Origin of the sequence: Nocardiopsis sp. EMB25, from assembly GCF_026797795.1 — a bacterium.
Classification (GTDB): Bacteria; Actinomycetota; Actinomycetes; order Streptosporangiales; family Streptosporangiaceae; genus Nocardiopsis; species Nocardiopsis lucentensis.
Window position 1 is genome coordinate 5563263 of the sequence record NZ_JAMTDN010000001.1, and the last position, 57552, is coordinate 5620814.

57 protein-coding genes, 1 tRNA gene and 1 pseudogene (2 of these 59 running past the window's edge) are annotated in these 57552 nt (G+C 66.2%); 11 read left to right on the top strand and 48 right to left on the bottom strand.

The features are described from left to right. Positions 1 to 963, top strand: partial view of a DUF7779 domain-containing protein gene (locus KIK06_RS24685; RefSeq protein WP_268645300.1) — the 3' portion only. 735 nt of this gene lie to the left of the window's left edge; 963 of the gene's 1698 nt are visible here — the last part of the coding sequence; its start codon lies off the left edge, out of view; the stop codon is at positions 961 to 963. Between the two features lie 499 nt (positions 964 to 1462). Here KIK06_RS24685 and KIK06_RS24690 read toward each other — a convergent pair. Further along, positions 1463 to 2077, bottom strand: a pseudogene (locus tag KIK06_RS24690) (ISAs1 family transposase); the annotation flags it as partial. A gap of 151 nt (positions 2078 to 2228) precedes the next feature. Next, positions 2229 to 2777, bottom strand: a complete 549-nt coding sequence (locus tag KIK06_RS29410; RefSeq protein WP_442789799.1) for a transposase family protein — start codon at positions 2775 to 2777, stop codon at positions 2229 to 2231. Between the two features lie 286 nt (positions 2778 to 3063). Between KIK06_RS29410 and KIK06_RS24695 the strand changes: the two genes are divergently transcribed. Then, positions 3064 to 3540 carry a hypothetical protein gene (locus KIK06_RS24695; protein WP_268645301.1) on the top strand — a complete coding sequence of 159 codons (477 nt, stop codon included), beginning with the start codon at positions 3064 to 3066 and terminating at the stop codon, positions 3538 to 3540. Between the two features lie 56 nt (positions 3541 to 3596). Continuing rightward, positions 3597 to 6200, top strand: a complete 2604-nt coding sequence (locus tag KIK06_RS24700) for a tetratricopeptide repeat protein (protein ID WP_268645302.1) — start codon at positions 3597 to 3599, stop codon at positions 6198 to 6200. 87 nt (positions 6201 to 6287) lie between these two features. Here KIK06_RS24700 and KIK06_RS24705 read toward each other — a convergent pair. From KIK06_RS24705 to KIK06_RS24880, 36 genes are all read right to left on the bottom strand, one after another. Continuing rightward, a tRNA-Lys gene (locus KIK06_RS24705) sits at positions 6288 to 6360 on the bottom strand. 252 nt (positions 6361 to 6612) lie between these two features. Further along, entirely contained in the window at positions 6613 to 8085 is a 1473-nt protein-coding gene (locus KIK06_RS24710) for a tyrosine-type recombinase/integrase (protein ID WP_268645303.1), read from the bottom strand. Continuing rightward, on the bottom strand, positions 8085 to 8441 hold the full coding sequence (locus KIK06_RS24715; protein ID WP_268645304.1) for a helix-turn-helix domain-containing protein: 357 nt from the start codon (positions 8439 to 8441) through the stop codon (positions 8085 to 8087). Before KIK06_RS24715 ends, KIK06_RS24710 begins: the two co-directional genes overlap by 1 nt. A gap of 284 nt (positions 8442 to 8725) precedes the next feature. Beyond that, complete coding sequence (locus KIK06_RS24720; RefSeq protein ID WP_268645305.1) at positions 8726 to 9115, bottom strand: hypothetical protein; 390 nt, start codon at positions 9113 to 9115, stop codon at positions 8726 to 8728. Then, entirely contained in the window at positions 9112 to 10068 is a 957-nt protein-coding gene (locus KIK06_RS24725; RefSeq protein WP_268645306.1) for a TRM11 family SAM-dependent methyltransferase, read from the bottom strand. Before KIK06_RS24725 ends, KIK06_RS24720 begins: the two co-directional genes overlap by 4 nt. After that, positions 10065 to 10826 carry a hypothetical protein gene (locus KIK06_RS24730; protein WP_268645307.1) on the bottom strand — a complete coding sequence of 254 codons (762 nt, stop codon included), beginning with the start codon at positions 10824 to 10826 and terminating at the stop codon, positions 10065 to 10067. The genes KIK06_RS24725 and KIK06_RS24730 overlap by 4 nt, the downstream gene beginning before the upstream one ends. A gap of 169 nt (positions 10827 to 10995) precedes the next feature. Continuing rightward, entirely contained in the window at positions 10996 to 11364 is a 369-nt protein-coding gene (locus KIK06_RS24735) for a hypothetical protein (RefSeq protein ID WP_268645308.1), read from the bottom strand. Positions 11365 to 11436: 72 nt separating this feature from the next. Beyond that, a complete protein-coding gene (locus KIK06_RS24740; RefSeq protein WP_268645309.1) occupies positions 11437 to 12228 on the bottom strand; it encodes a helix-turn-helix domain-containing protein in 792 nt (263 codons plus the stop codon). Positions 12229 to 12311: 83 nt separating this feature from the next. Then, on the bottom strand, positions 12312 to 12965 hold the full coding sequence (locus KIK06_RS24745) for a hypothetical protein (protein WP_268645310.1): 654 nt from the start codon (positions 12963 to 12965) through the stop codon (positions 12312 to 12314). A gap of 130 nt (positions 12966 to 13095) precedes the next feature. Further along, positions 13096 to 13722: a hypothetical protein gene (locus KIK06_RS24750; protein ID WP_268645311.1), complete on the bottom strand. Its 627-nt coding sequence runs from the start codon at positions 13720 to 13722 to the stop codon at positions 13096 to 13098. Between the two features lie 118 nt (positions 13723 to 13840). Further along, complete coding sequence (locus KIK06_RS24755; protein ID WP_268645312.1) at positions 13841 to 14443, bottom strand: hypothetical protein; 603 nt, start codon at positions 14441 to 14443, stop codon at positions 13841 to 13843. A gap of 129 nt (positions 14444 to 14572) precedes the next feature. After that, a complete protein-coding gene (locus tag KIK06_RS24760; RefSeq protein ID WP_268645313.1) occupies positions 14573 to 15193 on the bottom strand; it encodes a hypothetical protein in 621 nt (206 codons plus the stop codon). A gap of 134 nt (positions 15194 to 15327) precedes the next feature. After that, entirely contained in the window at positions 15328 to 15642 is a 315-nt protein-coding gene (locus KIK06_RS24765) for a hypothetical protein (RefSeq protein ID WP_268645314.1), read from the bottom strand. Between the two features lie 750 nt (positions 15643 to 16392). After that, positions 16393 to 18894 (bottom strand): OmpA family protein, encoded by a 2502-nt coding sequence (locus tag KIK06_RS24770; protein ID WP_268645315.1) that lies wholly within the window; start codon positions 18892 to 18894, stop codon positions 16393 to 16395. A 64-nt stretch (positions 18895 to 18958) separates the two neighbouring features. Continuing rightward, the gene (locus KIK06_RS24775; protein WP_268645316.1) at positions 18959 to 19384 is read right to left on the bottom strand and encodes a TadE family protein; all 426 of its coding nucleotides are present in this window, start codon (positions 19382 to 19384) and stop codon (positions 18959 to 18961) included. Then, positions 19381 to 19758 (bottom strand): hypothetical protein, encoded by a 378-nt coding sequence (locus KIK06_RS24780; RefSeq protein WP_268645317.1) that lies wholly within the window; start codon positions 19756 to 19758, stop codon positions 19381 to 19383. The genes KIK06_RS24775 and KIK06_RS24780 overlap by 4 nt, the downstream gene beginning before the upstream one ends. Positions 19759 to 19817: 59 nt before the next feature. Further along, complete coding sequence (locus tag KIK06_RS24785; protein WP_268645318.1) at positions 19818 to 20225, bottom strand: TadE/TadG family type IV pilus assembly protein; 408 nt, start codon at positions 20223 to 20225, stop codon at positions 19818 to 19820. Beyond that, on the bottom strand, positions 20222 to 20383 hold the full coding sequence (locus KIK06_RS24790) for a hypothetical protein (protein ID WP_268645319.1): 162 nt from the start codon (positions 20381 to 20383) through the stop codon (positions 20222 to 20224). Before KIK06_RS24790 ends, KIK06_RS24785 begins: the two co-directional genes overlap by 4 nt. Positions 20384 to 20444: 61 nt before the next feature. Then, positions 20445 to 21320: a type II secretion system F family protein gene (locus KIK06_RS24795; protein ID WP_268645320.1), complete on the bottom strand. Its 876-nt coding sequence runs from the start codon at positions 21318 to 21320 to the stop codon at positions 20445 to 20447. After that, positions 21317 to 22222: a type II secretion system F family protein gene (locus tag KIK06_RS24800; protein WP_268645321.1), complete on the bottom strand. Its 906-nt coding sequence runs from the start codon at positions 22220 to 22222 to the stop codon at positions 21317 to 21319. The genes KIK06_RS24795 and KIK06_RS24800 overlap by 4 nt, the downstream gene beginning before the upstream one ends. Continuing rightward, positions 22210 to 23529, bottom strand: coding sequence for a CpaF family protein (locus KIK06_RS24805; RefSeq protein ID WP_268645322.1), 1320 nt, complete (start codon positions 23527 to 23529; stop codon positions 22210 to 22212). The genes KIK06_RS24800 and KIK06_RS24805 overlap by 13 nt, the downstream gene beginning before the upstream one ends. Then, complete coding sequence (locus KIK06_RS24810) at positions 23526 to 24404, bottom strand: hypothetical protein (protein ID WP_268645323.1); 879 nt, start codon at positions 24402 to 24404, stop codon at positions 23526 to 23528. Before KIK06_RS24810 ends, KIK06_RS24805 begins: the two co-directional genes overlap by 4 nt. Beyond that, positions 24401 to 25057, bottom strand: coding sequence for an SAF domain-containing protein (locus KIK06_RS24815; RefSeq protein ID WP_268645324.1), 657 nt, complete (start codon positions 25055 to 25057; stop codon positions 24401 to 24403). The genes KIK06_RS24810 and KIK06_RS24815 overlap by 4 nt, the downstream gene beginning before the upstream one ends. A gap of 123 nt (positions 25058 to 25180) precedes the next feature. Next, positions 25181 to 26014, bottom strand: coding sequence for a hypothetical protein (locus KIK06_RS24820; RefSeq protein WP_268645325.1), 834 nt, complete (start codon positions 26012 to 26014; stop codon positions 25181 to 25183). Further along, positions 26008 to 26514: a hypothetical protein gene (locus KIK06_RS24825; RefSeq protein ID WP_268645326.1), complete on the bottom strand. Its 507-nt coding sequence runs from the start codon at positions 26512 to 26514 to the stop codon at positions 26008 to 26010. Before KIK06_RS24825 ends, KIK06_RS24820 begins: the two co-directional genes overlap by 7 nt. A gap of 234 nt (positions 26515 to 26748) precedes the next feature. Then, on the bottom strand, positions 26749 to 27054 hold the full coding sequence (locus tag KIK06_RS24830) for a hypothetical protein (protein ID WP_268645327.1): 306 nt from the start codon (positions 27052 to 27054) through the stop codon (positions 26749 to 26751). Between the two features lie 672 nt (positions 27055 to 27726). Next, complete coding sequence (locus tag KIK06_RS24835; protein ID WP_268645328.1) at positions 27727 to 28788, bottom strand: C40 family peptidase; 1062 nt, start codon at positions 28786 to 28788, stop codon at positions 27727 to 27729. Beyond that, positions 28773 to 29630, bottom strand: a complete 858-nt coding sequence (locus KIK06_RS24840; RefSeq protein ID WP_268645329.1) for a replication-relaxation family protein — start codon at positions 29628 to 29630, stop codon at positions 28773 to 28775. The genes KIK06_RS24835 and KIK06_RS24840 overlap by 16 nt, the downstream gene beginning before the upstream one ends. Then, positions 29627 to 31966, bottom strand: a complete 2340-nt coding sequence (locus tag KIK06_RS24845; RefSeq protein ID WP_268645330.1) for a type IV secretory system conjugative DNA transfer family protein — start codon at positions 31964 to 31966, stop codon at positions 29627 to 29629. The genes KIK06_RS24840 and KIK06_RS24845 overlap by 4 nt, the downstream gene beginning before the upstream one ends. Beyond that, positions 31966 to 33783: a VirB4 family type IV secretion system protein gene (locus tag KIK06_RS24850; protein WP_268645331.1), complete on the bottom strand. Its 1818-nt coding sequence runs from the start codon at positions 33781 to 33783 to the stop codon at positions 31966 to 31968. The genes KIK06_RS24845 and KIK06_RS24850 overlap by 1 nt, the downstream gene beginning before the upstream one ends. Next, a complete protein-coding gene (locus KIK06_RS24855; RefSeq protein ID WP_268645332.1) occupies positions 33783 to 34724 on the bottom strand; it encodes a PrgI family protein in 942 nt (313 codons plus the stop codon). Before KIK06_RS24855 ends, KIK06_RS24850 begins: the two co-directional genes overlap by 1 nt. 27 nt (positions 34725 to 34751) lie before the next feature. After that, a complete protein-coding gene (locus KIK06_RS24860; RefSeq protein WP_268645333.1) occupies positions 34752 to 36551 on the bottom strand; it encodes a hypothetical protein in 1800 nt (599 codons plus the stop codon). Continuing rightward, positions 36548 to 36883: a hypothetical protein gene (locus KIK06_RS24865; protein WP_268645334.1), complete on the bottom strand. Its 336-nt coding sequence runs from the start codon at positions 36881 to 36883 to the stop codon at positions 36548 to 36550. Before KIK06_RS24865 ends, KIK06_RS24860 begins: the two co-directional genes overlap by 4 nt. A 184-nt stretch (positions 36884 to 37067) precedes the next feature. Further along, a complete protein-coding gene (locus KIK06_RS24870) occupies positions 37068 to 37892 on the bottom strand; it encodes a sigma-70 family RNA polymerase sigma factor (protein ID WP_268645335.1) in 825 nt (274 codons plus the stop codon). Positions 37893 to 38296: 404 nt separating this feature from the next. Continuing rightward, complete coding sequence (locus tag KIK06_RS24875) at positions 38297 to 38491, bottom strand: DUF397 domain-containing protein (RefSeq protein WP_268645336.1); 195 nt, start codon at positions 38489 to 38491, stop codon at positions 38297 to 38299. Next, positions 38488 to 39342 (bottom strand): helix-turn-helix domain-containing protein, encoded by an 855-nt coding sequence (locus KIK06_RS24880; protein ID WP_268645337.1) that lies wholly within the window; start codon positions 39340 to 39342, stop codon positions 38488 to 38490. Before KIK06_RS24880 ends, KIK06_RS24875 begins: the two co-directional genes overlap by 4 nt. A gap of 182 nt (positions 39343 to 39524) precedes the next feature. On the opposite strand from KIK06_RS24880, the gene KIK06_RS24885 reads away from it, so the two are divergent. The 8 genes from KIK06_RS24885 (at position 39525) to KIK06_RS24920 (ending at position 45361) form a co-directional block, all read left to right on the top strand. Beyond that, positions 39525 to 39785, top strand: coding sequence for a hypothetical protein (locus KIK06_RS24885; protein ID WP_268645338.1), 261 nt, complete (start codon positions 39525 to 39527; stop codon positions 39783 to 39785). Then, positions 39782 to 39979: a hypothetical protein gene (locus KIK06_RS24890; RefSeq protein WP_268645339.1), complete on the top strand. Its 198-nt coding sequence runs from the start codon at positions 39782 to 39784 to the stop codon at positions 39977 to 39979. The genes KIK06_RS24885 and KIK06_RS24890 overlap by 4 nt, the downstream gene beginning before the upstream one ends. After that, a complete protein-coding gene (locus tag KIK06_RS24895) occupies positions 39976 to 40227 on the top strand; it encodes a hypothetical protein (protein ID WP_268645340.1) in 252 nt (83 codons plus the stop codon). Before KIK06_RS24890 ends, KIK06_RS24895 begins: the two co-directional genes overlap by 4 nt. Before the next feature lie 105 nt (positions 40228 to 40332). Continuing rightward, on the top strand, positions 40333 to 41304 hold the full coding sequence (locus KIK06_RS24900; protein ID WP_268645341.1) for a TauD/TfdA family dioxygenase: 972 nt from the start codon (positions 40333 to 40335) through the stop codon (positions 41302 to 41304). A 65-nt stretch (positions 41305 to 41369) separates the two neighbouring features. Further along, positions 41370 to 42419, top strand: a complete 1050-nt coding sequence (locus KIK06_RS24905) for a hypothetical protein (RefSeq protein WP_268645342.1) — start codon at positions 41370 to 41372, stop codon at positions 42417 to 42419. Positions 42420 to 42435: 16 nt separating this feature from the next. Then, positions 42436 to 43464, top strand: coding sequence for an amino acid--tRNA ligase-related protein (locus tag KIK06_RS24910; protein WP_268645343.1), 1029 nt, complete (start codon positions 42436 to 42438; stop codon positions 43462 to 43464). Then, positions 43461 to 44417, top strand: coding sequence for a phosphotransferase (locus KIK06_RS24915; protein ID WP_268645344.1), 957 nt, complete (start codon positions 43461 to 43463; stop codon positions 44415 to 44417). The genes KIK06_RS24910 and KIK06_RS24915 overlap by 4 nt, the downstream gene beginning before the upstream one ends. A 2-nt stretch (positions 44418 to 44419) precedes the next feature. Next, the gene (locus KIK06_RS24920) at positions 44420 to 45361 is read left to right on the top strand and encodes a phosphotransferase (RefSeq protein WP_268645345.1); all 942 of its coding nucleotides are present in this window, start codon (positions 44420 to 44422) and stop codon (positions 45359 to 45361) included. 211 nt (positions 45362 to 45572) lie between these two features. Here the strand turns inward: KIK06_RS24920 and KIK06_RS24925 are convergent, their stop codons facing one another. The 10 genes from KIK06_RS24925 to KIK06_RS24970 all read right to left on the bottom strand — a co-directional run. Further along, positions 45573 to 46808, bottom strand: a complete 1236-nt coding sequence (locus KIK06_RS24925) for an MFS transporter (RefSeq protein WP_268645346.1) — start codon at positions 46806 to 46808, stop codon at positions 45573 to 45575. 1094 nt (positions 46809 to 47902) lie between these two features. After that, positions 47903 to 48937: a hypothetical protein gene (locus tag KIK06_RS24930; protein WP_268645347.1), complete on the bottom strand. Its 1035-nt coding sequence runs from the start codon at positions 48935 to 48937 to the stop codon at positions 47903 to 47905. Positions 48938 to 48990: 53 nt separating this feature from the next. Next, positions 48991 to 50109 carry a cytochrome P450 gene (locus KIK06_RS24935; protein ID WP_268645348.1) on the bottom strand — a complete coding sequence of 373 codons (1119 nt, stop codon included), beginning with the start codon at positions 50107 to 50109 and terminating at the stop codon, positions 48991 to 48993. After that, positions 50106 to 52235 carry a carbamoyltransferase C-terminal domain-containing protein gene (locus tag KIK06_RS24940; protein WP_268645349.1) on the bottom strand — a complete coding sequence of 710 codons (2130 nt, stop codon included), beginning with the start codon at positions 52233 to 52235 and terminating at the stop codon, positions 50106 to 50108. The genes KIK06_RS24935 and KIK06_RS24940 overlap by 4 nt, the downstream gene beginning before the upstream one ends. Beyond that, the gene (locus KIK06_RS24945; protein ID WP_268645350.1) at positions 52228 to 53709 is read right to left on the bottom strand and encodes a B12-binding domain-containing radical SAM protein; all 1482 of its coding nucleotides are present in this window, start codon (positions 53707 to 53709) and stop codon (positions 52228 to 52230) included. Before KIK06_RS24945 ends, KIK06_RS24940 begins: the two co-directional genes overlap by 8 nt. Before the next feature lie 13 nt (positions 53710 to 53722). Then, positions 53723 to 55207 (bottom strand): radical SAM/SPASM domain-containing protein, encoded by a 1485-nt coding sequence (locus KIK06_RS24950; protein ID WP_268645351.1) that lies wholly within the window; start codon positions 55205 to 55207, stop codon positions 53723 to 53725. Between the two features lie 90 nt (positions 55208 to 55297). Further along, entirely contained in the window at positions 55298 to 55459 is a 162-nt protein-coding gene (locus KIK06_RS24955; RefSeq protein ID WP_268645352.1) for a hypothetical protein, read from the bottom strand. 24 nt (positions 55460 to 55483) lie between these two features. Continuing rightward, positions 55484 to 56638, bottom strand: coding sequence for a cytochrome P450 (locus KIK06_RS24960; RefSeq protein WP_268645353.1), 1155 nt, complete (start codon positions 56636 to 56638; stop codon positions 55484 to 55486). Between the two features lie 603 nt (positions 56639 to 57241). Beyond that, entirely contained in the window at positions 57242 to 57388 is a 147-nt protein-coding gene (locus KIK06_RS24965; RefSeq protein WP_268645354.1) for a hypothetical protein, read from the bottom strand. 33 nt (positions 57389 to 57421) lie between these two features. Then, a protein-coding gene (locus KIK06_RS24970; protein ID WP_268645355.1) for a hypothetical protein crosses the window boundary here: on the bottom strand, positions 57422 to 57552 show its 3' portion. 139 nt of this gene lie beyond the right edge of the window; the window shows 131 of its 270 coding nt (coding positions 140–270); its start codon lies beyond the right edge, outside the window; the stop codon is at positions 57422 to 57424.

Below are 57552 nucleotides of genomic sequence, written 5' to 3' on the forward strand. Positions count from 1 at the left end.
CTGGCTTTGTCGCACGTGGCCGCCTATCTCACAGAGCCGACCAACCACCTTGATTGCGCTGACTACCTGCGTCGGTTTCGTGAGGGCAAGAACGCCCTCAGTCGGCTCATGCCCCAGCAAGGGTTGCCTGAGGACTATCCCTGGACAGTGGCCACGACCTGGGCGATATCCATCGAACACGCCAATACCCTCGAACCCCAAGGGCTGGCCCAACCTCTGATGAGACTGATCAGCGTTCTCGATCCCGCAGGCATCCCCATGAGCTTGCTCACCACGGAGGCGATCCAAGACTTCCTCGCTGTTAACCTCCCCGAGCAAGAGAAAGCAGAACCGTCTGCCGATGAGATCGAAGATGCGCTAAGAGCACTGGAACGCCTTCACCTTATTTCTTGTTCCGGGCAAGGAAGCGACACTTCGATCGTGGTTCACCGACTCGTTCAGCGTGCTACGCGAGACCACCCTGACACCTGCCCTGACGACGATATATTCCACACCACCATAAAGGCAATTCGAGAGATCTGGCCCGACATAAGGATCAAGCAGAGTTCTGCCGGAGTGTGGAGGGGCAACATGATCAGACTTGCCCATCATAGCTCCTCGCTTCCCGCTAAAGAAACATTTAAGAGTATAGTCGAACTATTCGCAAGAATGGTTGATCAAGAACTCTTCTGGGAGCTGTATAGAATTCTTCTTTCTGGGATGTTGGGCAAGAATGAAGTCGCACGCATGATTGAACATCATCTTGGTGCTAGACTCCTGCGCCTGACTCTGGAGACTCCCGAAGAATTCGTCATTCGAGCCAAAGCGGCTCATGCTCAAGGCGAGAAGGGGGACCCGGAAGGGGCTTCCCGTCTATTCAGAGAGCTTCTCGATGACTGCCAAGAAGTCCTTTCCTTAAATCACCCAGACGCCATCACATTGCAAGATGCAACCATGTACTGGAACACGCGGGCGGGTGTGTAGAATACATCTTTCGACAAGGTTTCCCTGAGTTGAGGGCGGCGAGAGCCTGAGTATATCTCATAGGTCGAAATCATGAATCTGCGGATTAAAGGTCATCTTCCAATTGGTGGTCGGATCCGAGTGTGGCCTCCAAATCTATCATGTTCGCTGCTCACAACATCCCCATGATCACGGGCTCCTCATGTGTCCGGGTGTGTCCATTGGCGGGCACATCTCCCCTGAATTCTTTGTCGCGCTGTGCTGGATTGTGATTCCATGAAGGTTCTTGACGAGTTCGTGTATCTTTTCTAGATCGAAGGAGCTTTCTCTGGTGGTTGATTGGAGCGCTGCTGCCACTGCGGGAACCACAGTGATCGCTACCACGGCCGGGACCGAACTTTGGAAGGACCTCCGAAATCGCCTGAAAGCCTGGTTCACCAAACTCGAGGGAAAACGGGCACAGACTGCTCTCAAGCGACTAGATGCCACAGCCAAGGCAGGGCCCCGGAGTTCTCGCGTTTCAGATCCATACGGACTGGTCTCGGGTGATGCCGTGAAGTTCGAGGGCCTTGTCCGGGTTGGTGTGGGTTCTGCGTCCTGACTTGAGGTTCTTCCACCCTGCGGCGGTCAGCGCTTGGCGGACGATGCCGGTCAGGCACCCCAGCACGACCGGGGCGGCTCCGGTGCGGGTGCGGCGTACGTCCTCTTTGAAGGTCACGTCCCGCACATAGTGCACCTGGTTCTCCACCGTCCAGTGCCCGCGGGCGTGCGCGGCCAACTCTGGGGGCGAGACCTGGTGGGCGTCCAGGTCGGTGACGGCGAAGACCACCTCGCGGCTGCCCTTGACGGTGCCGTGCCGACGGCGGTGGCGCTCGATTCGCACCACCTGACACGTCCCGGGGAAAGCCAGCCCACCCGCTGCGGTGACCTTGACAGAGCGGCGTTCCTCCCTTCCGTGCGCGTGGGTGGGTCCCTCGGAGTGGGCCAGGGGCACCTGGCTCCAGGGCAGGGCGGCCAGTTGCTCGTGCAGGGTGGGGCGGTTGCCCTTGACGTAGATCAGGTAGTGGGCGCCGCGTGTGAGCAGGTAGGTGGCGTGGGCGGCCACGGTGTGCAGGGCGTCGGCGGTGATGAGCGCCTCCTGGAGTCGGTTGTCGTCGAGCTAGTCGAGCAGGGCGGTGAAGGCACTTGTCTCGGCGCCTTTGCTGTGGATCTGCGTGCAGGCGGCCACGGCCGCGTCGTGGTGGCGGGCGGTGTGGAAGACCACCGAGGACGAGCGTTGGCCCTTCCTAGCCCGGGCTCCGCGCTGGGTCTTGCCGTCGGTGGCATAAGCGGTGCGGCGGGGCGCCTGTGTCCGGGGGTGGTGCCTTTGTTGGTGGTGGGTGCGGCGGTGTTCGCGTTCGGGTGCTCCGGTGGGGGTGCGCGGCGAAGTTTCTTTCGGGGTGGTGCGCTGGTCCAGGACGGCCAGTCCGGCGCGGGCGAGCTGGGCGGGGGAAAGACGGGCGAGCAGGTCCCTCAGGGTGCGCTCGTCGGGGATGTGGACCTGCTGGGTGAAGGGGGTACACGGGCAGGCCCAGGGGCAGGAGGACGCGGCGGGGCGCGTTGTGGGCCCATTCGATGATGGCGCAGGTGGTGTCGTGGCCCGCGCTGGTCAGGGCGCACACGCACAGGGCGAGCAGGGCGGGCAGGCCGTAGCGGCGGCCTCGTGGGTCTCGTGGGTCGTCGATGGTGGACAGGTGGTCCATCAGGTCGGGGGTGGGTTCGCCTGCGGGGGTGGGTGGTTGCGCGGGTGGGGTTGAGGAGAAGCACGGAGTGCGGGAGGATGACACAGCGGGCATGCGGCCTTACGGATGGTGGTTTCTCGACAACTCCAGGATCCTTCAGGTCCGTGCCCGTTTTCGCATGTCAGGGGCCGGTCATACCCCCACGGCCCGCTCTTTTCCGGCCTTCGTGCGTTCTCTGGCGAACCGCGAGAACTCCGGGGCCCTGGTGGGCCCCTGTGGCCGGGTGTGGCCGTTACCGGGCTTGATTGCCCCAACCCCCTGCCACCCCGTGCGGGATGTGCTTCCATGAAGGTCATTGACGAGTCCGTGTACCTCCCCTGCGACGAAGGATCTTTCTCTGATGGTTGACTGGGCCGCCGCTGCCACTGCTGGAGCCACCGCGATTGCCACCACGGCCGGAACCGAACTCTGGAAGGACCTCCACACCCGCCTGAAGACCTGGTTCACCAAGCTCGGAGGTAGGAAGGCCGATAAGGCTCTTCAACGGCTGGACGCAACGGCGACCGAGATCGAGTCCTCACCCGAGGATCAGGGTGTGCGGGACAAGGCCAAGAGCACCTGGCAGACACGGTTCGAGGTCTTTCTGGATGATCTCGAAGATGACGAGCGTGATGCGCTCGCACAGGAACTACTGGAGCTGGCGAGGAAGGCCGAACAGGAACAAGCTGGGGCTGGTGCTGTGGCCGGGGACCACGGGATGGCGGTCGCGGGCGATGTCAACGTCACCGCCAAAGACCACGGCATCGCGGTCGCCCACAATGAGGGCGGCATCAACATGGGAAACCCTCTCCAGCCGAGGCGGGCCAAGAAGGACTAACCTCCCGCCCCGGAGAACACACCGCACCCTCCCCTCTTACCTCTGGCGAGACAGCCGTGTCCGCTTCCGGACATGGGATCGCTGTTGGCCAGCAGCAGGGAGACATATACGCTCCGCGCATTTACGTAGAGCGGGAACTGTCCTGGCCTGTGGTGGTCGGGGTGATCCCTGCCGAGCCCGAGCACTACCAGCGTCGTCCCGTTGACACCCACCTTGCCGGAGTTGCCCAGGACAGCGCCGCGGTGGTGCTGGGCCAAGTGGTCTCGGGAATGGGCGGGGTTGGTAAGACCCAGCTCGCCGCCCACTACACCCGTAGCCTGCTGGGAACGGGCCAAGTGGATCTGGTGGTGTGGGTTACGGCCGCAGACCGGGCCTCCATCGTCCAGACCTACACCCAGGCCGCCCACACTCTCCTCCCCGGCCGGGTGGCCGATAACCCCGAACAGGCCGCCCAGCAGTTCCGGGGCTGGTTACAGAACACCAGGAAACGCTGGCTGGTGGTGCTGGACAACCTCGATGACCCTGACCAGGCCCACGGGCTGTGGCCTCCCACTACGACCCAACGATTCACACCCGACAAGCTAGGAAACCAGCGCTGGTGGAAGCTCTTCAACCGGGTAGTGCGTGAATCGTCGCGAGCGGATGCGCCTCAGGGCCGAGTGGTGGTCACTACCCGCCGCGCTGATCTTCTTCCCCCTGGTCGTGACCGGCTCATTGTCACAGTGAACACATACACCCCCGATGAGGCCCTGGGATACCTCACTAACGCCCTCCAGGACCTCGCCATCGCCCCAGCGAGGGAGGATTTGCGGAATCTAGCCGAGGAACTCGGGTATCTGCCTCTGGCGCTGTCGCATGCAGCTACCTATCTCAACGACCCGACTAGCCACATTAATTGTGCCGACTACGTGCAACATTTCCGTAGTCGTAAGGATGCCCTGTACCGGCTCCTCCCTCAGAAGGGGCTGCCTGAGGACTACCCCTGGACGGTAGCCACTACTTGGGCGATTTCTATCGAGCACGCCAACACTCTTACTCCTCAAGGGCTAGCCAAGCCACTGATGCAGTTGATTAGCTTACTCGATTCCGCTGGTGCCCCACTGCAAGTATTGACAGCACCACCAGTTCTTGTCTACCTGGCAGCGTTTCATCACGAGAGCAGTAAGCCAACTGTCGAAGATGTTGACGACACACTATCTACCCTAGAACGCCTCCACATCATCGCACGTGCTCGCCGCAAGGACAGCGTTCTAGGGGTCATGAATTTAATAACTTCACATCGAATAGTCCAACGAGCCACACGAGACCACTCTGATACACGTCCAAATAAGGATTCGGCGAGCACCGCGGCCGATGCACTCATGGGCGCATGGCCTGATACAGCCCATGCCACTTCCTATGGGCAGACTCTACGATCCAACGCATTTGAACTTATCAAATATTCGAATGATCTTCTATGGGGATATTGTCCTCATGAGATATTTGCCCACCTTGGAGACAGTCTTGGAAGATCTGGATCCCCCATTGAGGCCATCACTCAATTAAAGAGCATCCTCGTAAAACTTGAAACCCTATTGCCAGCAGACCACCCAAAAATCCTACTTATTCATGAGAGAATCTCTCGCTGGGAGGGGGAAATTGGAGAACTGGCAGGCGCCATCGACCGTCTCAAAATGGTTGTCAACGAGAGATCAAGAGTCCTTGGCGCTGACCATCAGGACACTTTGGACGCTAAGTGCTACTTGGCAGAATGGCTTGCTGAAGTCGGCGATATTGATCGAGCAATTGAACTTTACTCAAGCGTCGAACGAGACTTTAGGCGCACGCTCGGAGAAAGCCATAAAGACACTTTAATTTGTCAAATTTCCCTCGTGGAAGTACAAAGTTTTAGGCTGGGCCCGAAAGAATCAGAAAAAAGACTCCGGGAGTTGACGGAACTCCTGCAGGAAGAGCTTGGTCCTGACGACCCAGAGGTCCTTTTGTCTCGGATGAGTTGGGCAGACTGCCTGGGGGACACGGGTGATTTGATTGGAGCAGTAGAAGTCTACATAGATATCCTAGATCACATGAAACGTACTCTTGGAGAAAATCACCCAAATTATCTCACTGCCCAACACAATCTATCTCTCCTGAGGGGTGCCTTGGGTGAACATGCGCAGGCAATGAGCAGTCTTTCTAGGGTCAGAGACCGTAGAGTGCGAATCCTTGAGAAAAACCATCCTGACATTTTTAATTCTATTTCTTGCCACGCAGAGTATCGAGGCATTTCTGGTGATATAGATGGTGCTATAGAATCATACTCACAACTGCTGGAGCACATGTATCGAACGCTACCTCCTGGGCATTACGAAATACTTACGGCTCGCAGAAATCTTGCTAATTGGATCGGAAAACAGGGTGATCCGAGGAAAGCTTGCAATCTACTAGAGGAGATCGCTAAAGAAATGAGCTCCACTCTAGGATGTATTAACCCAGAAACGGTGCTAGCGCGCCAGGACTGGGCTCGCTGGAGTGGAGAATCCGGTGACCCTGGGTACGCCTTTGGTGTGCTATTTCTCTTGTTTCTTGACTGTGTCAATTTCCTGGGTATTGACCACCCTGTCACCGATTCAACTATATCGATGCTTAGGTACTGGCAAGGCGAAGCTTACGGCTGTTAAGTATGCTGATATCTCTTGTTAAATGGGAAAATGTGGAGAATTTAATCCCGAAGAGACGGAAGGCAAATTGTCGCGCTTGAAATGGAGTAGGCCCCCAGGGGCTCGAACCCTGAACCCACGGATTAAAAGTCCGTTGCTCTGCCAATTGAGCTAGGGGCCCGCGATCCGCCTCGGGCCCAGGGCCCTGGCAATCGCCGGAGACCACTCTACCGCAGCAGCACGGGATCTGGGCGGTTGACCCGGGCGAGGACACACCGCCTGTCCGCCACACTGACGCCGCACCAGCTCCTACCCGTGGCGGTACACCGGCGACAGCGGAGCGAACACCGAGCACACGAACCAGGCCTGGGAGCACAAGCCCCCGTCAGAGCCGGGGCACACCCGAGTACTCCAACAGGGGCTGCGCGGCGGGTTACGCGTTCGCGCCACCGGGTTTGAGCATGGCGGCGGTGGCTTCGGCAGCTGCCTTGGCCACCTCGGGGAACACCGTTTGGTAGGTGTCCTGGGTGAAGTGGGTGGTGGCGTGACCGAGTTCGGCGGAGACCACCTTGACATCGACCCCGGCGGCCAGACTCATCGACGCCGCCCCGTGGCGTAGCCCGTGCAGATCGATCGGGGGTAGCCCCGCCGCCCGGCTGATGCGCTGGAACCAGTCCGTGACCTGGGCGGGGTGCCAGGCGGACCCGTCCTGGCGCGTGAACACCAGCCCCGAGTCGACCCAGTCCGCTCCGGCGGCGAGCTTGGCCTCCAACTGGCGGTGCCGCCAGGCCCGCAGGATCCTCACGGTGCCCGAGTCCAGGGTGATGGTTCGTTCACCTGCGGCGCTCTTGGGTGTGCAGGTGTGGGTTTTCCAGCCGAGCTGGACGATCTGGGTGCGGATGTCGATCTCGCCGTCGCCCATACGAGTGTGGGACCACGGCAGACCGACCGCTTCACCGCGCCGCAGTCCCTTGACCGCGATCAAGTGGAACAAGGCGAACAGCCACGCGTACTTGCGGGCGTGCTTGAGGAACCGGATCGTCTGGTCCGGGGTCCAGACCATCACCTCACCGGGAATGGTGCCGTCCTTCTCCCACAGGGCCACCCGGTCCGCGGTCCACACCAGTGGCTTCTTCCTCGGACATGAGGGCAGACGGGCGTGGGAGGCGGCGTTGACCACCACGGGCAGGTCCGGGCGGCGCACCGCTTCGGAAAGGGCGCTGCGCAGCGTGGCGCGGATGCGGTGCTTGGTAGACAGAGACACCACCCTCCTGCCCCGCACCGAGGCCACGACCGCCGGATCACCGGACTCCCGGCACTCCAGAATGAGTTCGTTATCCTCCTCGATCCCGGCGAACATCGCCTCCACGTGGCGGGCCTGCAGCTTGTCCAACCGGATCCGACCCAGGTGAGGAACGAGGTGGTTACGGATGTGCCCGGCGTAGGAGCGGCGGGTGTTGAGGGTCAGCGCGGGCTTGCCGTCCAACCACTCGGCCAGCCACTGCTCCACAGTGGGAACTTCGGCCCGCACGTCCACACCCACGTTGATGCGGCGTCGTACCTCCTCCAGGGCGGGGAGTGGTTCGCGGGCCTTGATCGATGCCTGGACCAGGTCAGCGATCTGCATCAGGGTTTCGGTGTCCTCCTCTGCCAGCGCGAGCAGAGCCCGGATGTGCTGGAGGGATTCCACGGCCTTGTCCTGGGAGTCCAGTCCGACCCTGCGTGCTTGGCGTCGCTTCCCCTCCCTGGTGGAGGGCAGTTCGATCTGGAACGCCCACCGTCCGTGGGTGGAGCTCCAGGCGCCGGAGCGGCGCCGCAACAGGGGGCACTTCGCACCCAAGAGCTTGCCAGTGTCCTCGTGTCGGCACCCGCACCGCTTGAAGGTGGAGCCTTCATGGGCAGCCATCAACGACCTTCTTCCTCGTCGTTTCCGTCACTGCGCGCACCGCATCCGCAACCCGCTCGGCCGATGGTGTTGGGGTCCAGACCAAGGTGGGACAACAGCCCGGCGGTAGGGATCCGCCATTGACGGCCCACCCGATAGGCGGGAGCGGGAAACTCCCGGGTCTCCAGAAGTGTGTAGACCACTGTCCGGCTCATCCCGAGAAGCCGTCCAGCCGTGATCGGGTCCACCCACACCGGCAGATGCCTGACCTTGTCCAGCGTGATCGGAGTCGTCGCCTTCACCTGTCCCACCTCCTCACCATCGTTGACATGCACGAACGTGGTGCGCGGCCCCGCACGTTGCGGGGCAGGATGCATCCACGCTCGACCTCGCCGAGGTGGTCAAGCGGATTCGCTATGTTCGCCAGCGGTTTCACGCTCCCCCGTTCACCACCCGACCGATTTGGGTGGTATGTCGTTTTCCCTGGTCGGGCCCGTAGGCGGCCTGTGTCGTCCCCGCGCCCCCCGTCCGGGGGTCTGGGCCAGCCCGGGGCGGTGGGGCCGACGTGGGGCGGTACAGCGCCCCACGTCGGCCCCGGTCCCCCAGCCGCTCCGCCCGCGACCGCCGGGGCGTGTTCCCCGCCCCCGGCGGTGGGTGTGGGTCAGTCCGGGCGGACGTGGCCCGTGTAGGTCAACCACGCCCGGTACTGGGCGCGGACCTTCTTGGGGATCGCCACCACCCGGTACCGAGCGCTGCCACGAACGTGTTCGACCACAAGGTGCTCCCCCTCCCAGGTGGGCATCGCCCCCAGCACGGCACCGACGCGGGAGACCTCGGCGAAGGCTTCGGAGTCGTGGTCGGTGCGTGGGAAGTAGGCCAGGTCCACGCTGGTGTGTGGGCTGATCGGCAGGTCCGGGTGCGCTTCGAGGAAGTCGGCCAGCTCCCGCAGGTCCGCGATGACCTGGGAACGCCGCTCATCGCTGGCGGCGTCGCTAAACCGGCCGGGGACCTGGCTCTCGTGAGAGGCGAGGTCGTTGTGGTGGTGGGTCATGCCGCCTGGGCCTCCTGTTCGCTCGTGGGGTTGGTGAACACCAGTGCGTCCTCGTGCTGGATCACGTGCACCGGAATGCCCGCCTTGCGCAGGCGGCGGGTCTCGATGATCTGGAAGAACGACCCACGGGACACCAGCTCCCCGTCGCGCAGCGCGCACAGCAGCGCCACGCACCGGTCGATCTGCACCAGCCCCGCCCGCCTCCCTGCTTCGGCCACCTGGCCGGGGAAGTCGACCAGGCGGCCTTCCTTTCGGTAGGGGCGCGTGGTGACCACGACCACCCCATCCGGCGCCAGCAGCGGGCGGCACGCCGCCAGGATCCGGGCGAAGGAGCCCAACAGGGCTTCGGGTTTTTGGTAGGCGAGGTTGGCGACCTTCTCGTCCCGGCCCCGGGCGTAGGTGTGGGCGTACTTCTCCACCGCGGCGGCGCCGTCACGGCGGGACCGGACCTGGCCGTGGGTCATCGACCCGTACGGGGGCGAGGTCAACACCAACCGCACCCGCCCCGTCAGAGGTGAGTCAGCCAGTTCGGTGGCGACTGCGGCACCTTCTCCGGTGTGCACCGTCCCTTGGCCGAGTGCCCCGGTGACGGTGGCGGTCTCCAGGTTCAGCCGGGCGGTGGAGGCCCACTTGGGCTCCAGCTCGATGCCGACCGCGTCGCGTCCGAGGTGGACGGCCTCGATGAGGGTGGTGCCGATCCCGCACATCGGGTCCAACACCACCTCGCCGGGGCGGGTGTAGGTGCGGATGGCGTGTTGGGCGATGGCGGGCAGCATCTTGGCGGGGTGTTCCACCGACAGTCGCGAGTACCTCCTTCCCCGCTGCTGGCGGGCCTGCTGCTGCCCCGTGATCCACACCGACCAGCCCGCCCCCGCGAGCTGGTCCTGTTCGCCGAGGTGGTCATGGCCGCGGTCAGCGAAGGTGAGGTCGTTGTCGTAGTGATCCTGGGTCATGCGTCCACCTCCCCACGGGTGGCCGCAGTAGTGGTCCGGTACCGCTTCGGGAGCCGGAACACGGACACGTTCAGGTGCGCGGGCGAGGTGATGGAGGCCGCTGCTTCGGCGACCGAGGCCGGCAACCCCGCGTCGACCTCGTCCTCGCCCAGATCGGGATCCGGGTCGAGGTCGCGGCTTCGGACAGGGATGGTGGCCCCGAGTCCGGCTTCGCAGATCGGGACGGTCACCGCGATCACGTGCTGCACATACACCAGCCCCGCGCACGCGGCGGCCCGCACCACCCCGGGGGCGGGATCCACCACCTCTCCGGTGGGGGCGTGGCCGATGGGGGTGATGACGGCGACGATCCCGCCCGGGCGGGTGATGGTCGCGGCGAAGGTCACCCGCGCCCGGGTCCGCCGATCACGGCCACGAGGGTCTTCACCGACGACCACGGGCAGGACCGTGACGGCCAGGTCGGCCCAGGCCACACCGAACACCGTGACCTGCTCGCCTTGGTCGTGGGCGGTGCGGGCGGGCACCTCGGCGGAGCGCCCCCGCAGCTTCGCGATCGCCGCCACCCGCCCGGGGGTGCCGGTCAAATCGGCGACCACCTGCCCGGGGCGCGTGTACTCGCCTACCAGGCGGTGCGCCAACCGGTCCGGCACCACCTCCCCGCCCGTTCCCGCGTCGGGTGCGTGGTGTGGGGTCGGTGCGCACGGCCACACCGCCAGCGGCGGTCGGCCCGTGGGGGTGTCGTAGCTCTGGTGTGTCATCAGGTGCACCCTCCTTCTCTTTCGCCCTGATGACCTCCTAGGAAGACGCCCCCACCGCGAATGCGACACCGGCCCCGGAAAAGTTCGCAAGAAAGCTGAAGGCCCGGGACCCACACCAGCCAGGCGCTGGTGTGGGTCCCGGGCCTTCACCCGGTTGTGTGTGGTCGCCTCAGTCGCCTGTCCGGTGGAGGCGGCAGGGGCACCCGGCCTCCTGCAGCACGTCCCTTAGCAGGAGGGGCAGGGGGAGGGCGATGATCACCGCGAGGTGGTCCAGCGGGGTGCCGTAACAGCACCGGCCGGTGGCCGCATCGTGCACCGCGAGGTGGTGGCCGCACGCCCCGCACACCGTCCCCGGGCCGGTCTCCTCCCGGTGCACGACCCCGGGCCACCGGTTCTGGACGTAGTAGGTGTGCAGCAGCCGGTGGGTGCGGTTGACGACCCCCACCAGGGTGACGGTCACACACAGGGCGGCCAGGGTGGCGGTGTACTCCCATTCCACACAGCCGAGGTCGGGCCAAGGCCACACGTCATCAAACACTTCATACTCCCTAGGGGTATTTTGAAGGTGGGGGTGTGGGATCGTGTTCGCCCACACCCCCGGGGCGGGTTGTTAGTTCGCGGCCTTGGCGGACCGGTAGCGGCGCGGGCGGTCGCCGGTCTGTACCGCGTGCCCCTCCTTGGCCAGGCGGGCGAGGTTGTTCTGGATCGCCCCGATCGACCGGCCCTGCAACAGGTGGCTGATCATGGTGGCGGTGAACTCCTCACCCGGGTCGGAGTCGAGGATGGCGCGCACCATCAGCTTCAGTTCGCCGGGGGCGAGCCGGGTCGACCCGCTGACCGGGTTCACGTCCTCTGCCGCCGTGGTCACGTGGGTTCGGGGCGAGGCCGTCCGGGGCTGGGGCGGGGTGGCCGGTGCCGGGGCGGGCTGGGTCGGAGCGTCCGGGGTGCGCGAGGTCGTCGTGGCCACCTCCTCGACCGGGCCCTCCTCCGCGTGCGCCGTCGACACGAAGTCCTGCGCCCTCACCTCCGGGGCAGGCGTGACCGGGGCGGAGGCGGTGTCCGCCACGGCTTCCGGTTCTGCGGGTACGGCGTCGACCGAGTCCCCTTCGTGGTCCTGGGCCGGGGAGGTGTCCTCACTGTCGGTGGTGTCGGCGTCGGTGGAGGTGGCCGCCTGCCAGGTGTCGGGCAGGCGGCGCTGTCCGTCCCGTCCGCCCGGGGTACGCACGGCCAGCCCCTCCTTCTCCAGACCCGGGAGGTACTTGCCCAGGGTTGACCTCGCGATCCCCGCCTCCTCGGCCAACGCGGTGACGGTGACGGGTTCGGGTGCCTGGGCCAAGGTGGCCAGGATGAGGTCGCGGGTGCGGGTAGCAGAACGGCGCGGAGCCGACGCGGTGGTGGTCATGGCAAACGGATCCCTTCGCGGAGCAGCGGTGTGTGGTGGGGGTCGCCCCGCCTCGTGCGGGGCGACCCGGTAGAAAGCGGTGGTCAGGTGTGGGTGCGGCGCAGGTGGGCGTCCACCTCGGCCCGTACGCGGTGGGCGTGGGAACTCGCGGTGAACTGGTTGCGTAGCGCCTTGGGCCACCCGGTCACGTGACGCCCCTGATCGGTCACCTTGATCAGGGACAACCCGCCGGTGGCCTCCTGGAGGGGCATCTTCACGGTGACCGTGACCGTCGGGTTGGCGCGGTCGACATAGCGGTCAACCACCATCCGAGTCGTGGGCCGCTGGTAGATGCCCGGGTCGGCGTACCGGTGGTAGTAATGCGGGACGGCGGTCAGGTCGAACCCGTAGCGCTGCATGTGTTCGCGCATGCGTGTGACGACGAACCCGGTCCCGGCCAGGTCCTCCAGGCGCTCGGTCATGGTGTCCCAGGTCGATTCGTCGACCGCATCCACCAGCTTCTGCCAGCCCCGGTCGGCGTACTCGGCGGTGTAGTGGGCGAGGTTGACGACCAGGTCGTGGTAGCCGAACACGATGAAAGAGGTCTGCTGGGCCGGGTCGAGGGTGCGGGCGTGAGTGACGTAGTAGTCCCGCTCATACAGGTCAGCGATGATCACCCCGCCCGGACCGATCCGATCCAGGGTGCGCAGCATCCGGCCGGTGATCTGGGCTCCGGCGAACCAGTCAGCGATCGTCACATGAGGTGTGTTCTCGAACACGGTGAGTCCCTTCGTGTGGGCGCGCCGAACCACACGCTCGGCACGCGGTTATGGGGTAGGAGGGGCCGCCCCGCCCCTCAGAGGGGCGGCCCCGGGTGGTGTCAGCGGGCTAGGACTCCAGGCACGGCAACACCTCGCGGACCGTGTCGTGCAACACCTCGGCGGTGGCGTCGACGCTGTCGGCGGTCAGCTCCCCGGACCCGTGTGCCAGCGGTCGGGTGTAGGCCTGGTACACCTCGAGGGTGAAGGGCAGGGGCGGCGGGCCGAACGCGGCGGGGAACAGGTTGAGCGTCACGGCCATGTTGGGCGTGTACACGTAGGAGTCAACGACGGCCCCGTCCTCGCGGAACCAGGAACGGGCGTTGATCTCGAACCCCTGGGCGCGCATGGCCTGGCGCATCCGGATAACCACCGGGTCGACCCGTACGGTGTCGGCCAGCCACTCGTCCATCATGTCCAGGACGGTGTGGTCGACGTTGTGGGCCACGTCCTTCCAGGTGAACCCCTCGGGCTTGGTCAGGTCGGCGACCAGGTCGGCGTAGCCGTACACGATGAAGGTCGACTGTGAGGCCGGGTCCAGGGAGCGGGAGTTGACGACCCGGTAGCCTCGTCGGGGCACGTCGGCGACGATCACCGCCTGGCGTCCCTTGGCGTGCAGCTTCTTGAGCAGGCGCTCGGTGATGTGGGCGTGGGCGAACCATTCCCCGGCGGTGTCGGTGGTGATTCCTGCGATCACGGTGAGTCCCTTCGTGTGGGCGCGCCGAACCACACGCTCGGCGCGAGATACATGGGTGGGTGAGGCCGCCCCGCCCCGCCCCTCCGGATGGGGGCGGCCCCGGATGGTGTGTGCGCGGTTAGGGGCGCAGGTCCAGGTGGGCGCGGGCGCGCATCGGGGCCTCCCTGACCGGGTCGGGCACCCCGGTGCGGGTCAACGGCACGGGCCAGGCCCCGACCGGCTGGCCGTGGTCGAACATGGTCAGCAAGGCCCGGCCTCGGGTGGAGGTGTACTGCACCGCGCAGGTGGTGAACGTGATCCTCGGGCGGTCGCGGAACGTGTAGGTGTCGGTGACCGTGGTCAGACTGCTCTGGGTGCGTTCGTAGACCGGCCGGCGGTTCAGGTTCATCCCGTGCAGGCGCATGTCGTCGCGCAGGGCGCGGATGAGGGTTCCGGTGCGCAGGGACCGGTGGGCCCAGGAGTCCAGGCAGTCCCAGGTCTGCTCGGTCAACGCGTGGGCGATCTCGGCCAGGTCGCCGTCGTAGTGGTCCAGGTCCCCGGCGAGGTCGCCGTGGCCGTAGAGGATGACGTTGGCGCGGTTGCCCGGGGCGAGCATCTGGGCGCGGGTGGTCTCGATGACGTTCTGGTTCAGCCCGGCGGTGATCAGGGTGCCCGGACCGGCGTGGCGCAGGTGGTCGAGCATGTCGGTGGTGACCTCCTGGTCAGCGAACCGGTCACGCATCGTACGAACAATGGACACGGTGAGTTCCCCTTCGTGGGCGCGCCGAACACAGCGCTCGGCGCGAGGTGTGTGGGTGGAGGGGGCCACTCCACCCCCGTCGGTGGGGTGGCCCCGGAGGGTGTGGTGTGGTTAGCCGTTCAGGTCCAGGGCCTGCCAGACCGTGCCCGCGATCAGGTCCGAGACCGCCCGGTAGGTCAGCGTTCCACCGGTGTCCAGGGCCAGGTCCGCCACCGGTCGCGCCTCGTCGATCGGGTCATAGCTGAGGATCCGGGTCGGCCCCTGAAAACCCCAGGTGACCGTCACCTCCGCGATCCGGTCACATCCGGCCAGGCGGTAGTAGTCCGTCATCCGGGGCAGTCCCCGGGTGTGCGGCTCGATGGTGGGGGCCGCCGTCAGGTACACACACCAGTCGGCCAGGTGGCCGCGCAGGTCCTCACACATCAGGTTCATCGCGCGGACCTCCGGCCACGTGGTCAGCCAGTCGGTGGCGATGTCGGTCAGGTCCTCGGCGAGGTCGTCATCGGTGGCCTCGGTTCCCTGTGCCGTGTAGAGGTCGGCCAGCTCGCCCAGCCCGCGCTGGGAGGTGATGATCATCCGGGTCGGGACGATCGCCTTGCGGGGCAGGACCGCCTCAACGTTGCCCGTGTCTTCATCCCAGGTCAGGCACGTTCCGGGCGCGGCCTCGCGCAGGGCTGCGATGTGGTCAGGCGTGATGTGGATCGGCGTCCGGTAGGGCATACTCGTGCTCACAGCACACTCCTTCAATGGGTGTTGTGTTGGGCCCGCATCCACCCCGACTCGGGTTGGTAGTTCGTGCCGGGTGGGCGCGGGTGTTCGGTTCGGCCCCGGGCGGCGGTGCGCTAACACCGCCGTGCGGGGTCGGGCTACAGGCCCCTACGCGGGCCGGGTTCGTAGGTCCGGTGGGCGTGCAGTTGGAACAGCACGCTCCCGAGGTCCTCGCGGTACCGTTCGGCCCGGGCGTGGTCCTCACCCGCCCGTCGTGCTGCCGGGCTGGCCGGTTGGGTGCGGTGCAGATGCACCGCCCGCCCCCGTGCGGCCAGCTCCCGACCGATGGCCTCCTCGTAGTCGGTGGCCAGCTCCCGGGCGCGTTGGGCCCGGGCCCGGTTGGCCAGCTCGGCGTCCGTCGGCGGTCGGGGCGGTGCGAATACTCGCCCCGCTATCACCGCGATAGCGCGCATGGTGCGCATTAGGTAAACCCCCTAGAATTGCCGGGTGTTTGCGTTTGGCGGTCCGAGGTTCACTTGGTTGACCGGTGTTTGTCAACTCGTGTCGCGAACCTTTTTCCACCCCCCCGGGAACGGTGTCCGTTTCCGGGGCGGAACCCAAGGTGAACTTGGGTGGCGCGGGTTTGTCAACTCGCGTCGCGGAAGAATCTTCCGCCCCGCCCCGGGCGGGTGAACCGCCCCGGGGAGCACGCCAATAGGAACTTGGGCGGGGAGGGGTTGTCAAACCGTGGCGCGGGCTTTTTCGAGGAAACTTTTCGACGCGCGACCACAGGGAAGAACCGCGCGTGCGTGAGGGCATCCGCCAGGCGGGGGTGGGCGATCATGATTTTTATGCGCACCGCCGGTCTGGGTGATCATAGAAAAGGCACACAACGGGCATTGTGTGCCTGTGGTTGTTTTTATGAGTAGTGGAGGCTGGGAGGAGGAGGGAGGGGTGGGTGGGGGAGAGAAGGGGGCGGAGCGGGGGCCGGGGCGGGCCGAGCCCGCCCCCGTGAGAGGAGGGGGCCGCCCGCCCCCTACGTGAAGATGACTACCCACTGGGTATAAGTCTGGCTGCTCACCTCATGCTCACATGCCGCTTGACCTGCGTAGACATCTACCCTGCCGCCCGCCTGGTTCGGAGAGGGAATCGGCTTACGGTTTGGAGTAGTCGCAGGAGTAGTCACAGGACACCCCAACGGAGTACGTTCTCAGATGCCGGACTCAGGCGCTGGAGGACGAGCTCGCACTGAGAAGGTTCTCCAGGAGGCGCCCGCTTTCTGCGCTCGGTTTCCTCTTGATCCTATGCAGAGATGCCTCGAGCTCCCGGAAGGTGCGCTGCACAAGATCAGATCGACCCAAGGTCGCATAATCCTTCATGATTTCCTGATGGATCGGCTCGTTGAACTCATCTATGGTGCGCGCCCGATCCATAAGTGACAATCGCGCATTCACGTCATCGGACTGCTTCGCGAGCAGCACTAGCGAATTGAAGCAGAGCGACATGTAGCGCGCCCGGTAGTCGGTGAACCACTGTTCGTTGACGTCGGACAGCAAAGGCCTCGCGCATGCATTGACAACTAGCTTCAGGGCGTCTTCGGGGGTATCGAAGCCGGACTTCTCTATCTCCCTTCGGATTTCCTCCACCTGCCGGACGTCGACATCAAAGATTCCGTCCTTGAGGAAGTACCGTCCGTGCTTCTGCGGGATGACGTTGTCTTGGGTGTCCAGGGCTTCGCGGAACACAGATCGCAGCGCCGAGACGGCATTGTATCGATCCTTCTTGGCCTTCTCCGCGCTCTTGTCCGGAGACAGGACCTCGGAGAACTCGGTTTCGGGAAGGCCCCCTGGTCGTAGCGCCAGCATGGCGAGCAGCAGCCGGGCACTGGACCGGATGCCCCTCAGCACGTCGCGGCCGTCCACCTCGCACACCAGACGCGGCGCGAACAGCCGCACCTGGACCTTGGCGGGGGCCTCGGGCTCCGCGGGGGTCAAGGGCGGAGTGGAGCGCGACGCTGTGTGTTCCGCGGGTTCGGCGATGTCATCGTGTACAGGGGTTTCCTGCTCGTCCTCGGCGAGCGGCTTCGGAGTCGGGGTCACCACGCGTGCAGGGGCAGGCTGGTCCTCGGTTACGCGAGGTTGACCAGGGTGCTCACAGTCGACCGTGGCCTTGGCGTGGTTCGTGTGGCCGAGCACGCACACCACCACCTTTGAAGAAGAGGCCAGGGGCGCGAACAGGGTCTCGTCACCGTCGAGGTCGGTGGCGTCGAGCATGACCAACCACGGTCCGGATGGGTTGGCCTTGTCGTCTGGGGGGTCGAAGTCCTCACCGTCGTCTCGTGCGGCGGCGAGCAGTTCCGCCTCCACGATGATCTGCGCTTCGTGGGCATCGGCGGCCACCTCAACTCCTGAAAGCGCTTCAGGTAGCGCTCCGTCCAGGGCTGTCTTGGCGGTAGGTGTGAGCACCGTACGCCCGGCTCCGTTGTTGATACTCATGGCCGCCAGGGTGTTCCGTGCGTGTGCACCGGTGAAAGCGAGTATCCCGGTACGACCGTCCACACGGGTCGTCTCGCTGACGAGGACATAACCGTCCGCATCGATGACCCCACGCCTCAGTCCGTCCGGGTCTTCCCACTGGAGATCACCTGTGTGGGACCCCGCCTTTCGGAGGTCGTGTTCTGGGGCCTCAAGGGTGAGGGGGTTCGTTCCGGAACCGGCTGGTCGACCGGACGAGGCCGCGCCTCGGCGCCGTCCGACCGCATAGCCGACGCCCAGGCCCACAGCCCCGGTCAGGGCCCCAACGCCCACGAGGCTGTGAGTGGCGTGGCCCGTCACACCCGTGCTGGGCGTCCCTTCACCCGCCTGCTCCCCGGCAGGGGGTCCCGCTGCGTCCTCCTCCTGCTTGGGTTCCGCAGAGGGAGTGGGGGCGGGTGTTTGACGTTGCACGGTGTAGGTGATCTCGACGCGGCGGTGCTCCGCGTCGGAGGCCGCAGGGTCCGCGGGTGGCTGGGTGGAACCCACACCGTTCGTCTGGATCTCCACCTGGTCGCCCAACTGTTCGCTCAACAGATCCGCGACCGCTTCGGCCCGCAGCTCCGACAGCGTCAGGTTGTATGACGGGTCGCCATGCGGGTCGGCGTGACCCGTGACGACGACCGGCACACCGGGCTTGCCGCAGTCCCTGATCAGGGCGATGGTCGATTCCAGCGAGCTGGTCATGGACGAGGTGAGTTCGGCTGAGTCGAACGCGAACCCCGCCAGGGTCCGGGCCCGGTCGAAGACCGTCTGCTCTTCCACCCGGTTCGCGCATGCCTCCGGTGACGCCGACATCGGCGCGGGTTCTGGCTCTGTCACCGATCGCTCCGCCACGGTGTCCGTCTGTGCGCTGGCCACCGCGCTTGCGTTGACGGCGGTCGTGCCGCTGGAGAGCAGGACCCACAGCAGGCGCACCAGCCCGACCCGAGGTGCCAGTCCCCGAACCAACGCGATGACGTCGAGCGCGACGATGACGAGGTGGGTGACCCACACTCCCCACAGAACGACGATGAGCGCGGCGATCACGACCTCGTCCGGGATACTCCCTCCGCGCAGGTATTGGAGGAACCACGTCCACGTCGTGTGTTCGCCCAGTGGCCAGTCCAACCGGGTCGCCGCGAACGGTGGGAGTACGAGGAGTACGACTGTCACCAGGGCTTCACCCGCGATGCTCCAGAGGCTTCGCCGCATACGTTTCCCTTCGGTTCTCCGTTGGACCGGATCCGGATGTGTGTGCCGTACCGAGTTGTCGGCGCTATCTCGGTGGCAGCGCGGTCGCGGTGGCCTGTGCTTCGATCACACGAGCGCCGATCGGCAGCAGGTCGGGGGAGTAGGTGACACGGGCCAGGACCACGACCCGGTCGCCGTCGACGTACACCCGTCCCGTGGCGCCTTCGGAACGGAGGTGGCCGCTTGCGGCCTGTCGAGCGCCGTCGTCGTCCATGACCGGCGAGCCGCGGTTGATGGTCGCGTTCGTGTCGAGTTGGTGGGTGCCCGCGCGTGCGGCCTCGTGCGCGGCCGTCATCAGGTGGGACTTGACGACGAGCATCTGTCCGGTTTCCCAGACGAACGCGAACACGATGGCCACGACGGGCATGAGCATGATGAGGAACACCGATGCATGGCCGTCGTCCCCGAGGTGGCGCGTTCGACGTCCGACATTCGTGATCTCTGCTGTCATGGGACCTGCTCTCGGTGGGGATCGGTTGACGAGACGGCCGTGGCTCGCAGGGTCCGCTGGCCACCGAATCCGCCCAGGTCCACCACGCTGACCGTGCACGCCACCTCCACCTGTGTGGGGCCTCCCGACGCGAACCGAGCCGTGTCGACCGCGACGGTGAACGGTGCGCAGACCACCCCTCGATCGGCCAGTTCCCGAACGGCGGCAGCGCGAGCGTGGGTGCGGGCGGCGGACACGTCTCGCTGAAGGGACGCGGACCTGGCCGCAGCGGCAGCGGCGTCCTGGGTGATCAGAGCGGCGGAGACCTGACGCCCCGCGATCACCATCAGCACCAGGGCCAGTAGCACCACGGGGACCAGGAGCACGAGTTCCACCGACGCGCTCCCCGCATCCCCGCGATGTCGAGCGCGGATCGCACGCCGAAGATGGACGGTCATGGGGTGAGACGCTCGACCGGGCCGGACACCTCAGAGCTGACCGGCATATCCATCCCGGGAACCAGGCCCACAACGTTCCCCGTCACCCTCACCCGGGCCTGCTCCGACGTGCGGTGGACCTCCACGTCCATCCCTTCGAGCACCCCACCGCCCAACTGACGCTGCGCCTGCTCGGCCCGTTCGTACGCGGAGGCGGTGGAGCCGTCGAAGGCGCGGGCCGAAGCCAGGGCTTGGGAGGCGATCGCTCCGGCGCGGTGCTGGGCGTGAGCCCACATCCCCGCCTGCACCACACCGAGCACCATCACGAACACGACGGGCAGGATGAGGATCGGCTCCGCGCTGCCCCGATCACCCCGCTCTCCGCGGCACCGTTCGCCGAGAAGCAGGGGAAGCGGAGACCTCATCGGTTCACGCCCAGGTTGACCGACTCCGCAGCCGTGGTGAACTCCTTGGTCAGGATCCCGCCGACCACCGTGGCGATGGTGATCGACACGAGGATGATCAGGATCCAGTCCGTCGTCGCCGACCCCGCATCGGATGTGGCCGTGCGTGTCGGCCCCATCCATATGCGTGCACACCTGTGAGCGCGCCGAAGACAACCCTTCACGGGGACTCCTTCTCGTCTAGAAGCCAGCCATCACCTGGATGAGGGCGGCGTAGCTGATCAGCAGCAGGAACCCGGCCACCAGGCCCATCGTCGGGAGCGTCATGCGCTCGGTGGCCGCGTGCGCGGCGGCCTCGGCCTCAGCCAGGCGCCTGGCTCGCAACGACGACGCCTTCGCCGTCAGCGAGGAACGGGTGCGGGCGCCCGAGGCACCGCCGCCCCGGAGGGATGCGGCCAGTTCCCGGAGTTCTCGTACCCCCGTCTCCTCGGCGAGGCTCTCCAGCCCCTCCCACACGGGTCGATGCCGCAGGGTCGCCGCGTGCACGGCGTGGCGGATGCGGTCCGGCGTGGGGCCGGTCCCGTACGCGAGCGCCGCGTTGAGCGCTCCGGTGGTGCCAGCACCCGAGGACAGGCCCATCACGACCAGGTCGGCCAGTGCCGACGTGGCGGCTCGCAGTTCGGCACGGTTCTTCGCCGCCGCTTGGTGGGCGGCCAGGTCCGGAGCCAGGAAGCATGCCCCCGCGACCCCAGCGGCGAGCACCCAGGCCGTCAGGGGTAGGGGCAACAGGGAGCCGCCGACCGTGGTCACCACCGTGCCCAGGAGCACGCCGAGGACGGTGGCGGCGGCCTTCTCCGCCCGGTAGGCGTCCACGGACACCTCGGCCACGGCGAGTGTGCGTCGGGTCTTCGCACCGGGAACACCAGTGCGGGCCAGGAGTTGGGCCGGTCGGTGCCCGAGCCGCTGAGCCCATCCACCACTCGGCGCCACCTGAGGCTTCGGGGCGGATCGAGGGGTGAGGCGTTCGATCAGGGTGGGACGGCGCATTCCGTAGGCGGCGGTGTACACCCCGGCTCCGACCAGGGCCCCGGCCATGGACATCACGAACACGCTCATGAGACACCTCCCGGCCCAGAACCACCCGCGATCGCCAGGCGGAACGGGCGCGGTTGCGTGGGCGGTGCCGCCAACCGCCCGAGCCAGAGGAAGGACGCCGTCCACAACCCACCCGCCATCGCGAGGACGGCCTGCCCGGAGACCGTGCCCACCGGAGCCAGGAACGACGGGTTGAACGCCACCATCCCCAGAAGCATGAGCGTGGTGGCTGCGGTGATGATCCGCACCGACGAGCGCACCCTGGCCCGCGACGCCGACACCCGGGCCACGGTGACGGCCCGTTCCCTGGCCGCCTCCGCCAACCGCGTCAACGTCCCGGCCACGTCGCCGCTCTGCGAGGACGCCCCCATGCTCAGGGTGATCGCGACCAGATCCCCCAGGTCGGAGTTGACGTCCCGGGCGAAGACCGCCGCCGCGTGCTCCATCGACTGCCCCGCTCGAAGCCGTGCCTCCAGGTCTTGGACGCGGTTGCGGATCAAATCCGGGGCGATGGGCACCGTCGCCGTGATCGCCTGGTGCAACCCGGAGGCACCGGTGATCATGTCCCGAAGCTGCTCCGCCCAACAGGCCAGGGCGTCAGCGATATCGGCTTCGGCCCGGGTACCGGTGTCGGGGCCGAGCAGAGTCGGCATCCACCACCCAGCCGCCGCGGCGAGCACCACCCCAACCGGCCAACCCGTCACCACCCCGACCAGCGCCCCAGCGGCGATCGCCCCGGCCGCGCGCAGCCACAGCCCACGGCGGACCAGGACCTTCACCCAGCGACGCGGAACAGCACGAGCCGCACCCCAGGGGAGGAGACGCATCGCGTAGGCGGCGCAGGCGATACCGGCTCCACACAGCGCGCCGGCCACGGCCAGGCCGCCGACCTCCCCACTCCACCACGGCGTCACTGCGCCCACCCCCGCAGCGTGTGTCCGGCCCGGCTCAAACGCTCGCCGACCAGTCCGCTCGGGACGCACACGACCGCACCTGTCGGGTCGTCGACGGCACGTGTGTAGACCTCGTTCGAGATGACCTGTTCGCCCTCGGAACCGACCACCTCGCGCACGCTGGTGACGACCCGGTCCCCGTTCGGGGCCGTGTCGATGTGGACGACCAGGTGCACCGCCAGCCCCACCAGGGACGCCGTCGCCGACGCGGTCATCCGCTCCGGGGCCTGTGCGCAATACGTGGCCAGCTTCGTGAACACCTGCTGGGAGTTGGACGCGTGGATGGTGGACATCGACCCGTCCGTGCCCATCGACATGGCGTTGAGCAACGCGAGAGTCTCCGGGCCCCGGGTCTCCCCGACCACCACCCGGTCCGGGCACATCCGCAGTGCGGCCCGCACCAACTCGGCCAGGGTGACCTCCCCGACGCCTTCGACGTTCGCGGGACGGCCCTGGAAGGCGACCACGTCCGAGCCGGGCATGTGGCGGTGCAGGCCCAGCTCCAGGGAGTCCTCGATGGTGATGATCCGTTCACCGTCGAGCAGACCCAGCAGGGACCGCAGCAGCGTCGTCTTGCCCGCGTTGGTGGCTCCGCTGATGACGACGTTCAGACGGGCCCGGACCGCCGCGACGAGCAGGTCGTGTGCGGCCTGATCGACCATTCCCGAACGCGCCAGGTCCTCCAGCCGCAGGTAGCGGGAGGGGTGGCGGCGGATCGTCACGGTCGGCCGGGCCGCCACACCGGGCATGACGGCTGACAGCCGCGCGCCGTCTGGTAGCTCCATCGACAGGATCGGTGCCGCCACGTCGAACCGGCGCTCCCCGCCCGGTGCGCGGGCGGCGATCCGCTGCACGAGCGCGACGAGGTCGGCGTCGGTGTCCACCACGGCCGCGCGACGTTCCCGCTGCCCAGCACCGAGGTCCACGATGACCGGGTCGTCGCCCATGATGTGGATGTTCTCCACCTCGGGGTCAGTGAGTAGTTCCTCCAACGGCCCGAGCCCCAGAACGTGATCCAACACCAGTTGGCGCAGCCGGGATTCCATGGACAGCGTGAGGGGGCTCCCGCCCTGGACCAGGTTGGTGCGTACCCGCTCCGCCAGCAGCGCGTCCACGAGATGCTCCACCTGATCGGCGTCGGTCGCTTCATCGGGACTGGTGATGAGCTGTTCGGTGACACGGCCGGCCAGAGCCAGCGCGGTCGCACGCAAGGACGCCTGATCAGGTTCATCGTCGGGGACCGGGGCCACGTGCGGCACACCGTTCATCGTCGTCATGCCGCGCTCACCGCCATCGTGTGTCGTGACGGTGCTTCCAGGCCGATGCCGGAGAAGTCGTCGCACAACTCGGCGAGCCCCTTGGCGGTCCTGATCAACGGCACCCACTCCAGGTCGTCGGGGTCGTTGCGTTGGGACCACCACGCGGCCACGCGATCCCTCCAGCGGTGTGGTGGATGGTGCCTGCCCTGGGTCAGCGCCGCGCCGGTCGGGTCGTGGGGGACACGGGCCCACACCGGTAGCCCGGCCGCGATCTGGGACACCTCGTTGTCGCCGTGCCCGCACGCGCCGCTGATCGCCAGACCGACGCGGACGCCGTCCTCGCGCAGCGACGCCAGGATCGGCGCGCACGCCTTGAGCCTGTTCGCCTGGCCCACGTCGCCGGGTGAGGTGAGGACCACCACCACATCGGCGTGGCGGAGCAGCGCCGAGCCCGCGGACCCTGGGACGGTGCGGCCGACGTCCACGATCGCCGTGCCCGAGGACAAGATCCCGGGCGAATGGGACAGCATGCTCACGGCGCGCCCGGATTCCAGAGGATCAGCGGGCGCGGGAACGGCGCGAAGGCCCCCGGGCAACTCCACCGCGTGGTTGACCAGGCGGGCACCGGCCGAGGAAGCGTTCTCCACACCCGCCTCCGCCCAGACCTCGGCGGATGCCTGAACGGGCGACGGTGTCCGCGAGGCCACCGCCAACGACACCAACCCCTTGTCGTTGAGGTCGATCCCGTACCAGGAGGCCACGTCCCCACCGGAGACATCCGCCTCCACCAACACCGGCACCGTCAGTGGGCTGGACGGCCAGCACGCCGCGATCGCGGTGGCCAGGGTCGTCACGCCCGGAGCGCCACTGAGCGAGCACACCGCCACGATCATTCGCTCTCCTCCTCCGACGCGTCCGGATGGACGTCCTCGCTCGCGTTGACCAGGGCGATCTGGACGCCGTCTCCAGCCACCGCCCGTGAGATCCGGGCAGCCTGGTTCCGGGGCACGACGACCTCCACCACCTGCTGCCCGCCGTCGAAACCGTTCTCTGCCGCGGGGGCCACGCGATGAACGATGCCCGGCACCACTCCGGGTTCGTCATCGGCGGAGTCCTCGTCGTCCTCGGCTGCCTCATCCGTGGTCGGAGCAGCGGTGATCAGGGCGACGTCCACCCCCGACCCCACGGCCTGGGGGAGAGCGGCCACGGGTACCGAGACCACGGCCTGGTCAGGCTCGGGCCACGACGTGCGGTCGGTGACCGACCCGCTCACCAGCGGGAAACCCGACGGAACCGGACGGGTCAACCTCATCCCCTCCGCGGCCTCCGGGGACAGGAAGTGGAGCCCTTCCGCTTCGTGGATCTCGACCGAGCCCAGGTCCGCTCCGGTGAGTACGTGCCCAGCCGGGAGATCCTCGCTGAGCACGGCGACCGGGACCGTGTTGTCGGAGACCAGACCCGCCCAGACCCCAGCTCCGATGCCCAGCGCGATCAGCATCACGGCCGTCAACCCCCACTTCCAGCGTTGACGTGAGACCGCTGCCAAGCGCACCGACTCCCACTCCGTTCCCTCCTCCGAGGAACTATCCCTGCTTTTCCGGTTTGGACGCTTGGGATTCGCGAGCGTGACCATCCCTCCTCCTTCCTCGTCAACGTCTGTCTGGAGCCGTCAGCGGATGTCGGTGACCACCGAGTGGATCTCGCTCACCGGAACCGTCGCCGTGGATGTGGTGGTCAGGGGCTCCAGGTCCCCACCACGTCCGTCAGTGGTGGACCAGGACACCGCCCACTCCCACACCGCCGTCAGGTCGACCGTCGCCCCCGCCCCGCCCGGAGGCAGCGTCGTGTAGGTGTGGCCGCAGTCCGGGGAACCGTCGGCGTGGCGGGTGGTCGGGGTGAAGACGGTGCCGGGGCCGGTGCACACCACCTCGTGTCCGTCACCGGTGTCCCACACCACCCGTTCCGGGGACGCGACCACCGTCACCGACCCGGCGCTGACCGATGCGGTCGCCGACACCGGTTCCCAGTCCCGCTCGTCGACCCACATCCAGGCGGGGATGTTCACGAACCGAAGTTTGTCCGGGGTCGGTGCGGTACCGATGTCGGGCTCGGGGAGCCGCATCAGCGCCCGCGCCTGCTCCGCCAACGCCACGGGGTCGAACTCCGCTGCCGCCGCAGGCGCCACGGCTCCCTCACACCGGGCCATCCCCGGCGGCATCTCCTGCGGCCCCTCCTTGCCGGACTGGGCGAACTCCAGATCCCACGCCAGGCAGGTCACACCGTCATCGACCGGGCTCTCGGACGGAACACTCGGGACGGTGTTCTCCTCGGACGTTCCCGAACGGGTAGAGGAGGACCTGGCCGTCACCCCGCACTGCCCGTTCGCGCATTCGCTGTCCACGAAGAAGCCGTCAGCCGCCGCCTGCTGGGGCAGAGCGATGACCATGGCGACCGTTCCAGCGCAGAGCAGGGCCACGTACCCGGGGTTGGTCCGTGTCAGCACGACCCGTAGTCCTCCATCCACAGGTCGTCCACGAGCCACCGGCCATCGGTGGACACGACCGTGGCGGTCACCAGGCGTGAGCCGCTGGGCCCGTCGGTCGGTGTGCCCACGATGTGCCACCCCGAGTCGTCGACGCAGTCCTCCACGGACACCGTGGACCGGGAACCGTCGAGGTTGGTGCCGACCACCTCCGGGCTTAGCTCTGGTTCCCCGGTGGCCTCCACACCGCGCAGCATGGCCGTGGTGAACTCGAGTGCCTGCCCCGAGGCGTACTCAGCGAGATTCGGATGGCCGACCGCGCCCTCGTGCGAACCTTCCACGACCACGCCCCACATGCCTCGGTAGACCTCCAGTGCCCGCTCCTCCGCGACCGGGCTGGGGGACGGCGCGGGTGTGGAAGGTGTGGGTACCGCCCCTTCGACGGAACCGCTTTCCTCCGCCGCGCATCCCGTCAGAACCACGGCGATCACCATCGCCCGCAGTGCCGTAGGCATGGTCATGTCCCACCCCCGATTCCTCACCGGGCACGGTACTGACGCCGTGCTTTCGATGAGTGACACTAGCCACACGCAGAGTTATCACACAACCACTTTCTGGATGCTCACGGTGACCAAAATTGTGAAGAGAAACACCGGGATTCGATGTCGCACGCCTCACCTGCGCAAACGCCCTGGGCAACAGCAAGAAGGGGGTCGACTTCCCGTGAAGTCGACCCCCTGTGTGGTGCTGTTGAGTCAGGAGACGGGTGCTCGCATGGCTTCCCATTGCCGTATCAGCCCGGCCAATTCGCTCCACTCGCCGGACGTGTCCTGATTTTCGCCTTCAGTGAGGTGATTCCGCACGCCCCTTTTCATGTGAGGTGCGCGTGGTTTCTCTCCTCGGCTCCGCTCGCGCTGCTGCTGTTCGTGCGCGACGAGATAGGGGCGGACCGCCCGTACGCCATCGTCGTCCACACACCAGCCGAGCCTCGACCCGCCGAACTCCGCTACCGGCGTGTCCTCCTGTCCCCCCGCCGTGAACAGGTTCCACGCCCGGTCCATGTCGGTGAGCCTGACCTCACGCGTGCGCGTGGGCGTCGTCGGCTCATGGTTCGGCGGGCGAGTGGGTTCGCTGGACTGTGGCGTCGTCGTCCGTGTCTCCTGCGGTGCCCGGTCTCGGAGTGGTGCGGACCTGGCTCCGATGATCGCGGAGAGCACCACCCCTACGGCGTGCCGGGCGCGGTGCACCCAGCCTCGTGGACGCCTCCGGTGCCGCCCCGTACGATTGCCCATGATCGTCCTCCTGCTCTTCCAGGTGGTTGATCACGCCTCGGGCCGGTGGTGACGCACCGCCCGGGGCGCTTTGCTGTTTGCGGTTGTTCTTCGGGTTCGACCGCACCGACGGGAGAGGGGCGGGTGTCAATGGCCTCGGGGTCGTACGCCCCCGAAGCTGCGCTTCCTCACCCCTCCTGCGGTGGTGTCATCAGCCGCGACGCGCGCCGTAAGACATGGCGAACATCATTAATTCAGACATTCCAATCAATGCGGTCGAACGGTGGAATTCCGTTCATCCATGTGGATGGCGTTTGCGATGTTTCCCCATACTCGCGAGAAGTTTCAACCCGGTTGGCTCAGAACAGTCACAGATCCCGAAGAATCGGGGCCGTGAGTGTGGGGAACGGGCTCTCCACTCCTGGAACGCACCCGTTCCCCCGCAACGGCTTCTCCTGGCTGTCAACCCGGCCTGACGGCCGCGACGAACCGAGCGCTGTAGTAGGTGCCGTCCACGGGCTCGACACGGACGAACCGACCACTCCCGGGCGCGTTCACCATCTGCCCGTCCCCGACGTACATCGTCACGTGCGAGGGTGAGCCGCCCGGCGCTCCAGTGTCGTAGAACAACAGGTCACCAGGCTGTAGCCCGTCCAGGCTCACCCGGGTTCCAGAGTTGACCTGATCGGTGGTCACCCGCGGGATGCTCACCCCCGCTGCCTCCCACGCCCGCATCACCAGCCCCGAGCAGTCGAAGGCCCCCGGTCCCGTGCCACCCCACAGGTAGGGCTTCCCGACCTGAGCCAGCGCCCATTCGACGGCGACGCGCCCCTGCTCGCCGCTGGCCCCGCTCGGCACCCGGACAGCGGCTCGCGCCGCGATCCGTGCGTACTCCTCGGCGTACCCCAGCACCTCCCTCACGTAGGCGTTCGAGTGGTTGTAGCGCAACAGGGCTTCGCGGCGTTGCCGATCGTCGGTGAAGTCGACGGCCGCGCCCTCGGGGTGGCTGACGCACAGGTACACCGCCGCACCGAGCGTCGCGTCGAACACGTTTTGCGGGTCGGCGGTACCGTCACCGGAACCGTCGACGCCATGGCTTTCCCAGGTGACGGGCAGGAACTGCATCGGACCCACCGCACGGTCATACACTCCGTCCCCATCCCAGACACCGCCGTCGCTGTCAGCGTGCGGGGTCGTGTTTCCGCCAGCTCCGGAACCGTCCAGGCGCGGGCCGACGATCGCGGGGTTCACGTCACCGTCGGGGTCGATCTGGCTCCCGGCGGCGTGCGTGGACTCCTTTCGTCCGATTCCGGCCAGGAGCGGCCAGGTCATGCCCGTGCAACCGGGGTGGAGTTCCTCCAGACGCATGGCGGCGTTGACGTAGGCGGCGAGCAGAACGTCGGGGATGCCCCGGACCCCCGAACGCGGCATCTGGGCGTGCTGGAGGTTCCCACCGGCTACGGCACCGATGATCACCGGCAGCAGGACCATCGTCGTGCCCACGCCGATCACGAGGCGGACCACCGATCACCCTCCTCCGGAACCGGGTGACGCCGGGCGATGTCCAGCAAGGCCAACCGGCCCAGGCCGTCCGTGCCGCGCCAGATCCGGGCCGCGGGCCCAGGATGGTTGAGCTGGTGGTGGGTGGTGAGGTAGACGCCCACCTCAGCGGAGGCATCCTCGGCCGCCTTGACCGCGAGGTTGTTCTCCCGGGCGGCGGAGTGCACCGCGAACAGCACGATCGACGGCAGACCGGACTCACCCGCCAGCCACGCGTACCCAGGGAGTTTTCTGCGGACCTTCGTCAACGGTTCGCTGCCAGTGTCGTACTCGACGAAGGCGTGCAGTGTCGTGCCGTCCTGGCCCCACTGAACGTAGGCGTCGGGGCGGATGTGCCGTCCCCACCGACGTGCGCTCTCACGTTCGCCGTACCAGCACACCAGTTGGGCCGACGTGGTGGTGCGAGCGGCCGTGGTGAACGCGACCAGGCAGTCCACCAGACCGATCTTGTGTCCGAGCTGGCGGGAGTGGGCCAGCAACGCGATAGCGTCCGAACGCACCGCCGGGTCCTGGGGCTCCGCCTCTCCGCCCCGGTGGGCGGCTACGAGCGCACCGCCGAGGCGGCTCAGGACCCAGTGGTCGGGGCTCCGTCCCCGCGGTGAGTAGGGGCGGAAGCGGTCGACCAGCTCGTACTGGTGCAGCCTGCTCATGCGGTGGCGCACGACGCGGTCACAGCGCTCGGGGAAGTGGAGCCGGTGGATCTGGTGGGTGGTCATGACGTTGTGCTCGTGCAGGTCCGCCAGGATGGCGTGGTCCCTGGACGTGATCCTGGGAACCAGACGCCTCAGAGCGCTGGTGTCCGTCACTTGGCGGCTCCCTTCCGCCGGTCCGGAACGCGTTGCTCAGGCGTCAGCCCGTGCAGGCGTGCGGCCTTGCGGACCTCGGTGGCGCGCCCCGGTACCGCCGCCGGGAGTGGTCGGGTTCGGACCGTCGCCGCGCTCTGCTCCTTGGCGCCCACCAGAGGCCGGACGGCCGCCTGGTACGCACCGAGGTGGGTCAGGTCGTAGGCGCCCAGGACGGGCAGGGTGTGCTGTTGCAGACTCGCCGCGTCGTCCGGTGAAGCGGTGAAGTAGATCTTCGTGCGCGCGTTCGCCGACACCGCCTTGCGCAGCTCGGCGGGGAGCTGACCCAGCTCCTGGTGGGCCAGGGTCAACCCCAGTCGGTAGCCGCGGGCCTCGGCCAGCATGTCCTCCAACGAACCGGGCAGGTTGAGGAAATTCTGGGCCTCGTCGATGTAGGCGCACAGGTCCTTGCGCTGGTGTTCTGGGACGTGGATCCGTGCGGTCACCGCCTGCCAGGTGGCGGCCAGGGCGAACGACCCGATCAGCGAGCTGGTGTCCTCGCCCAGGCGACCCTTCGGCAGCCGGAGCAGCACCAGGTGGCCGGAGTCGAACAGACGGGGCAGATCGACGGTGGACGGCCCCGATGCGACCACCTGGCGCACCCACCGGCGCAGCAGCGCGGTCCGCAGCTTGTTGAGCACCGGCCCGGTCACCGCGCTCCTGGCCGAGACCGTCAGCCCGGAGTACCAGCCCCAGAAGTCGCTCAACGCTTCGTCCCGTCCGGTGCGCGCGGTGACCTGCGCCATGACCCGAGCGCGCAGCGTGTCGTCGGCGAGCAGACGTGGGATGTGGCCCAGCGTCAGCTTCGAATCGCCTGCCCGGGTCAGCGTGAGGGTGGCGGCGCGCAGAATGTCGTCGGTCCGGGGACCCCAGTACTCGGAGTAGATCCGACGGAAGATCCCGACGACGGTGTCGGAGACGAAGTCCGGGTCCCCTCCCTGGAGCAGGTTCAGCCTCGGCGGCGGGGCGTTGTCGTCGGGATCGAACACCACCACCTTGTCCACGGCGTGCTTGGGCAGGCGAGCGAGGATGTCGGTGACCAGATCCCCGCGCGGGTCGATCACCAGCCCGGACCGCCCCGCGTCGGCGTCCTGGAGCACCATGTTGGCCAGCAGGGTCGACTTGCCCGACCCGGTCTTGCCGAGAATGTGCGTGTGCTGGCGTGACTCGGTCACACCGAGGGCGACGGGGCGCCGTGTACCGGCGTCGCTGTCACCGATCATTCGCGTGCCCTCGCCCCCGGAGGGTACGGCCGGACTCGGGGCGGCGGGTCGTGCTCCGGCGCGGATCAACCCCGGAACGGTGGCGTCGGTGGGCAGGTGCGCGACCCCGGCCAGTTCCGTGGTGGACAGCAGGAACCCGTAGCCGAGGAACCGGTTGGACAACCACCAGGTCGGTTTGAGCATGAAGCGGCGGTCCAGGTGGTTGGTGCCGGAGGTGAACGCCGCGAACGCCGAGGCCACCCCGTGTGCCCGGCCTCGCAGGCGTTCCTTCGCCGGTTCTCCGTCATGGCCGGTGGTGAGGATGTAGGCGACGTCGCACGCCAACCGAGGGCTGGACGCCTTGGTCAGGATCGCCCGCACGTCGTCCCCCGTACCGGGAAGCAGCGGTGGACGGCTGGTTCGGGTACTGCTGGTGGTGGGGTCGATCGCGTCCAGCAACATCACACCGAGACCGGTGTGACCGTGCAGGCGGGCCGCCGCTTGGCGGGCCTGGGCCGCCCGCCAGGCCGTGACGGGTCGGGCGGTGATCCTGATCAGGGCGTGTTCTCCCTCCACTAGGTCCTCCAACGTCCCCAGGAGTGGACGGGCGGGATCGTCGTCGAACCTGGACCGGAGCGGGAACGCCTCCGCCCGCCCCAACCGCAGGAATCCTCCGGTGGTGTACGCCCCGTCCGGGAGCGGTGACTCACCGGGGGTGAGGGTGCGGGTGGAGGTGGTGGCACCGGGCCAGGCCGAGGCGATCGCGCGTTCCACCGATCCGGGAGGAATGATCCCGGGCACCCACACCTGGAACCGCATCCCGTCCGCCGAAGCCACGATTTCCAGGGCCAGGTGGGGCTGGATGAGCCACCGTGACCAGCGAGGTTTGAGTAGCCCCAGGGTGTTGGTCCAGAACGCCTGCGCGTTGTCCAGGGTGGCCTGTGGCGGCGGCAGGATCTCCACCACCCGCGCCTGCTTCGACAGGTAGGCGTGGCGGGCCAGCCGCGCACCGATCACCGCCGCGCACACGGCCGCCCCGACGAGGGGGATGGTGGCGATGACGACGTACACGCCGCCGTTGAGAAGGAAGTCGATCATCAGGCCACCGCCTCGTCGTCCGAAACGAACACGGGTGCTGGATCGCCGTCCGACTGTTCCTGGGCCAGCAGTGCGGCGAGTTCGGCTGGGTCGGAAGTGATCAACCGGTGTTCGAACGGTGAGGCCAGGGGGTGAAACCCCACTCGCTGGTGTCCCGCGACGAGGAGTGCGCTGCCCCGGGGCGCGGTACCGACGAGATGGGCTTCCCCGGCTGAGAGGTGGAACGCCTCGGTGACAGCGTCGAGGTTCTGTGGGGCCTGCTTGAGCAGGATCTGGGTGGCGGCGTTGGCGACCACCACGCGTCCCCGTTCGCTGCCGAGCACGTCGCCCACGTCCTGGGTGATCAGGGTGAGCCCGGCCCAGTGCTTGCGCCCCGCCTTGGCCAGCCGCGCCAGATAGCGGGCCGCGGCCGCATCCTGGAGCAGCAGCCACGCCTCGTCCACGACCACCATCCGAGGCCGGGTCTCGCTGCCCGAGGTGACCCGACGCCAGATCGCTTCCAGCGCCAACAGGACGCCCACGGTGCGGACCTCGTCAGGCAGTTCCTTCAACGAGACCACGGTCAGTCGCTCGTCGAGAACGGCAGTGGTCGGGCCGTCGAACAAGGCGGCGTGCGACCCGTGGACGAAGGGTGCGAGCTGGTCGACGAGACCGTGGGCGGCACGGGTGAGACCCTCGTCCAGGTTCGGGTGGGACGCGATGTCCTCCAGAACGGTGGCGAGGTCGGCCAGCACGGGCGCGGGACGGTTCCAGGTGGCAGGATCGCGGGTGATGCCTGCCTCGGCGTAGACGGTGATGATCGCGCGGTCCAAGGCCGTCTTCTGGGTGGCGGTCAGCGCACCGACCATCGCGGCGATCAACGTGTGCAGGAACAGCGCACGGTTGGTGAAGGCCTGGCCGTCGACGTCCGGGTCGGACAGGTCGAACGGGTTCAGCCTCCCCTCAGGCGTGCCCAGGCGCAGGGCGGTACCACCCACCGCTTCAGCCAGCCGGACGTACTCGCCCTCCGGGTCGATGACCGCGACGTCGACGCCGACGAACAGCGACCGCAGAACCTCCAGCTTCGCCAGATAGGACTTGCCCGCCCCGGAGCGGGCGAGGATCACGCTGTTGTGGTTGTCCAGCTCGCCGCAGAACCGGTCCCAGGCGACCAGCCCGTTGCTGTGGGTGTTGGCGCCGTAGACGACGGCGGTGTCACCCAGCTCCGCGACCAACTCGGGAGAGGTGAACGGCAGCAGGGTCGCGGCGGCGTCGGTGTCCATCGAACGGCTCATCCCGATCGCGTCCGTGCCCAGCGGGAGGGTGGAGATCCACCCCTGAAGCGGCCGGAACGTCGCCGGAACTGCGTCTACGAGCAGGGACGCGCACAGCGCCGAAAGCTGCTGGAGTTCGGCTTCGAGGTGTCCCAACGTGGGGGCGTGCACGGTGATGTAGACCGAGACCCGGAACAGGCGCCCTTGGCCGGTGGCGAGGCGTTCGGCGATCTCGGCCGCGTCCATGGCCGCCGTGACCTGGCGCGGATCGGTGACCCGGTCCTGGGCCGCGCTCGTGCGTTGCGCCGACTCCAGTCGAGCTCGACGCTTGCGGAGATTGGCGGCGGCTGTGGCCGCGGGTACCGGGACCAGGTGGAAGCTGAGGTCGATCCGTCCCGGATAGGTGAGCAGGGGCTCGGCCCAACCAGCAGCCACCTCGCGGGGGTAGCCGGTGACGATCATCGTCTGGCACACGGTGCCCTCGATCTCCAGGTGTCGCGGCTCGACCCGGATTGCGGGTCCCCCCAAGGCGGTGGAGCCGCTCTTCGTCCACAGGCGGTGCATCAACGCTCCTCACTGTCGTTGTTGGCGGTGTCGTCGACGTCGTCGGTGGCGGGGTCGGTGAGGTGCCCGCCCGGGGTGGTGAGGGACTGGCGTAGCGCGAGTTCGGCTCCGGCGCGGTCCAGGAGCCGGGTACGGACGCCGAGTGTGGTCAGCCGATCGGCGATGTCCTGGGCGCGGCGCCGCAGTGCCGCCGATGCGCGGTGGGCGGGCCCGGCGGCGGTGACCACCACCAGGACCTCGTGGTGGGACAGGTCGTGGGTGAGGGCGAGGTCATCGAGGAAGGCGGCGTGCGCCGTCGCGGCCTCACCCAGGGTTGGCGGCAGGTGGTGGGCGTTCTCGCGCAGGATCATGGTGAACGGCGACAGGTCGGCGTTGCGGCGCTGGACGAGGATCTGCACCGGCTCGGTCAGGGAGTCCAGCACGGCGGCGAACGCCGCCAACACCTGGTCCTGTTCACGCCCCGAAGCGAGCTGGAACGGGAGCGTTGTGCAGGTGATGACGGCGGCGCAGCGCCCGCCCAGGTCGATCACACCTTCGGAGGTGATCGCCGAGGCCGGGAGCCGGAGAGGTTCCAGACGTGGAGTCCGCCGAAGGCGCGGTGCCCATCGCGGCCGGGCAGGAATCGCATCTGAGGGGGCTGGTACGAGGTGCTTGGCCGCTCGCACCCAGGCCAGAGCGGCGACGGCGAACCGGTCCAGGGTGAGGGCATCGCGTTCGCCCAGCGCGACGGCGATGGCCGTACCCAGGATCGGGGCCAGCGCCAGGCCGAACACCCAGAGCGGTACCACGTCGCGTAGCAGCAGGTAGGCACCCCAGGCTCCGAGCAGGACGGGGGCGATGATCAGGCACTGGCGGGCGGTCAGGTTGAACAGGATGGGTTCGGGGCGGTCGATGTCGGTGGGGATTCGTCCCTGCCACGACGACGGCTCTTCAGAGGCCACGCCGATTCCTTCCTCGTCGGATGATCACTACGAGTCCCGCTTGGGGCGCGGGAACAGCCCGTACTGCTTCCACATGCGCTTGGGGTTGGGGAACAGGGGCCGCTGTCCCTTGACGTGCGCGGGCCGCCTCGGCTCACGCTGCTGCCTCGCCCACGCATCACCCACCCGCTCCGGGGCGCGGCGTCCGGGCACCCGCACCGGGGGCGGGGTCGGCAGCACCCCCTGGCGCCACCGCCGCACCGGCCCCGCAGCCGTAGACGGAGCGGGCGGCCCCGGTGTCGGGCGGCCGAACAGCACCTGCTGGCCGGTCCTCGGTGATCCGGGTATCCGCCCTTCTTCCAGGGCATGACGCGCGGGGACACGCGGCCCCACACGGGGGTCGGGAACCGGTGGGAGCGCACGAGGTCCCAGCAGGCCCGGCGTTCCGGGCGGGCCACCGTGGGAGCGAGGACCGGACGGACCCCCGCCCGGACCTGGGAGAGCAGCCCGGGGTCCGGGAAGGGCCCCGATGGGTTCGGGTGCCTCGTGCCGGGGGCGGTACCACCACGCCTGCGGCCGCAACGGCTGCACACCCTTGGGCGGGCCCGGGGTGTAGCGGGGCAGTTTCCTGCCCGGGGTGCGGCTCGGCCAGCCCAGGTGGGGCCATTTCAGTCCGAGGTTGAGCCCGTGGGTGAACACACCGGGCATGCGCAGGTTGCCCAGGGAGCGGAAGGCCAGCATCCACGCCAGGTTCCGCAGCAGGGCGGCGATCGGTGAACTCCCCGGATGGGTCGGCTCCCAGATCAGCCTCTTCACCCAGACGGGGATCCTGATCTGCGTGTACAGCAGCACCAGAAGCAGCATGATCTGCATCAGCCAGTCCGCACCGCCCACGTCGTCGGCGCTGTCGGAGGTGGGGTGCAGGGAGCCGAAGAGGGTCATCTGCCCTTCGAAGAAGAGCCGCATCATCGTGATGAACACCAACGACTGGGCGATCGGGATCGCGCACAGCCCCGCCATCAACTTCCACCACAGCTCGGCGATCCGGTTGGTCTGCGGCAGCGCGTGGAAGGCCAACAGCACCGGCGCGGCGACCACCAGCACGATGACGGTGCAGATGCGCACCGCCTCGGTGACCATCCACACCACCAGCAGCACGACCGCGACCACCAACAGCAGGATGGTGAAGACCACCGCCTCGGCCAGCAGCACGTCCAGGCGGTCCCGGAAGTTGGCCGCCGCCTCGCGGGCGTTGATGCCGTCGGCGCCGATGGCGGCCGCCACGCCGTTGGACAGGCGCACGATCTCCGTGGACATCCACAGCGAGGAGTTCGCGGCGACGAACGCGAACACGATGCGGGGCAGGATCTCCCCGACCGAGTAGCGGTCCTGGAAGGTGCGGTACCCCATGACCACCAGACCGCCCGCCACCACCAACAGCACGAACAGGACGTTGGCCGTGGTGAGGATCCCGGCGTGCAGACCCTTCATCCCCTCGGACGGCAGCGGGGTGTGGAACGCCTTCTCCGCGAGCCACCCCAGAGCGGGGTTCAGGCCGGAGACGACGAAGTCGGCGAACCAGTTGGACACATGGCAGCCAGGATCGACCAGGCCGCAGTCGAAGACGTCCCCGTCGGCCCCCGTACCGGTGGTGTCCTGGCCATCCTGTTGGCGGGGATCCTCGGGAGGCGGCTGCGGGTCGTCGGTGATCTCCCGCTCCGGTTCAGGCGCGGGCGGCGGCGCGGGTTCGGGTTCAAGGGTGGGGTCCTCAGGCGGTTCCCCCGGCTCCGCGGTAGGAGCGGGAACGAGGTCATCGACGTCGTACGGAGCCTGTGTGGTGGGGGTCACTGGCCGCCCCCGCCCACGGCCACGACCCACTTCAGGACGTCCATCAACACGGTGGCCAGGACCGCGATCCCGTACCCGATCGCCGCCCCGGACAGGGCGCGCTTGGCTCCATCGATCTGTCCCGGGTCGCCGTTGGCGACCAGCCACCGCACCCCCGCGATCGACAGGAACAGCGTCCCCAACGCGCTGGCGAGGGCGATGAGGACCAACCGCACCCGGTCCACCACCTGCCGCAACTGGGCGGTGGACTGCCCCGCGCCGGTGGCCTCTCCTTCGCCCTCGCTCTCGGTGTTGGTCTCAGAAGCCCACACCCACGAGGCATCCTCGCCCACCGCCACCCACCACACAGCCACAGCCGCAGCGGCCAAACCCGCCACTGCCCACCGCCACCGGGCCCTGCGCGCTGACGTGCCTGTATCCCTCGTCCCCACCTGAACCCCTCCAGCCGTCACACCCTGGCGGGGGAACCAGACACCACCGGTGTCGCGGCAGGGTCTGGTTCCCGAAATCAACCTCCTAGGAAGCCACCGGCCAGGGCCGATGCGACAACGGGTGCCCGGATTTCATCGACACGACCTCGGCGGGCGGCGTCCGGTCGACACCAGCGGTGTCCAGGAGTGCGTCACCGACGGCGACCTCACCCGCGTGTACGGCCGCCACCAGGCGTTCCTCGGCGCGCTCGCGCCGCTTCGCGCACGCCTTGTAGGACACGCCCAGCTCGTCAGCGACCTGGGCCAACGAGACCTTCTCCAGGCGGGTACGGGCGATCAGTTGGGCTTGGGGAGCCGAGAGCACCCCCACCCGTACCGCGGCGATCAACAACAGGTCGGGGTTGCCCACGGCGTCCCTATCGCTGACGATCCGCTGGCTCGGGTCGCCAGTCGGGGCGGGTGCCTCCCTCTCGCGTCGGCGTGCCGAGAGCGCGGCGCGGTGGGCGGGGCGGGTCAGGTACCAGGCGAGGCGGGCGTAGTCGGTGTTGATGGTGCGGACCTGGCGGATCGTCTCGGCCAGGATCGCGGATTCCACTTCCCGGGCAGACCCCTGGGGCAGGCCCCGGCAGGCTCGTCGGGCGGCAGTCCGCAGCGCGGGCATGCACAGACCGAGGGCTCCGACCATCCAGTCCTGGGACCGCCGCGCGGCGCGGATGGTGTGTCGCCACACATGGTCACGCACGTCGTAGGGCGTGCCTTCGGTCATCAGCACCTCGCGCAGCTCGAACAGCGAGTAGGCGCGGTCCTGAAGCCAGGGGTGGATCTCGCTTCCGTGCAGGGTCAGGTGGGTGGGTGAGAGCCGGACGAACTCGGTCTCGACGACGGCGAGCGGTGACGATGCGCAGGCCATGAGCGCCCCCTCGGGTGCCGGTGCGGATGGACACCCACACCCCAAACCCAGCGGGTCCCAGGGATTACTCAGTCCGCTCCCCGACCGTGCTCAGGGACTACTCCGGGCGCGCTCACGAAGGTAAAGATTCGGCCAAGCGGACGGGAGCGCATGAGGCACTATCAGGCTCTCTACCTGCGAACACGCCCGCGTGAGTAAGGGTTGAGAGCGGTCGGTGAGCGTTCTCGCGCAGGGATTTTCGAAGCTCCGGGCGGTCACGGTGAGTGGGGGCGGCGAGGCTCGGTGGGGCACGCGGCCGTTGGCTCTGGCCTGTCAACGACGCCCCAACGGGTAGCTCGCTGAAGAACGTGCTTGCCCCCGCCACCAGATCTGGCGAGGGGCAATCGTGGTCTTTGTGCTGAGAGTTAGCGCGTCACGGCCGCCAGGAGCATGGTCCACTCGGAGCGGTCGAACGCCAAGGCACCCAGCGCACGGTTCTGGGTGTCGCGAATCGCACGGTCCACGCCGATCTCGCCAACCTCGACGCATGCCCGCTCGCCGCCGCTGTAGCTGGCCTTGCGCCACCCTTCGGCGATCGCACCAGGACGGTTGTGAATCATCTGCGCATTCCTTTCGCTATGTGGCTGATCATCTGTTCTGACCGGGTTGGATCAAGTGCCCGGCGCCAGAGATCATCCCAAGCTGCACGGTAGTGGCCTGTCTCCTGCGGGCGGTCAAGGTACAGCTCGCCTGCCAGACCCTCCACGTACACCGTGGCGGGTTCGTCATCGCGCCCAGGGAGAGCGGGAAAGTCCAGGAGGATAAACGCTCCCCCGGGAAGCGCCTGGTAGATGGGGGCCGCCAGCGGCATCACCCGCAGCGTGACGCGGTTGGAACGCCCCAGCTTGATCAGGTGTTCCAGTTGGGCCGCCATCACACCCGGCCCGCCGACAGGCCGACGCAGGGCAGCCTCGCCGACGACTACGCGAAGGTCGGGAGCACCGACAATACGGTTCAGGATGCCCTGACGTCCCATCCGGAGCTGGAGACGACGGTCGATCTCGCCCGGTTCGGCGTCGGGGTCGGCGGTGGTGATCATCGTGCGCGCGTAGGCGTCGGTCTGCGCCAGACCCGGGATGATGTTCGGATCGTGCCAGCAGATCCGCGCCGCTGTGGCCTCCAGGCCGAGATAGGCGCCGAAGGTGTCGGGGATGGCGTCCTCGTAGGAGGACCACCAACTGTCCTTCGAGGCGCGCGCCATCCCCTCAAGCGCCGCACGCAGTTGCTCCGGTGCGGAGTACACCTCGCACAGAACTGCGATGTCCGCTTTTCGCGGACGCCCGGCTTTGCCCGCTTCCAGGCGTGACAGCTTGGACGGGCTCATGTCGGCGGACTCAGCAGCCTGCGCGAGGGTGAGTCCCACCTGAGTGCGCATGTCCTTGAGATGGCGTCCGATCTGCCGTCGGGACACGCCGCCGGTCGTCTCGTTTGTGCTGGTCAGTGCGTTTCACCTCCATTCGTTCCTTGTTTGCGTGCGAACCGCAAACAAAACATTGCGGTTCGCACGCAACATTTGCGAAAACCGTCACGGCACACACTATCGAATCCACGGATTACCGAATAATGATCTGCTCAAATCACCCAGAGGTCACCGTGAAAGCAGGAATCACCCACATCTCACCAGGTGATAACGGACTCACCTCAGGCGAGGCAACCGCCCTGATCAGACTCCGTGAGGCTCACCCCGCGTGGCTGATCCGACGCTCGTTCGACAGCGGCCCCCGGTGGATCGCCTACCACCTTCCGGCCGGAGCCGAGGAGCCCGACGACGTCATCCTCGCCGACACCGTCGAGGTACTCGGTGTCCGGTTGCACCAGTCCCAGCACCGGCACCGGGAGGTGGTGGTGCCATGACCGCGTGGACGGACACGCTCGCGTCCCAGCTCAAGCGCGGAGACATCGTGCTCATGCACCCCGGACACATCCGTGTGGTGACTGCGGTGTGCGCCCGCCTCGACGGCGCCCTGGACATGCGCCTCGGCTCGACCTGGTACCGGGTCGCCCCCGACAGGATGTTCCCCGTCGACCGGAAAGAGCCCCAGTCGTGAGCCCACCGCAGACCTCCACCCCGCGCGTGGTCTACCTCGGCCACTGCACCTGGCTCATCGACGGTCACCGCGGCCACTGGGGAGCCTCCTACCGCTACTTGACCCGCGACTGCGGGTTCTACCACTCCCAGGCCAACCGCACGCTCGTCCAGGCGATGCTGGCCAACCGTCTCCCCGAGGAGGTATCGGGCGGGAGGTCCGCCGCCAGCTCGCTTTCGACCACGGAGCAGGACGCTGCCCTGGGGTAGGGCGTGTACCTCCTCCAACTCGACGTCGCTTCCCACACCGGTCCGGAGACGGTGCCCCGAAGGCGACATCACCATCGTCACCCTCTTTCTGAAAGGAGCCCAGTCGTGAGCCTGCCCGTCGTGGAGGTGGACATCGACCACGCCCTCCTGCTGGCCCAGGTCGCCCGTGACCTGGACACCGGTCCCACTGCCCACAGCACTGTGCTCGCCGAAGCGGGCGCAGCCGCTGTGGGCTGTCTGCCCATGTCGCTGCTGCGAGCCCTACACCAGATCGCGACCGTCCCCTCGTTGGGCGGAGTGCTGCTGGTGCGCGGGCTGCTGCCCTCCTCCCTCCTGACCGACCTGGAACCCACCCCTTCCACCGCCCTGCCCGGGCCGCTGGGCCCGGCGGCCCGGGCAGCGGGCCTTGCCCTGCTCACCGCGATGACCCCCCTCGGGGCCCCGTTCACGTTCGCGTCCCTGTACGAGGGGCGACTGGTGCAGCACGTCGTTCCGGTCCCGGGAGAGGAGGAGGCCCAGACCAGCACCGGTAGCGACTCCCTGCTGTCCGCGCACGTGGAGGACGCCTTCACCGAACAACGGTGCGATGCCTTCGGCCTGCTGTGTCTGCGCGGCCACCCCGGCGCCGCCACCACCGTCTCCCGCGCGGTGGATCTGCGCCTGGACCGTGAGGTCGAGCAGGTACTGCGCGAGCCGCGTTGGCGGATCGCCCCCGACCTCGCCCATGGCACCGCGCAGCGTTGCGCTCCCGCCCGCCCGGTACTCACCGGTCCCGCCGACGACCCGGCGATCTGTTATGACGCCCTCTACCAGCACCCCGCCGACGACGGTGACACCGAGGCCATGACCGCTTGGAAGGCGTTCGGTGCGGAGCTGGAGCGTGTCGCGCTCGCGCACGTCCTGGAACCCGGGGAGCTGCTGGTGGTGGACAACCGCCGCGTCGTGCACGGTCGCACCCGATTCACCCCCCGCTTCGACGGCACCGACCGGTGGCTGCTGCGCGCCATGGTCACCGCTGACCGGCGCACCCACCGTGCCGCGGGCTCCCCGCGTGCCTTGACCGAGGTGAGCGCCTGATGACCCTCACCCCCCTGGCGCCACCTACCCCGCCAGGTCCAGCCGCCCCTGCCGCACCAGCACCGGTGCACGCCTTCGATGAGTTCTCCCCTCTGTGCGAGGTCGTGGTCGGCCGAATCGAGGGCGGCCAGCTTCCCACGATCCGAGACCGGTCCCGGTGGCTCAACCTCTACCCCGACCAGCCCACCCAGGCGGGCACCCCCGCAGGGAGACTCGACGAGCGGGTGGTCGCCGAGACCGCCGAGGATCTCGACGACCTCGCCCAAACCCTGTGCGGCTTGGGCGTGAGGGTGCATCGGCCCGCCCTGGTCGACCACACCGTCCGGTTCGCCACCCCCGACTGGGCCGCCGACGGGTTCTACTCCTACTGCCCCCGCGACCTGGTCCTGGTCGCCGGGACGACCCTGATCGAGACCCCCTCGCCCATGCGCGCCCGCTTCTTCGAGACCCGCGCTCTGGCGCCGCTGTTCCAGGCCAAGATGCGTGCCGGTGCGGCGTGGATCAGCGCCCCCAAACCGTGCCTGAGCGACGAGCTGTATCCGTTGGGCCCCGACGGTCTCCCCACTCTGGGCGAGGCCGAGCCAGCCTTCGAGGCCGCCAACATTCTGCGGTGCGGTCGCGACCTGTTCTACCTGGTCTCGGGCTCGGGAAACGAGCAGGGCCGACGGTGGCTGGAGACCACCCTGGCCGCTCTCGGGCAGGACTTCAGGGTCCACGCGCTGCGCGGGGTCTACCGGGGCACCCACATCGACTCCACGATCTGTCTGCTGCGGCCGGGCCTGGTGCTGCTCAACCCCTCTCGGGTGTGCCCGGAGACCATCCCCGACCTGCTGCGCGGTTGGGACGTCGTCTGGTGCCCACCCATGACCGGCCGCCCCACCCCATCCGGGGCGTTCCCCCTCAGCTCGGAGTGGATCGGTATGAACCTGCTCATGGCCGCCCCCGACCTCGCCCTGGTCGACTCCGAGCAGAGCGCGCTCATCCGCGAACTCGAACGGCACCGCATCCAGGTCGCTCCCGTGCGGTTGCGGCACGCCCGAACCCTGGGCGGCGGCGTGCACTGCACCACTCTCGACCTGGTGCGCGCCGCTCCCTGCGTCGACTACTTCGCCTGACTTCTCGGAGGCCCATGTGACCACCCCACGCCTCGCCGACCGGTACCGCCAACTGCGCACGGACCCCGCCGCTCGCCGCACGCTCTACGCGCGCGCCGCCACCCTGGCCGCGGTGCGCACCACCCTGACCCGCGCTGGGCACATCGAGATCGACACCCCTCTGCTCCAGCGTGCCAGGCGCTTTCACCCGGGCCGGTCCTTCAGGACCCACCCCCACCACCTGCCTCCCACCACCTACCTACGCAGCAGCACTCTGCACCTACGTGGCATGCTCACCGCCGGGGTGGAGCGCGTCTACGAGGTCGGCCGCCGCTTCCGCGACGAACCCTCCGACGCCACCCACCTGCCCGAACACACCCTGGTCGAGATCTACCGCGCCCACGCCACCTACGAGGACATGGCCGAGCTGGTACGGGAGTTGTTCGTGGCAGCCGCCCTCGCCGCCCTGGGCACCACCCGCCTGAAGGTGGCCGACGGCACCGGCATCGACCTGGCCGATGATCCCGAACATCTGAGCATCCACCAGGCCCTCAGCTGCGCCACCGGTACCGAGGTCACCCCCGGTACCGACCTGGACCACCTGCGTGATCTCGCCGACGCCCATGACGTCACGCTCGGTCCCCAGGCCAGCGCCGACCTCGCACTGCTGGACCTCTACGAGCACCTGGCCGAACCTCACCTGATGGCACCGACCCTGGTGACCGGCTTCCCGGCCGGCCAGTCCCCCCTGGCCAAGGCACACCCGGACGACGATCGCCTCGCCCAGAAGTGGGACCTGGTCATCGGCGGGGTGGAGATGGCCACCTCCTACACCGAACTCGTCGACCCAGCCGAGCTGGCTGCTCGCCTCACCCCGCCCACCGACGGCTCACCGCCTCCCATCGAGGCCGCGGGTCTGGACGAGGACTTCGTGGAGGTGTTCGCCAGCTCGCACACCACCATGCCCCCGGCTGCCGGGCTGTGCATCGGAGCCGACCGGCTCGTGCAACTGCTCACCGGAGCTCCCACCGTGCACGACGCCCTGCCCTTCGGGGGCGCCTGGTGAAGCCCCGCCTGCACCCGCGCGTCGTCGAACGAGTCCTCCGCCATGCCTGCGACCGTCTGGACCTGGGCATGGTGGAGCGGTGGTCTGGCATCACCGTCGGCTTCGAGGACAGCACCGTGATGCTCACCACCACCCACGCCCCCCACGAGTACGTGGTGAAGATCTTCTCCGCCGACCGCGCGCACCTGGCCCCTCGCACCGCCACCGTGATCCAGGCCGCCCAACGAGTCGGGGCGACCCACCCCTACCTGTACGCCGCCCCTGACGGCCAGGTCGCGCACATCGCCCCCGACGGCCTGGCGTACCTGCTCATGGACCGCGTCCAGGGACCCGACCTCTACACCCTGGGACGGCCACCCTCTCCCACCGAGCTGGTACAGCTCATCGCCCAGATCGCTCGCCTGCACACCCTGGACGTGGCGGTGGAACCGGTGACCGACCCCTGGGCGATTCCTCACCTGGCCGCCACCGCTCAGGTCGTCGACCGCTACCTCGACACCGCCCACCGTCCCCTGGTGCAAGCCGCGCTGCACGCCATAGCTCAAGTGGACACCGCCGCTTTGCCCCACGCGTTCATCCACGGCGACCTCACCCAGGGCAACGTGCTGATCGACGACCGCGGCCGGGTCGTGGTCATCGACTACGCCGTCGCCACCCGCCACCCCCGCATCCAGGAACTGGCGGTGGCCGCCGCCAACCTCACCGCTGGCGACTCCCTCCCGCTCCCCGAGCGGCTCGCCGCCCTGGCCACCGCCTACGAGCAGCACCACCGCCTCACCGATGCCGAACACGCCGCCCTTCCCGCCTACGGCCTGGCCGCGGCCGCTATGGAGTACCTGGGTGCCCTGCGCGCCCACCACCTGGAGAAAAACCAGGACGAGGAGACGTCGCACCTGCTACAGATCGGACGGACCAGCATGAGCCAAGCCGCCCAAGCCCTCACCCGGAGGTGATCGTGTCCGCAGCCGTGCCCCGCCTGGGCTGGGACCAACTCCCCGCCCACCTGCGCCAGACCTTCACCACCGACATGGGCGGCTCCGTCACCGACGAGCACCGCCAGAGTGGCGGCTTCTCTCCCGGCATGGCCTCCCGGTTGACCCTCTCCAACGGCCGACGGGTGTTCGTCAAGGCCATTCACCCCGACCGCGACCCTCGCGCGGTGGAGCTGTACCGGCGCGAGATCCGGATCGCCGCCGCCCTCCCCGCTGGCCTGCCCGCCCCTGAACTGTTGTGGACCTACGACCAAGACGACTGGGTCGCGCTGGCCTTCGCTGACATCGACGGCCGCCACCCCGCCGAGCCCTGGGGTACGGACGACCTGGACCGGGTGGTGGACGCCCTGGCCGTGCTGGCCGACCAGCTCACCCCCAGCCCCGTGGCCACCGTGTCGCTGATCGAGGACCTGGCCGAGAACTTCTCCTCCTGGCGCCGCCTGGCCGCCACTCCACGGGCACCGGAACTGGACCAGCTCCCCGCCTGGGCCCACCAGAACCTGGACCTGCTCGCCCACCTGGAAGCCGGATGGGAGAAGGGCGCCAGCGGCGCCACCCTGGTCCATTCCGATCTGAGAGCGGACAACCTCCTGCTCACCCCGGAGCGGGTGTGGGTGATCGACTGGCCTTACGCCGCCACCGGCGCTGCGTACATGGACCTGCTGTTGCTCCTGCCCTCGGTGGCGGCGGGCGGCGTCGACCCCGAACCCGTCTGGCGAAGGTATGGTCCGGCGAACGAAGCGGACGCCGACTCGGTCAACGCCGTGCTTGCCGCCATCGCTGGTGACCATCTCACCCAGTCGCAGCGGCCCGCCCCGCCCAACATTCCGACCCTGCGCGCCCACCAGCGGGCCAAGGGTGAGGCCGCGCTGGCATGGCTGCGCACCCGACTGAAAGACGGTTGAGCAGGCCTTTCCCGGTAGCACTAGGCTGCCCGCGTCATCGGCCTGGGGGAGAAGGGTCGCACGTGCGGGCCTGAAAGAGCACGGATCTGATCATGGTCGAAGAGGTCAGTTAGAGGATCTTGTAGTCCTCGAAAGCGTGCTCCAGAAGGTTTCAGCCGTCCACAGGTGGTCTCGTCAGGGCCACAACTCTATGGAGAGGGTGCGAGCATCCTCAGCGGCGGAGTTCGCTGTTATGGCGCGCGAGGGAACGGGCGACGCTCGGGATTGCGAGAAAGCTGGCAGTAACTATCATTGCGGCGACCCAGAAGGGAGCACGGATACCCCACGCCTCAGCGAGGAAACCCCCAACGAGGGAACCCAGGGGAAGCCCAACCCCCAATGCGAGGAGGCCGATGATGCTGTTGACTCGGGACATCATTGCGTCCGGAACGATCATCTGGCGCAGCGACTGGAGTAGAACATTGGCCGTGATCCCCGCGAAGGCGTTGAGTGCCAGCATCAGGCACACCACGTAGGCGTTGCTGGTGAGCGCGAGGACCACAAACACCGGTACTGTGACCAGGACACAGGCTGTGAAAAGCACGTGTGCTGGGATGCGACGGCGGAGCTGCCTGCCGAGAACACCGCCCAACAGAGCGCCAATTCCGGAGGCAGCGAGGACCAGACCGTAGACGCTCTGCCCTAGGCCCAGAACCTGCAGAACGTAGAGAACTAGGACGGACTGGGTGAGAGCTTGGGTGAGGTTGACGACCGTAACGAGAGCACTGATGTTGCGTACGACGCTGTGCCGAGCGAGCCAGGACACTCCCTGAGTGATGTCGCTCCAGAGGGAGTGCTGGGCGGTTGACTTCGGATTCTCAGGGGGCTTGAGCGCCAGGCCAACCAGGACAGCAGCGAGGAGGAAGGTTCCCCCGTTGGCCAGGAACGGGAGGACCATGCCGACCGCGAACAGCAGACTGCCTAGTGGTGGACCGAGAAAGGTGCTGATCAGCATCCGCGCGGTCATGATCCGCGAGTTGGCCGCCGCCAGATTCTCACGGGCCACCACAGTCGGGATCATTGCCTGGGCGGAGGTGTCGAAGAAGGTCTGCCCCACACCCAAGAGGAACGCGGTTACGCAGAGAGCAGGGATCGTGGAGCCGTCGGTGGCGACGACGAGTACCAGACCCAGGACCGCTGCAGCCCGGAAAGCGTCCGAGACCCACATGACCGTCTTGCGATCACGGCGATCTCCCACAGCACCACTAATCAGGGATACCAGCAGCCAGGGCAGTTGGCCAGAGAACGCCACCAGCGCGATGGCGCGGGGATCCGAGGAGACGGCTGCGGCCATCAGCGGGAACGCAGCCAGCCGAATACCGTCTCCCAGAGTCGAGACCATGGAGACGAGCCACAGGATAGAGAAATTTCTTCCCAAACCTGACTTGTTTTGTACGCTAAAAACCACTTAACCGTCCTTACTGGACATCGAACACCCGGAAGATCCTGTCAGGTTCAGGCAAGAGGAACCACGGGGAGCGCCATGGACCGTTGCCATATTGCTGGGGGCCCGACCACACACCGCGTGATACAAGCTCACGTGCCCCCGCAAACCTCACCAGCATGCGTGTGACGCTGCAAGGTTCTTGTGGATGATTGTCCACAGCTGTCAGCAGAAGATGGTCGGAGGAGAAGGATAACGGTCGGGCGCCGACGACCATGACCACCGTATCCCTGACATCCTCACTTTGATAGGGAAGCACTGTCAGATTCTGGACGTGAAAACCATTCATCCCTCCATGGCCGGTCAGATGAGAGGTGACAGACACATCCTGGAATGTTTGTCCTCGACTGAGCGGAACCCCGTCCTCACACCAGACAAAACTCTGACGAGGTGTTCCCTCCAAGTCGGTGTGTCCTCCACTCCCATCGTCGAGTACTCGAGCCCCCCGGGGCCACTCGAGCTGGCGGGCACGTATGAGATGCTTTTTCATCTCCCGGCCAACCAACTCCGACATGACTATCGGGCTAAGTAGCCAGGCGGTGTTCAAGGGGGCCTTCGGGCTTACTGGACACACCTCGGCGTTTGGTGTGACAGGACCCTGCTCCGACGTTCCGAGGAACGCGATCGGGACGGGGTTTCCCTCTAGGTACGCACCGTACACCAGGCGTTTTTCGGAAGCGCTCCACCGCACCTCGGACCCGTTGGCCGCTCTCAGATGCAGAGACTGCTCCTCAGTGATCGAACGCAGAACCCCATCCGTAGATGGAACCTCGACGATGTTCTTTTCCGTGTCGTCAATGTGCTCCGAAGGGTAGCCAGTGCCCAGGTCAAGCGAAACGACGGGACCGGAATGGCTTGCCGCTATCGCCGTGGCTAGGTGGTCCGCGAGGGAGCGTGCTCCTCTCTGAGCAAACGAGTTTCCCATACGACCGTTGTGGACCACACGGACACGGAAGTTTTCGGTCGTCCTGCTCTCTGTGTACGATGAACCATCGGGGCCCACCGTGCGTAGGGTTGTCGTCTCACTGAAGGTGAGGATCTCCCAGTCGGTATTCCCTCTAAGCGATCTCATACAGCGCGACTCTGTTGAGGACTATTGAGGGGGATGTCACGCGTGTTGGCAGACTCTGCCCCGCCTTCACACACATCCCAGCACGTCCCGGCACACTGTTTCCCAGGAGTGCCACCATCGTCTCCGTCAGCCCCTCAGCATCGACGGTAAACAGGAAGGGCCGAAGTCTCCCAACTGTCACTCCATCACGAACCAGTTCAGCGTCATCGACGGAGACAAGGGCCCGCTGGCCGACTAGTTCAGCTCCCCTGGATCGATGGCAGACCACAAACTCATCCTGCGGCATAGCGCCCGAAGATGTGCACGAAGACACGGTGAGGTCGGTGAACCGGACTATTGGGGGGCCCTGGTGCCACCCCGCCTGAGCAAAACCCCTCCCTCTCTCCCTCCGGTCGCGGCGTGAGACTACCCCATCCTTCACGAGGAACAAGTGTTGGACGGGTTCGCCGAAGTCATCGAAGGCCCTACCAGGGGGACCCTGTGCCTCAACAGAGAAACCCTTTGGTCCGACGTGTTTCGGGTCAGTCTCTTCTAGGAGGTGTCCGATCAGTTCGTGCACAAGGATGCCTGCCAGGTTGGGACGGAGGACGACTGTGGAACTGTGTGGAATTCGGTAAACGGGAAGCGAGCGACGTTCTCTCTGAGTCAGCAGTTCCTGTGCCATTCCCGCCAACAGGTTGGGCAGTAGGACCACATCGTCTGTGCCGTCGCGCACCGATACGTTATAACTCCGGTTACCTGAAAAGAGTCGAACATCACACCACGTCTGTCTATGGTCGAAGTGGAAATCCGTGGAGTCTCGGTATCTTCGCCGTCCGGTCAGGATCTTTAGTTCAAGTCCGAAATCCTTGCCAAGGTCAGAAAGATGATCCCGCAGCGCAGCGGCGTCGACCGTCGGTGGAATCAGGTCGCCCTCGGGTTCCCGGGCTTCCACATGAGCCTCGTCCGTGGCAAACTTGACGAATGATGCTCGGCGCTGAACTCCGGGCGATCCGGTCCATGACGTCAGGTCGGTCGTCATGGTGAACATAGCGGTTTCGTCTTGGATGACGGTCTCACGAAGAATATCGGATGTCATGAGGCTGCACGAGGCTGGATGTCGACGACGAAACCCCCGGATGAGCCATCCACAGGAGAAAGGTGGTATCTCCGCAATAGAGTCCAGCACGCCCGAACACAGATGAGCTTGGCTATGTGTTCACCAGGGCATCTGTGAATACCAACACCGAACGTTATCGCTCGGTCCAGGTCGGACCTCCCCGGGCGGTACTCGTGCGGTTCCACGAATCCCTGTGGGTCGAGTCCCACTTTTCCGAGTACCACCAGTACCCGGTCCCCAGCGCGGATCTCGTGCTCGCCCAGGGATGTGGTTTGCAACGCGACCCGAGGAAGCACACCGCCGTTGTCCTGGAGTCGTAGTGCCTCCTCCGCCGCCGCGACCAACCGGTCGCCGTCCGCACCGAGCTCGGACTGAAGTTTGTCGGGTAGATCGGCTACCCGTCGTAGGGTTGTCGCTGTGATGTCCCGATCAGCCTTGACCGCGGCCGCCTCTATAAGTGACATCATGAAACACACCAGGTCCGCCCGGTCCAGGCCCTGGGACGTCCACTCCTCCTTTCTAGCCAGACCCAGCAGGCTGGCGGCTCCGAAGCGCGGATCGGGTTCTTCGCAGGCCCGTTCCGCCATTTGTCGTAGGAGAGCAACAGCTGCCGTCCCTCGACGGACATCACCCTCAACAGTGAGAAAGGAGTTTGCGACCCGGAACGCGGCCACCAACTCGTCTCCTGCGGTATCTGGAAGTCCGATGACCCCGTACATAGCAGCGCGTGTGTAAGGGGTGATGTATTCGTCCTGAAGATCGATCCTGCTCATATCCGAGAACTGGGCGACCAGTTCCTCCGCCACCGGTTGGAGGATGCTGGCGTCCACCTCCGGCATCCTTCGCTGGGAGAAGGCCTTGACCATGAAACGCCGTAGAAGGCGATGCCGGTTCCTGTCCGCAGACAGGAACCGCTTGATGTCGGCAATGTCTGGCTGGAGCGAACGGTAGGCGTCCGTTCCGAAGAGGTCGTGTCGGCCCAGCACTGTACGGGCAGCGCCGAGATCGGTGACGATCCATGCCCCCTGCCCTTCGTCGTACCTCACACGGTTGGCTTCCTCTGCTGAGGAGGCCCCGATGAACTGGTTGTTCATGCGTCCTGCTCAGCTCTTGGTTCGTCCGGCACCAGGTCACCGAAAAATTCCAGGCCCGTACGGGACCGCGCCAGTGTGGCGAGAAGTCGGCCAAGGGTGCCCAGACTTCCATCGCTCGTCCGCCCGGCGATAGCCCCCGCCTCAAGGACTTCTGGTGGGAACAACCAGTTGGCGAGGACTTGAGCCGCGTGGAGTCTGGCTTCGTCCGTGTGGCCTGAGGCCATCGCTATTCGGGCACGGAGGAGGTGGTAAGCCATGGCGTAGTTGGGGTCGTTCTGCCCGCTTGTGCCGTCGCCGTCCAAGTGTTCCCCCAGGATTTCCCGGGCCTGGTCGGCGTATCCACTATCCTCCAGTTTCAGGGCTAGGGAGAGCGGATCAAGCCTGGACTCCCGCCATGCTCGCCGTCGTGCCGCCTTAGCCTCCTCTTCCGGGATGTCGGCAGTGACGATAAGGGTTCCGTCGATCCACAGGGCATCGGCCCCGCAGAGCAGGAACTGGCGAACAGCGTCGTCGGGGGATTCGACGAGGGGTTCACCGTAGGTGTTGAACGAGGTATTGACAACAGCTTCAAGGCCACTGAGTTCGCCGAACGAGGTGATGAGCCGGTGCCACTCGGGCTGCTGTTCCCGGTTCACGGTCTGGTACCTGATAGTTCCGTCGTGATGGGCGACACCACGCAGTCCAGGGTGGCGAGTTTTCCCCAGACTCAACATATAGTGGCGCAGTCCGGTGTTCCCAGGTGAGAGCTCGAGCAGTTCGTTAGCTCTTTCCTCGGTGATGCTGATACCGAAGGGGCGGAAGGGCTCCCGGTGCTTGATGGTGGCGTTGATCCTGTCGGTGATGCCGTCGACGAGAGGGTTCGCCACTATACTCCGGGCACCAAGGGCCCGCGGTCCCCATTCGCTGTTTCCAGAGAACCAGCAGACGACAGCGCCACCGTGAATGAGTTCCGCCACCACAGCCGGGTCAGTGGCATCCTGGCCGAACCCGGCCAGTCCGTAGTCCCCGAGAGCGTCCTTCCCCGCCTCCTTGCTGTGGTGCGGCCCCAGGAATACCCGGAACACCTCAGTGCGAGGAAGCGGGTTACCCAGTACCTCAGTCCAGCCGTACGCGGCCAAGCCCACAGCGGTGCCATCGTCGGTGGCCGCAGGATGGACATGGACATCGCGCCATCCGACCTTGTGTAGCTGTGCGTTGGTGACGCAGTTCAAGGCGACCCCGCCCGCATAGGCCAGGACATCCGTCGAGCTCTCGCTTCGGAGCCTGGCTGCCGTGTGCAGGACCCCTTTCTCCAGCTCGCTCTGGGCTTTGCTGGCTAGGTCCCGACCGAGCCGGGAAGACCAGCTCACAACGCCGTACTTGGCCAGCAAGTCATCGAGCTCGCGGACAACCACTTTGGAACCAAGGACGCGCAACGGAACACCGGCCTCCTTGAGAAACTGGTCAAGCTGGTCTAGGTCACAGCCGACGTCACCATTCTCGTGGAACTCGAGCAGATCAGGCCAGTCCGGGCGGTCCGCACCCAGCGCAGCCAGGCTCATCAGCTTCCCCGCAGCTGGGCGTCCTCCTTCGGATAGGCCGGTGAGAGCCGCGAACACGTTGTAGAACATGCCCATGCTGAGGTCTGTGTGACTTCCCCAGAAACGGCGGTGCGGTGTCAGTGCTCCGCCCATTCCCTGAAACCACGTACATCTCTCAAAGCGATCATCCTGCCAGGAACCCTGTTCATCGATGACCAGAACTGCAGTCCTTTGGTGGGGGGTCGTCGCGTAGGCGCTGTACGCGTGCGCGAGGTGGTGGCCAGGCATGGAGGGTTCGACAACCCGCTCAGGGTCGGCCGGAACGTGGGTGAGGAACTGATCCCTACACGACATAATGGACCTCCCGCACACGACCAAGTCGAGATCGGTCAAACCGATCCTGTGATCCCGGAGCAACCGGGTTATGGCCTTCAGTGGCGGGAGAACTTGACCACGCCCGTCCCTGCGGTAGAACCCCTCCGAGCCCTTGCGCCGGTCCAGGCGTTCCTCTGGAACGGCTCCAGCGATACGACCGTCGATGATGAGGCAGGCCGACCGGTCGTGGTTCGACATGCTTACGCCGAGAACGTACTGCGGTTTACCCATCCACTCCACCGATTTCTGCAAAGATGCGTTCGAGTTCGGCCCGTGACGGTGCAGGCAGGTTCTGTGCAGCCCCGCTCCTCTGACGGGCAGCGATGATCTCGGAGATAACGACTTGACTCATCAGGTAGGCACTGAAGATCTGATTGCGTGTCAACGCCTCAGTCGAACTCGCCGGATATCCCCCTGACTCCAACATGTGGAAGGGATCATGGACAACCAGGCCATGATCACCGGCTCTCTCTCGATACTCAGTCCCCGGATGAGGGCAGAAGACATAGGTGTTGATGCTGTCCACTGTGTTGCTCGCTAGAAGTACACAGATGGCATGCAGCGAAGTGACCAGGGAGTGGACAGTTTCGCTTGGGCTTCCGATGATCCATTCAAGGTGTGTCCGCAAGCCGCCTTCCCGCGCGCGTTGAGCGGCGGTAAGTACCGTGCTTAGGCGTTGGCCCTTGCCCATCTTCCGCAGGACTTCATCACTGGGGTTGTCCAGTCCGAGGAAGACCCGATCCGTTACAGGGGCTAACTGCTCGACGACCTCCTCTGTCAACAGGGACGAGTGGGTGTACAATCCATTCAGACGGACGGACCGATCCCGGAGGACCTTGGCAATCCCTCGGATATGTGCCACATCCCTAGTGGCTATCTCGTCCTCCAGGAACGACAGATATGCCGTATCGGGAAAAACCTGGTACAAGCGGTCTACCTCGTGTGCGAAGTTCTCCGCACTTCTGGTCCGGTAGTTGGTCCAGTTCGGCACTCCAGCGCAGAACTTGCACCGGAACTTACATCCGTAACTTGTCCGGAGACTGAACGGCACCAGCCTGTCGCTAAAGGCACGACGGGCCAGAAGGAGTTCCACAGATCTCTCGGCCAGGTGAAAGGCGGGTATGGGAAGGCTGTTCGGATCGCTAACAAAGGCGGCCTTGGGTCGTTTACCCTGCTGTACACACTCACGGGTGAGGACACTTGGATACTGCGTGAGTGCCGGGACCCCATCCTCAGTAACGGATGTCAGCACGTCGCTAACAACGGCTTCCGGCTCGCCTATGATCGCGAAGTCGAGTTCGACGATCGTTTCCAGAACCTCGGCAGCAGCAGTCGTTGCAAGACGTCCGCAGAAGCCGATCGGTGTGTTCGAGGACTCCCTGAGAATCTTGCTGACGACATCGATTCCGTACACGGTTGCTGTGCTGCGCGAGGCGATGAGGTTGTCACTGACAAATAGCACCACCGTTGGGCTACTTTCCCCGATCAGTTTTCGCAGTACATCCGTGTCAGTGTTTTCGTCGAAACCGGCGAAGATGTTCTGCAGAGCGAGGAGCCGTGTCTCAAATCCGGAGTTCTCACAGATGGCTGCAACGCGAAGAGCAGGTGAGTCGATGGGCTCCTCGGCCGGATGTGTGGGAAGGATTGCGTGTCTGAAGTCCGGGCGCCGAAAGGGGGTGATGATTAGGACGTCGGTGGTCTTCATGTCTCGTTGTCCCCTAACTTCCTGATACCCGCAGGAGGGCCAAAGTCTCCTCGGAGACACCCAGGTCTGAAAGCCTTAACAGCAGAGGGCGTATCAGTGCACCCTCCCCGGAGTTCGACTGTGCTCCGGATGTGTCCTGGACGCGGGTGCTAAGTGTCGGGGCAGATACCATCCTGCGCAGGACATCGGACTCTTCGGACCCGCAATGGATGATGTGACCGTTGGTACGGAGTTGGCACATGTCTTCGGTGAGGAACACGCGTATGGCACGATTACCTTGACCGATCACGTGCATTTCAGGCTGGGTGCTGTACTTTCTCTTCGGCTCCGGTGCGGCATTGTCGATTTTCGGTAGATCGCGTGGGGATGACAAGGGACAGGCTGCGTCGATCCCGATCAGCGACCCTGTCTCCGCGAATGCGCGAGCACGCGAACCACCACCGCAGACGGAGGAGAACGAGCAATCGCCGCAGTGAGCGTTAAGGTCGTGAAGCCCTATCGAACGGATCCGGATAAGCGTGGGCGAGTTCAGCCATATGTCACGCATGCTTTGAAGACGGATGTTGCCGCACTCAGAGCCCTCCGCCCCCACAAACAGCACAGAGGGGTAGACCGTCCCGTCTCCGGCGAGGGCCAATTCGGCGTTGCCACAGGTGTCCCCCACCGAGTAGAGGTTACGGTAGCGGGCTTCACGGAGAGGAGAGCTGTAGCCCCAGGCTCTCTCCGCTACGTGGATGTCAATGCCCGCCTCGATTAGTGGGAGGTAGAACTCCCAAGCGGAGGGGACCGACACCTGCATCCCTGGAATTTCGCCGTCGAGCTTCCTTCTGGTCAGTCCAGTGAAGAATTCTGACCACTGTGGGTACGGTACGTCGTAAAGATCACGGAAAGATTTTCCGTACCCCCCAGGGAAGAACTTGATTCCTACTAGTGAGGAAGCCCCCAACTCGTTGATCGCGTAGTCGTACGTTGGGAGGCAGTCGTTCAGAGTCGGGGCGCACAGAGTCATGTTAACCGAGGTTGACACCCCGTGATGGCTGAGCCTCCTCACTCCGTCGGTGATCCTCCGGAACATCGGCTCCGGGTCTCCGTGAGGACGGTTGATCTGCTTACGAAGAACATGGAACTGGCTCGCCCCAGAGCCCTCGATGCTGACGTTGACGTTGAGTCCGGGGCAACGCGCCCTCAACTCCTGAACCCGCTCATCACGTGCGAAAAACATACCGTTAGTGATAACGTTGACCTGCCAGCCCGGCAGCCCACATGCGTGTTCGAGAATCTTGAGAATATCGCGACGAAGAAAGGGCTCCCCTCCTGCAATTGACAGGCGCATGACCCCGAGTCGGTGCAGTTGGGTGATCGCTTCTATGCACTCGGCTGTGGAGAGTTCGTCAGAAAGTTTGTCGCCGGACGAACTGTGACAGTGATTGCATGCTAGGTTGCACCCATTGGTGACATTGAAGTCAACATGGGTGGGTCCGACTTCCCAGATATTCATCAACTTAGTTCCGCCCGACTCCGCTCTCCGGTGACTTTTAATACTGAATCTGGCGGCGGGCCGGCCACTAGGCCGACCCGCCTAGACTGACTACGACTTCGCCTTGCCGACCTCGGCGGCGATGGACGCCTGAACCTCAGCGAGGAGGTCCGGGGAGACCTGCTCCAAGTCGAAGGAGCCATTCTGCTCGGGGCAGTCCAGGGAGGACTGCATGACAGCGCGGTTCCACTGCATGGACTCAGTACGAGTCACGTCGAAAGCCATATTTGCCTTTCTCTAATTCGTTTTTTCAAGGTTATCCTGCCTGTTTGCAGCTCGTTCAAGAACGACTGGTAGTTCAAGGCAGGATCTGCCGAAATCACCGCCGAATACCGGATTCCCATTCGGGGTTGGAGATATGGAGAATCCAGATCGGTGGATGAGTTCGGTCAGCATAGTGGTTGCCACCGCCAAGGCGATTTCTCGTCCTGAGCAGGCGTAGGTGCCATGGCCGAATGCCAGATGGCGGGTTTTCCGGTCGAGGAGGAATTTGTCGGGGTCCGAGTATGCTGCCGGATCTCTGCATACAGCTGCAAGCAGGATGATTAACCGGTCGCCCCTTGCGATATCGATGCCCGCGAGTTTGCGATCCTCCAGGCACTCACGAAGGATCGTCGGGTTCACCGGGTTCAAACGGGCACTCTCTAATACCGCCTTTCGAGCTGCCTCCCACCCATCAGACCGGATTCGGTCCTGAACTTCCACCTCTCGGCTCAGGTGGTAAGCGGTGTGTGTGAGCAGGCGTCCACCGAAGCCACGAGCGAGCGAGTCAAAGGTGGGTGCGACGAACGCAAGCAGAGAGTTGTCGTCAGCACCGTTGTCCTGCCAGGACCTGACCATACGAGACAAAAGGGTGTCACTCTGACCTATTCGGGCTTTACTGATGGCTTCGCGTAGTCTTTCGGTAGCCAGTTGTGCCGCCGCTGCACGTTTTAGGGGCTCCTCTGCGTTCCTAGCCATCTTGAACGCGGTGGCCAGCCAGTCCGTCTCCTCTGGGGACAGTCCGAACCATGTTCCAGTCAAAGCTTTGGCAGCAGGCTCAGCCACCTGAGAGGAGAACTCGATCTCCACACCGAGGGGTAGGGCTTCAGCTACCTCGACACAGCGACGGTAGATGGTTCTTTGGGGAAAGGTTCGTGGTCCGACACACGCCATGGCTGCTGAATGGACTCTCCTCCGAACCTCGGGAGCGAGTTCAAACCCGGAGGGAATCGGCAGTGGGCTGGGACGTGCCACCGCGTAGGCAGCGGTGGAGAAGGACTGGCTAGAGACGATCTCCAGTGCAGCGTTGTGTGACAAGACCAGCCAGGAGTTCAGCCTGTCCGACCAGATTACGGGGTCTCCGTCTCGACTCGACGGCCAGTTCCGGGTTACTTTTTCACGCTCGTCCACAAAGGCCATGAGAGCCAATCAATGAATCTTGGGCCTGGATATAGTTAATCTTTGGCCTAAAAATTTACGCCAGGCGAAAACCTCTTCTTGCTGCGCACGTAAGCGTATCGCAGTGGAAGCGGGAAGTGAATTTCTTGTCCACATCCGGACACTGGAGTCAACCTTTGATTGATTGTCTGGCATCTGGGTATGACAGCCGCCCGCTCAGGGCGGGTAAAGGATCTCGTTCCACGAGATCAGTGCCGGAACGATGAACACAGAGCCTTCTTCGTCGTGAAGGTGCAGGTCATGCTGATCTTTGATTCCGATTCGTCAGTAGGGGTCTGGCCATGATCGGTCCGGTACTTCGCCGCTGATGTTCCTGGTCCGGGAGGGAACGGGCTCTCGCGTGACGCCACTGTGCGCGCCGGGTTCCACAAGTCCGGAAACTGCGCCTCTACTGCTCGTCGGATCAGAGCTTGATCGTCAAGTGGCAACCAGCAGGGCGGTCAGCCGTCGTCAACAGGTGGTGAACGCCTCCGTCCAGGGCCAAGCGCGCTCCAAACGGAGGAACCGTCGGTGGGCGTGGCGTGCCGGGCGTGCGGGCAGGTTGCAGGTGAACGATCACGCCTGGTTGACCTTCCAGGACGCTGACGACAGCCGGGCCAGGTCCATCGCCTTGTTCGTGCGTACCCGTTCCTCGACCTCGGCATGGTCTCGGTGTAGCGCGTCCAGGAACTGCGCTTGGGGGGAGCCCCTGATGCGGTGCATCCGGTCGATGTTGGTCGCGAGAATCACATAGCGTCAGCCGGTCTGCTTCTCCAGCGAGGTGAGTTTGGTGGCGTGCCTGCGCATGGGGCGGACCCGGCGTACGATCAGCCGCATGCCGTTGGGCCAGTCGGTGTGGGTGTTGAGCCCGGTCAGCTCCGCGACCT

Excerpts from the sequence above, each read along its gene's own strand:
- KIK06_RS29410 (WP_442789799.1), bottom strand. The coding sequence starts at position 2,777 with ATGCCCGCTGTGTCATCCTCCCGCACTCCGTGCTTCTCCTCAACCCCA.
- KIK06_RS24695 (WP_268645301.1), top strand. The coding sequence starts at position 3,064 with ATGGTTGACTGGGCCGCCGCTGCCACTGCTGGAGCCACCGCGATTGCC.
- KIK06_RS24710 (WP_268645303.1), bottom strand. The coding sequence starts at position 8,085 with ATGGCTGCCCATGAAGGCTCCACCTTCAAGCGGTGCGGGTGCCGACAC.
- KIK06_RS24715 (WP_268645304.1), bottom strand. The coding sequence starts at position 8,441 with ATGCATCCTGCCCCGCAACGTGCGGGGCCGCGCACCACGTTCGTGCAT.
- KIK06_RS24720 (WP_268645305.1), bottom strand. The coding sequence starts at position 9,115 with ATGACCCACCACCACAACGACCTCGCCTCTCACGAGAGCCAGGTCCCC.
- KIK06_RS24725 (WP_268645306.1), bottom strand. The coding sequence starts at position 10,068 with ATGACCCAGGATCACTACGACAACGACCTCACCTTCGCTGACCGCGGC.
- KIK06_RS24730 (WP_268645307.1), bottom strand. The coding sequence starts at position 10,826 with ATGACACACCAGAGCTACGACACCCCCACGGGCCGACCGCCGCTGGCG.
- KIK06_RS24740 (WP_268645309.1), bottom strand. The coding sequence starts at position 12,228 with ATGACCACCACCGCGTCGGCTCCGCGCCGTTCTGCTACCCGCACCCGC.
- KIK06_RS24755 (WP_268645312.1), bottom strand. The coding sequence starts at position 14,443 with ATGCGTGACCGGTTCGCTGACCAGGAGGTCACCACCGACATGCTCGAC.
- KIK06_RS24765 (WP_268645314.1), bottom strand. The coding sequence starts at position 15,642 with ATGCGCGCTATCGCGGTGATAGCGGGGCGAGTATTCGCACCGCCCCGA.
- KIK06_RS24770 (WP_268645315.1), bottom strand. The coding sequence starts at position 18,894 with ATGCGGCGAAGCCTCTGGAGCATCGCGGGTGAAGCCCTGGTGACAGTC.
- KIK06_RS24775 (WP_268645316.1), bottom strand. The coding sequence starts at position 19,384 with ATGACAGCAGAGATCACGAATGTCGGACGTCGAACGCGCCACCTCGGG.
- KIK06_RS24785 (WP_268645318.1), bottom strand. The coding sequence starts at position 20,225 with ATGAGGTCTCCGCTTCCCCTGCTTCTCGGCGAACGGTGCCGCGGAGAG.
- KIK06_RS24790 (WP_268645319.1), bottom strand. The coding sequence starts at position 20,383 with ATGGGGCCGACACGCACGGCCACATCCGATGCGGGGTCGGCGACGACG.
- KIK06_RS24795 (WP_268645320.1), bottom strand. The coding sequence starts at position 21,320 with ATGAGCGTGTTCGTGATGTCCATGGCCGGGGCCCTGGTCGGAGCCGGG.
- KIK06_RS24805 (WP_268645322.1), bottom strand. The coding sequence starts at position 23,529 with ATGACGACGATGAACGGTGTGCCGCACGTGGCCCCGGTCCCCGACGAT.
- KIK06_RS24810 (WP_268645323.1), bottom strand. The coding sequence starts at position 24,404 with ATGATCGTGGCGGTGTGCTCGCTCAGTGGCGCTCCGGGCGTGACGACC.
- KIK06_RS24825 (WP_268645326.1), bottom strand. The coding sequence starts at position 26,514 with ATGACCATGCCTACGGCACTGCGGGCGATGGTGATCGCCGTGGTTCTG.
- KIK06_RS24830 (WP_268645327.1), bottom strand. The coding sequence starts at position 27,054 with ATGGACCGGGCGTGGAACCTGTTCACGGCGGGGGGACAGGAGGACACG.
- KIK06_RS24845 (WP_268645330.1), bottom strand. The coding sequence starts at position 31,966 with ATGATCGACTTCCTTCTCAACGGCGGCGTGTACGTCGTCATCGCCACC.
- KIK06_RS24850 (WP_268645331.1), bottom strand. The coding sequence starts at position 33,783 with ATGCACCGCCTGTGGACGAAGAGCGGCTCCACCGCCTTGGGGGGACCC.
- KIK06_RS24870 (WP_268645335.1), bottom strand. The coding sequence starts at position 37,892 with ATGGCCTGCGCATCGTCACCGCTCGCCGTCGTCGAGACCGAGTTCGTC.
- KIK06_RS24875 (WP_268645336.1), bottom strand. The coding sequence starts at position 38,491 with ATGATTCACAACCGTCCTGGTGCGATCGCCGAAGGGTGGCGCAAGGCC.
- KIK06_RS24890 (WP_268645339.1), top strand. The coding sequence starts at position 39,782 with ATGACCGCGTGGACGGACACGCTCGCGTCCCAGCTCAAGCGCGGAGAC.
- KIK06_RS24930 (WP_268645347.1), bottom strand. The coding sequence starts at position 48,937 with ATGACGACCGACCTGACGTCATGGACCGGATCGCCCGGAGTTCAGCGC.
- KIK06_RS24935 (WP_268645348.1), bottom strand. The coding sequence starts at position 50,109 with ATGAACAACCAGTTCATCGGGGCCTCCTCAGCAGAGGAAGCCAACCGT.
- KIK06_RS24940 (WP_268645349.1), bottom strand. The coding sequence starts at position 52,235 with ATGGGTAAACCGCAGTACGTTCTCGGCGTAAGCATGTCGAACCACGAC.
- KIK06_RS24945 (WP_268645350.1), bottom strand. The coding sequence starts at position 53,709 with ATGAAGACCACCGACGTCCTAATCATCACCCCCTTTCGGCGCCCGGAC.
- KIK06_RS24950 (WP_268645351.1), bottom strand. The coding sequence starts at position 55,207 with ATGAATATCTGGGAAGTCGGACCCACCCATGTTGACTTCAATGTCACC.
- KIK06_RS24965 (WP_268645354.1), bottom strand. The coding sequence starts at position 57,388 with ATGCACCGCATCAGGGGCTCCCCCCAAGCGCAGTTCCTGGACGCGCTA.